This is a genomic window from Nitrosococcus watsonii C-113 (assembly GCF_000143085.1).
Taxonomy (GTDB): Bacteria; Pseudomonadota; Gammaproteobacteria; order Nitrosococcales; family Nitrosococcaceae; genus Nitrosococcus; species Nitrosococcus watsonii.
On record NC_014315.1, the window covers coordinates 574,333 to 631,802 of the forward strand.

53 protein-coding genes, 2 tRNA genes and 2 pseudogenes (2 of these 57 only partly in view) are annotated in these 57,470 nt (G+C 50.7%); 37 read left to right on the forward strand and 20 right to left on the reverse strand.

Annotated features, from left to right (window positions below):
• The 19 genes from glmM to NWAT_RS02815 all read left to right on the forward strand — a co-directional run.
• On the forward strand, positions 1-485 hold the 3' end of the coding sequence (glmM, locus tag NWAT_RS02725) for a phosphoglucosamine mutase (RefSeq protein ID WP_013219624.1). 871 nt of this gene lie to the left of the window's left edge; only the last 485 of its 1,356 coding nucleotides appear in the window; its start codon lies off the left edge, out of view; the stop codon is at positions 483-485.
• Between the two features lie 98 nt (positions 486-583).
• Positions 584-1,336 carry a triose-phosphate isomerase gene (gene tpiA, locus NWAT_RS02730; RefSeq protein ID WP_013219625.1) on the forward strand — a complete coding sequence of 251 codons (753 nt, stop codon included), beginning with the start codon at positions 584-586 and terminating at the stop codon, positions 1,334-1,336.
• Between the two features lie 8 nt (positions 1,337-1,344).
• Positions 1,345-1,806 carry a preprotein translocase subunit SecG gene (gene secG / locus NWAT_RS15550; protein ID WP_013219626.1) on the forward strand — a complete coding sequence of 154 codons (462 nt, stop codon included), beginning with the start codon at positions 1,345-1,347 and terminating at the stop codon, positions 1,804-1,806.
• Positions 1,807-1,829: 23 nt separating this feature from the next.
• Positions 1,830-1,914 (forward strand) — tRNA-Leu (locus NWAT_RS02740).
• Positions 1,915-2,028: 114 nt separating this feature from the next.
• Positions 2,029-2,385, forward strand: coding sequence for an NADH-quinone oxidoreductase subunit A (locus NWAT_RS02745; protein WP_013219627.1), 357 nt, complete (start codon positions 2,029-2,031; stop codon positions 2,383-2,385).
• Positions 2,376-2,852 (forward strand): NuoB/complex I 20 kDa subunit family protein, encoded by a 477-nt coding sequence (locus tag NWAT_RS02750; protein WP_004269195.1) that lies wholly within the window; start codon positions 2,376-2,378, stop codon positions 2,850-2,852. Before NWAT_RS02745 ends, NWAT_RS02750 begins: the two co-directional genes overlap by 10 nt.
• Positions 2,853-2,878: 26 nt before the next feature.
• Positions 2,879-3,571: an NADH-quinone oxidoreductase subunit C gene (locus tag NWAT_RS02755; protein WP_013219628.1), complete on the forward strand. Its 693-nt coding sequence runs from the start codon at positions 2,879-2,881 to the stop codon at positions 3,569-3,571.
• Entirely contained in the window at positions 3,564-4,817 is a 1,254-nt protein-coding gene (locus NWAT_RS02760) for an NADH-quinone oxidoreductase subunit D (RefSeq protein WP_013219629.1), read from the forward strand. The genes NWAT_RS02755 and NWAT_RS02760 overlap by 8 nt, the downstream gene beginning before the upstream one ends.
• Positions 4,818-4,819: 2 nt before the next feature.
• Positions 4,820-5,344 (forward strand): NADH-quinone oxidoreductase subunit NuoE, encoded by a 525-nt coding sequence (gene nuoE / locus NWAT_RS02765; protein ID WP_013219630.1) that lies wholly within the window; start codon positions 4,820-4,822, stop codon positions 5,342-5,344.
• Complete coding sequence (nuoF, locus tag NWAT_RS02770; protein WP_013219631.1) at positions 5,341-6,624, forward strand: NADH-quinone oxidoreductase subunit NuoF; 1,284 nt, start codon at positions 5,341-5,343, stop codon at positions 6,622-6,624. Before nuoE ends, nuoF begins: the two co-directional genes overlap by 4 nt.
• 15 nt (positions 6,625-6,639) lie before the next feature.
• Positions 6,640-9,021 (forward strand): NADH-quinone oxidoreductase subunit NuoG, encoded by a 2,382-nt coding sequence (gene nuoG, locus NWAT_RS02775; protein WP_013219632.1) that lies wholly within the window; start codon positions 6,640-6,642, stop codon positions 9,019-9,021.
• Between the two features lie 6 nt (positions 9,022-9,027).
• Positions 9,028-10,062, forward strand: a complete 1,035-nt coding sequence (gene nuoH, locus NWAT_RS02780; protein WP_013219633.1) for an NADH-quinone oxidoreductase subunit NuoH — start codon at positions 9,028-9,030, stop codon at positions 10,060-10,062.
• Positions 10,063-10,074: 12 nt separating this feature from the next.
• A complete protein-coding gene (nuoI, locus tag NWAT_RS02785; protein WP_013219634.1) occupies positions 10,075-10,563 on the forward strand; it encodes an NADH-quinone oxidoreductase subunit NuoI in 489 nt (162 codons plus the stop codon).
• A gap of 25 nt (positions 10,564-10,588) precedes the next feature.
• A complete protein-coding gene (locus NWAT_RS02790) occupies positions 10,589-11,194 on the forward strand; it encodes an NADH-quinone oxidoreductase subunit J (protein WP_013219635.1) in 606 nt (201 codons plus the stop codon).
• Positions 11,195-11,202: 8 nt separating this feature from the next.
• Positions 11,203-11,508: an NADH-quinone oxidoreductase subunit NuoK gene (gene nuoK, locus NWAT_RS02795; protein ID WP_004269138.1), complete on the forward strand. Its 306-nt coding sequence runs from the start codon at positions 11,203-11,205 to the stop codon at positions 11,506-11,508.
• A gap of 5 nt (positions 11,509-11,513) precedes the next feature.
• On the forward strand, positions 11,514-13,469 hold the full coding sequence (gene nuoL / locus NWAT_RS02800; RefSeq protein WP_013219636.1) for an NADH-quinone oxidoreductase subunit L: 1,956 nt from the start codon (positions 11,514-11,516) through the stop codon (positions 13,467-13,469).
• A 6-nt stretch (positions 13,470-13,475) separates the two neighbouring features.
• Positions 13,476-14,990 (forward strand): NADH-quinone oxidoreductase subunit M, encoded by a 1,515-nt coding sequence (locus tag NWAT_RS02805; protein ID WP_013219637.1) that lies wholly within the window; start codon positions 13,476-13,478, stop codon positions 14,988-14,990.
• A 57-nt stretch (positions 14,991-15,047) separates the two neighbouring features.
• Positions 15,048-16,484 carry an NADH-quinone oxidoreductase subunit NuoN gene (nuoN, locus tag NWAT_RS02810; protein ID WP_013219638.1) on the forward strand — a complete coding sequence of 479 codons (1,437 nt, stop codon included), beginning with the start codon at positions 15,048-15,050 and terminating at the stop codon, positions 16,482-16,484.
• Between the two features lie 14 nt (positions 16,485-16,498).
• Positions 16,499-17,497 (forward strand): zinc-dependent alcohol dehydrogenase family protein, encoded by a 999-nt coding sequence (locus NWAT_RS02815; RefSeq protein ID WP_041350853.1) that lies wholly within the window; start codon positions 16,499-16,501, stop codon positions 17,495-17,497.
• A 45-nt stretch (positions 17,498-17,542) separates the two neighbouring features.
• Here NWAT_RS02815 and rluD read toward each other — a convergent pair whose 3' ends face one another.
• On the reverse strand, positions 17,543-18,502 hold the full coding sequence (gene rluD / locus NWAT_RS02820) for a 23S rRNA pseudouridine(1911/1915/1917) synthase RluD (protein ID WP_013219640.1): 960 nt from the start codon (positions 18,500-18,502) through the stop codon (positions 17,543-17,545).
• Positions 18,503-18,730: 228 nt separating this feature from the next.
• Between rluD and NWAT_RS02825 the strand changes: the two genes are divergently transcribed.
• Positions 18,731-20,815: a thioredoxin domain-containing protein gene (locus NWAT_RS02825; RefSeq protein ID WP_013219641.1), complete on the forward strand. Its 2,085-nt coding sequence runs from the start codon at positions 18,731-18,733 to the stop codon at positions 20,813-20,815.
• Here NWAT_RS02825 and NWAT_RS02830 read toward each other — a convergent pair.
• Together NWAT_RS02830 and gcvPB are read right to left on the reverse strand one after the other, a co-directional pair.
• The gene (locus tag NWAT_RS02830) at positions 20,803-21,735 is read right to left on the reverse strand and encodes a carbohydrate kinase family protein (protein WP_013219642.1); all 933 of its coding nucleotides are present in this window, start codon (positions 21,733-21,735) and stop codon (positions 20,803-20,805) included. The genes NWAT_RS02825 and NWAT_RS02830 overlap by 13 nt on opposite strands.
• Positions 21,736-21,779: 44 nt before the next feature.
• A complete protein-coding gene (gene gcvPB, locus NWAT_RS02835) occupies positions 21,780-23,237 on the reverse strand; it encodes an aminomethyl-transferring glycine dehydrogenase subunit GcvPB (protein ID WP_013219643.1) in 1,458 nt (485 codons plus the stop codon).
• A gap of 479 nt (positions 23,238-23,716) precedes the next feature.
• Between gcvPB and NWAT_RS02840 the strand changes: the two genes are divergently transcribed.
• Positions 23,717-24,052: an IS5/IS1182 family transposase gene (locus tag NWAT_RS02840; RefSeq protein WP_013219645.1), complete on the forward strand. Its 336-nt coding sequence runs from the start codon at positions 23,717-23,719 to the stop codon at positions 24,050-24,052.
• 34 nt (positions 24,053-24,086) lie between these two features.
• Positions 24,087-24,290, forward strand: coding sequence for a hypothetical protein (locus tag NWAT_RS16585; protein ID WP_049772901.1), 204 nt, complete (start codon positions 24,087-24,089; stop codon positions 24,288-24,290).
• A 73-nt stretch (positions 24,291-24,363) separates the two neighbouring features.
• On the opposite strand, the pseudogene NWAT_RS15925 reads toward NWAT_RS16585, so the two are convergent.
• A pseudogene (locus NWAT_RS15925) lies at positions 24,364-24,829 on the reverse strand (RNA-guided endonuclease InsQ/TnpB family protein); the annotation flags it as partial.
• The gene (locus NWAT_RS18155) at positions 24,730-25,044 is read right to left on the reverse strand and encodes a hypothetical protein (protein WP_456299422.1); all 315 of its coding nucleotides are present in this window, start codon (positions 25,042-25,044) and stop codon (positions 24,730-24,732) included. The pseudogene NWAT_RS15925 and the gene NWAT_RS18155, both read right to left, overlap by 100 nt.
• 173 nt (positions 25,045-25,217) lie before the next feature.
• Here NWAT_RS18155 and NWAT_RS17730 point away from each other — a divergent pair, with 173 nt between their 5' ends.
• On the forward strand, positions 25,218-25,475 hold the full coding sequence (locus NWAT_RS17730) for a helix-turn-helix domain-containing protein (RefSeq protein ID WP_013219646.1): 258 nt from the start codon (positions 25,218-25,220) through the stop codon (positions 25,473-25,475).
• A 23-nt stretch (positions 25,476-25,498) separates the two neighbouring features.
• A complete protein-coding gene (locus tag NWAT_RS17735; RefSeq protein ID WP_269724270.1) occupies positions 25,499-25,978 on the forward strand; it encodes a hypothetical protein in 480 nt (159 codons plus the stop codon).
• 498 nt (positions 25,979-26,476) lie between these two features.
• On the opposite strand, the gene NWAT_RS02855 is transcribed toward NWAT_RS17735, so the two are convergent.
• The 3 genes from NWAT_RS02855 to NWAT_RS02865 all read right to left on the reverse strand — a co-directional run bounded on the left by NWAT_RS02855 (position 26,477) and on the right by NWAT_RS02865 (position 28,021).
• Positions 26,477-26,568: transfer RNA gene (locus tag NWAT_RS02855), tRNA-Ser, on the reverse strand.
• Between the two features lie 116 nt (positions 26,569-26,684).
• Positions 26,685-27,347 (reverse strand): thiol:disulfide interchange protein DsbA/DsbL, encoded by a 663-nt coding sequence (locus NWAT_RS02860; protein ID WP_013219648.1) that lies wholly within the window; start codon positions 27,345-27,347, stop codon positions 26,685-26,687.
• A gap of 38 nt (positions 27,348-27,385) precedes the next feature.
• A complete protein-coding gene (locus NWAT_RS02865) occupies positions 27,386-28,021 on the reverse strand; it encodes a c-type cytochrome (protein WP_013219649.1) in 636 nt (211 codons plus the stop codon).
• A 168-nt stretch (positions 28,022-28,189) separates the two neighbouring features.
• Between NWAT_RS02865 and yihA the strand changes: the two genes are divergently transcribed.
• On the forward strand, positions 28,190-28,792 hold the full coding sequence (gene yihA / locus NWAT_RS02870) for a ribosome biogenesis GTP-binding protein YihA/YsxC (protein WP_013219650.1): 603 nt from the start codon (positions 28,190-28,192) through the stop codon (positions 28,790-28,792).
• Between the two features lie 200 nt (positions 28,793-28,992).
• Here yihA and polA read toward each other — a convergent pair whose 3' ends face one another.
• The gene (gene polA, locus NWAT_RS02875) at positions 28,993-31,698 is read right to left on the reverse strand and encodes a DNA polymerase I (RefSeq protein WP_013219651.1); all 2,706 of its coding nucleotides are present in this window, start codon (positions 31,696-31,698) and stop codon (positions 28,993-28,995) included.
• A 152-nt stretch (positions 31,699-31,850) separates the two neighbouring features.
• On the opposite strand from polA, the gene NWAT_RS02880 reads away from it, so the two are divergent.
• Both NWAT_RS02880 and NWAT_RS02885 read left to right on the forward strand, forming a co-directional pair.
• Positions 31,851-32,576, forward strand: coding sequence for an LOG family protein (locus tag NWAT_RS02880; RefSeq protein WP_013219652.1), 726 nt, complete (start codon positions 31,851-31,853; stop codon positions 32,574-32,576).
• A 23-nt stretch (positions 32,577-32,599) separates the two neighbouring features.
• Positions 32,600-32,953 (forward strand): DUF2782 domain-containing protein, encoded by a 354-nt coding sequence (locus NWAT_RS02885; RefSeq protein ID WP_013219653.1) that lies wholly within the window; start codon positions 32,600-32,602, stop codon positions 32,951-32,953.
• 20 nt (positions 32,954-32,973) lie between these two features.
• Here NWAT_RS02885 and speA read toward each other — a convergent pair whose 3' ends face one another.
• On the reverse strand, positions 32,974-34,863 hold the full coding sequence (gene speA, locus NWAT_RS02890) for a biosynthetic arginine decarboxylase (RefSeq protein ID WP_013219654.1): 1,890 nt from the start codon (positions 34,861-34,863) through the stop codon (positions 32,974-32,976).
• A 209-nt stretch (positions 34,864-35,072) separates the two neighbouring features.
• On the opposite strand from speA, the gene speE reads away from it, so the two are divergent.
• The 6 genes from speE (at position 35,073) to NWAT_RS02920 (ending at position 41,698) form a co-directional block, all read left to right on the forward strand.
• Positions 35,073-35,927, forward strand: coding sequence for a polyamine aminopropyltransferase (speE, locus tag NWAT_RS02895; RefSeq protein WP_013219655.1), 855 nt, complete (start codon positions 35,073-35,075; stop codon positions 35,925-35,927).
• Between the two features lie 92 nt (positions 35,928-36,019).
• Positions 36,020-36,949, forward strand: coding sequence for a mitochondrial fission ELM1 family protein (locus tag NWAT_RS02900; RefSeq protein WP_013219656.1), 930 nt, complete (start codon positions 36,020-36,022; stop codon positions 36,947-36,949).
• Entirely contained in the window at positions 36,931-38,055 is a 1,125-nt protein-coding gene (locus NWAT_RS02905; protein WP_013219657.1) for a glycosyltransferase family 4 protein, read from the forward strand. Before NWAT_RS02900 ends, NWAT_RS02905 begins: the two co-directional genes overlap by 19 nt.
• Positions 38,056-38,128: 73 nt before the next feature.
• Positions 38,129-39,133, forward strand: coding sequence for a glycosyltransferase family 9 protein (locus tag NWAT_RS02910; protein WP_232420186.1), 1,005 nt, complete (start codon positions 38,129-38,131; stop codon positions 39,131-39,133).
• Positions 39,117-40,325, forward strand: coding sequence for an O-antigen ligase family protein (locus NWAT_RS02915; RefSeq protein ID WP_013219659.1), 1,209 nt, complete (start codon positions 39,117-39,119; stop codon positions 40,323-40,325). The genes NWAT_RS02910 and NWAT_RS02915 overlap by 17 nt, the downstream gene beginning before the upstream one ends.
• A 653-nt stretch (positions 40,326-40,978) precedes the next feature.
• Positions 40,979-41,698: a hypothetical protein gene (locus tag NWAT_RS02920; protein WP_013219660.1), complete on the forward strand. Its 720-nt coding sequence runs from the start codon at positions 40,979-40,981 to the stop codon at positions 41,696-41,698.
• Between the two features lie 91 nt (positions 41,699-41,789).
• On the opposite strand, the gene NWAT_RS15560 is transcribed toward NWAT_RS02920, so the two are convergent.
• Positions 41,790-42,203, reverse strand: coding sequence for a winged helix-turn-helix domain-containing protein (locus NWAT_RS15560; protein WP_269724271.1), 414 nt, complete (start codon positions 42,201-42,203; stop codon positions 41,790-41,792).
• 431 nt (positions 42,204-42,634) lie between these two features.
• Here NWAT_RS15560 and NWAT_RS02930 point away from each other — a divergent pair, with 431 nt between their 5' ends.
• Positions 42,635-43,111, forward strand: a complete 477-nt coding sequence (locus tag NWAT_RS02930; RefSeq protein WP_232420187.1) for a YqaA family protein — start codon at positions 42,635-42,637, stop codon at positions 43,109-43,111.
• Between the two features lie 8 nt (positions 43,112-43,119).
• On the opposite strand, the gene NWAT_RS02935 is transcribed toward NWAT_RS02930, so the two are convergent.
• The 4 genes from NWAT_RS02935 to NWAT_RS02950 form a co-directional block, all read right to left on the reverse strand.
• Positions 43,120-44,463, reverse strand: coding sequence for an MATE family efflux transporter (locus tag NWAT_RS02935; protein ID WP_013219662.1), 1,344 nt, complete (start codon positions 44,461-44,463; stop codon positions 43,120-43,122).
• Positions 44,464-44,601: 138 nt separating this feature from the next.
• Entirely contained in the window at positions 44,602-45,414 is an 813-nt protein-coding gene (locus NWAT_RS02940) for an OmpA family protein (protein WP_232420188.1), read from the reverse strand.
• Between the two features lie 162 nt (positions 45,415-45,576).
• The gene (locus NWAT_RS02945; RefSeq protein WP_013219664.1) at positions 45,577-45,960 is read right to left on the reverse strand and encodes a hypothetical protein; all 384 of its coding nucleotides are present in this window, start codon (positions 45,958-45,960) and stop codon (positions 45,577-45,579) included.
• A 140-nt stretch (positions 45,961-46,100) separates the two neighbouring features.
• Positions 46,101-47,972: a lytic transglycosylase domain-containing protein gene (locus NWAT_RS02950; protein ID WP_013219665.1), complete on the reverse strand. Its 1,872-nt coding sequence runs from the start codon at positions 47,970-47,972 to the stop codon at positions 46,101-46,103.
• A 116-nt stretch (positions 47,973-48,088) separates the two neighbouring features.
• Between NWAT_RS02950 and NWAT_RS02955 the strand changes: the two genes are divergently transcribed.
• Positions 48,089-48,445, forward strand: a complete 357-nt coding sequence (locus NWAT_RS02955; RefSeq protein ID WP_013219666.1) for an exosortase system-associated protein, TIGR04073 family — start codon at positions 48,089-48,091, stop codon at positions 48,443-48,445.
• Positions 48,446-48,535: 90 nt separating this feature from the next.
• Here the strand turns inward: NWAT_RS02955 and NWAT_RS15930 are convergent.
• From NWAT_RS15930 to NWAT_RS02980, 5 genes and pseudogenes are all read right to left on the reverse strand, one after another.
• Positions 48,536-49,093: pseudogene (locus NWAT_RS15930) on the reverse strand (MT-A70 family methyltransferase).
• Between the two features lie 153 nt (positions 49,094-49,246).
• Complete coding sequence (locus NWAT_RS02965) at positions 49,247-50,485, reverse strand: ribonucleotide-diphosphate reductase subunit beta (RefSeq protein ID WP_013219667.1); 1,239 nt, start codon at positions 50,483-50,485, stop codon at positions 49,247-49,249.
• Between the two features lie 77 nt (positions 50,486-50,562).
• Positions 50,563-54,552 carry a ribonucleoside-diphosphate reductase subunit alpha gene (locus NWAT_RS02970; RefSeq protein ID WP_232420240.1) on the reverse strand — a complete coding sequence of 1,330 codons (3,990 nt, stop codon included), beginning with the start codon at positions 54,550-54,552 and terminating at the stop codon, positions 50,563-50,565.
• 347 nt (positions 54,553-54,899) lie between these two features.
• Entirely contained in the window at positions 54,900-55,367 is a 468-nt protein-coding gene (locus NWAT_RS02975) for a peroxiredoxin (protein WP_013219670.1), read from the reverse strand.
• A 22-nt stretch (positions 55,368-55,389) separates the two neighbouring features.
• The gene (locus NWAT_RS02980) at positions 55,390-55,923 is read right to left on the reverse strand and encodes a glycine cleavage system protein R (RefSeq protein ID WP_013219671.1); all 534 of its coding nucleotides are present in this window, start codon (positions 55,921-55,923) and stop codon (positions 55,390-55,392) included.
• A gap of 171 nt (positions 55,924-56,094) precedes the next feature.
• Between NWAT_RS02980 and dapA the strand changes: the two genes are divergently transcribed.
• On the forward strand, positions 56,095-56,970 hold the full coding sequence (dapA, locus tag NWAT_RS02985; RefSeq protein WP_013219672.1) for a 4-hydroxy-tetrahydrodipicolinate synthase: 876 nt from the start codon (positions 56,095-56,097) through the stop codon (positions 56,968-56,970).
• A 114-nt stretch (positions 56,971-57,084) separates the two neighbouring features.
• Positions 57,085-57,470 carry the 5' portion of an outer membrane protein assembly factor BamC gene (gene bamC / locus NWAT_RS02990; RefSeq protein ID WP_232420189.1) on the forward strand. Its footprint extends 541 nt past the window's final position, so the window shows 386 of its 927 coding nt (coding positions 1-386); its start codon is at positions 57,085-57,087; the stop codon falls past the right edge of the window.

Sequence of the window (57,470 nt, forward strand, 5' to 3'; positions counted from 1 at the left end):
AAGCATTAGCTGCTTTAGGTATCCCTCTAATGCGATCTCAAGTGGGGGATCGCTACGTATTAGAGATGTTGCAATGCAATGGCTATTCTCTAGGAGGAGAGTCTTCAGGGCATATTATCTGCCTTGATCGAACGACTACCGGAGATGGTATTGTTTCAGCTCTGCAGGTTCTGGTGGAGATGGTTGCTATGGGCCATTCTCTCTATGAGCTTAAGTCTGGAGTAGTTAAATATCCCCAATGTCTCATCAATGTCCAGGTAGCGCGGGCTATTAATTTTAGCAATAACAATGCCATTATTAGCGCTGTGCAAGCAATTGAAAATCAACTGGGAGATGAGGGGCGAGTCTTATTACGGCCATCGGGAACCGAACCAGTGGTGCGGGTGATGGTTGAGGGCAGAGATACCTCGCAGGTGAATACTTTAGCGCAGCAGCTTGCTCAAGAAGTAGCCTTCCATCTGGGTAGCTCTCAAATTCGTCCTTAACGAAGGACAGTGGATTTATGATGGTGAAATTGCTTTTTACAGCTATCTACAGTAGACTAACGGGCCTTTTCAAATCAAGCCATATGATGAGGTCCTAGGTGCGTACATCCCTAGTCGTTGGTAACTGGAAGATGAATGGCTCGCGGGCCGCTAACCGCGCTTTGTTAGAATCTATGCGCAAGGAAATGGAAGCTGGAGTAGTTGCGGAGGTGGCGGTTTGCCCACCTTTTGTATACCTTGCTGACATGGAATCCTTGTTACAAGGATCGGTTATTAATTGGGGCGCTCAAAATTTATCCCATCATGAAATGGGAGCTTATACTGGAGAGATCGCTCCTTCCATGCTAGCCGATCTAGGTTGCCGTTTCGTCATTATAGGTCACTCCGAGCGGCGTACCCTGTACGGAGAAACGGACAGCCTCGTGGCTGAAAAGGCTATTGCTGCCCAGAAGGTAGATATTATTCCCATCATTTGTGTTGGTGAAACCCTACAAGAGCGCGAACAGAATATTACTGAGCAAGTTGTAGAGCGCCAGCTAAATGCTGTTTTACAACTTGCTGGCGTTAACGCCTTGAAGAAAGCTGTTATTGCCTATGAACCGATATGGGCCATTGGTACCGGCCGCACCGCAACTCCCGAGCAAGCCCAGGAGGTGCATGCTTTCATTCGAGGTCATGTGGCGGTTCAAAATTCCGGTATAGCTGAGGAATTACTCGTCCTCTATGGTGGTAGCGTTAAAGGAAGCAATGCGGCGCAATTATTGGCGATGCCGGATATTGATGGCGGTTTGATTGGCGGGGCCTCCCTGAATGCCAAAGAATTTCTGACAATCTGCCAAGCGGCAGTCTAAGAGAAATTATGCATAGTGTACTATTAGTTTTTCATATTGTGGTCGCCATAGCGTTAGTTGGCTTAGTGCTTATTCAGCATGGTAAAGGGGCTGATGCGGGCGCTGCTTTCGGTAGCGGTGCATCGGCAACCGTTTTCGGGGCGCGTGGCTCAGGGAGTTTTCTTACCCGGGCTAGTGCTATACTAGCGGCGGCATTTTTTATCACCAGCTTATCATTGGCTTATTTTTCTGTGCGAAAGCCCCAGGAAACCAGTGTTACCCAAACTACGAAGCCAAGGGTTATTGCTGATGAAAATATGGTGATCCCTTCTTTACCTAAAGATGAGGATGAAGAGGGGGTGGTTAAAAAGTCTCTTGAAGGTGATCGGCAGCTAGATCCTAACCAAGGAAAGGAGGCGGAGTCCTCTGAATCCCTAGCAGCGCCCTCCGAGATTCCAGCATTGCCGTCCGAGGTGTCGCCTGAGCAATAATATTAAAGGCAGTTAACTGCATCGCCGATGTGGTGGAATTGGTAGACACGCTGTCTTGAGGGGGCAGTGGGGAAACCCGTGCCGGTTCGACTCCGGCCATCGGCACCAGAATTCTGGTGGTGGGTGCGGCTCCGGATAATAGCCTTTAGAGGCGGGCAGAGCCGATTAAATAATTTTTAAAAAGCGCCGCGATATAAGAGCGCTCCACACAGTCTGCTGAATATGCTTGAGAATTACATTCCTGTTTTAGTGTTCATCATCGTTAGTCTACTGCTGGGCGGCGTTATGATGGTTCTAGGCTTTGGTTTAGCGCCATATCGCCCCGACCGCGAGAAAATCTCTCCTTATGAATGCGGGTTTGAAGCATTCGAAGATGCACGCATGAAATTTGATGTTCGTTACTACTTAGTAGCGATTCTATTTATTATTTTTGATCTTGAAATTGCTTTTCTTTTTCCATGGGCCGTAGTTCTAGATGATATCGGCCTATTTGGCTTTTTCTCTATGGTTGTCTTTTTGGCCATCTTAGTTGTTGGCTTTGTCTATGAATGGAAAAAAGGAGCCTTAGAATGGGAATAGAAGGCGTACTGGAGCGTGGCGTTGTCACGACCACTGCCGACAAGCTCATCAATTGGGCGAGAACGGGTTCTCTTTGGCCGATGACTTTTGGTCTTGCGTGCTGCGCTGTTGAGATGATGCATGCAGGGGCTTCCCGCTACGACATGGATCGCTTCGGCGTTATTTTCCGTCCTAGCCCACGCCAATCTGATGTAATGATTGTTGCCGGAACCCTAGTGAATAAAATGGCGCCTGCCCTGCGTAAGGTTTATGATCAAATGTCAGAGCCACGTTGGGTCATCTCCATGGGCTCTTGCGCCAACGGTGGGGGTTACTACCATTACTCCTATTCCGTCGTCCGTGGTTGTGATCGTATCGTGCCAGTTGATATTTATGTTCCTGGTTGTCCTCCGACCGCCGAAGCTTTGCTCTACGGTATTATTCAGCTACAGAATAAGATAAAGCGCAATTATACCATTGCCCGATAGAGATCATATTAGGAGCCTACTTATTTATGGCGAACGGTGTAGCAGATTTACGAAGACGTGTTGAGGGCCGTTTCGATGGTGAAATAGGCTCCTGCCGCCTCGACCGTGGGGAGCTCACAATTGAGGTGCCCCGTGAATCTTATTTTGCGGTTTGTAAAACGCTGCGAGATGAAGAAGATTTTGGCTTTGAGCAATTAATTGATCTCTGTGGCGTGGACTACCTGGAGCATGGAGTCGCCGATTGGGCGACCAGGAAAGCAACGGCACAAGGTTTTGGCCGTGCTGTAGAACGAAGGCAGCACAAAGAGCAGGCTTGGGCTGGGTTGCGTTTTGCCGTAGTCGTTCACCTTCTTTCGGTACGGCATAACTGGCGTTTGCGAGTGCGAACGTTTGTAGATGAAGAAATTCTGGTAGTGCCTTCGGTGATCCAACTCTGGGCCTCAGCCAATTGGTTCGAACGCGAGGCTTTTGACTTATTTGGTATTTTATTTGATGGCCATCCTGATCTGCGGCGTATTTTGACGGATTACGGTTTTATTGGTCACCCTTTCCGTAAGGATTTCCCCCTAAGCGGTAATGTAGAGATGCGCTACGATCCCGAGCAGCAGCGGGTTATCTACGAACCTGTAAGTATTGAACCTCGAGTACTGGTACCCCGGGTGATTCGCGATGATCACCGCTACCAAATCAAGGCTTCGGGGGGTAACGGCCATGGCTGAGATCCAAAATTTTACGCTTAATTTTGGCCCGCAGCACCCAGCAGCGCATGGGGTTTTGCGGTTAGTGCTAGAGATGGATGGGGAGATCATCCAGCGGGCTGATCCTCATGTGGGTCTGCTCCATAGGGCTACGGAAAAACTCGCTGAGAGCAAGCCGTTCAATCAGAGCATCGGATATATGGACCGGCTAGACTATGTGTCTATGATGTGCAGTGAGCACGGTTATGTGAAGGCGATTGAGAAACTCCTCGGCATTGAGCCGCCCTTGCGGGCACAGTATATTCGGACGATGTTCGATGAAATTACCCGTATTCTCAACCACCTCATGTGGTTAGGTGCCCATGGTCTGGATATTGGCGCCATGACGGTGTTTTTGTACTGTTTTCGGGAGCGGGAGGATCTCATGGACTGCTATGAAGCGGTTTCTGGAGCCCGTATGCACGCAACCTATTATCGTCCCGGTGGAGTTTATCGCGACTTGCCGGAGACGATGCCGGGATATCAACTTTCTAAGTGGCATAATGAAAAAGAGATAGCGGCACTTAATCGGAATCGAGAGGGATCTTTGCTTGATTTTATTGAAGATTTCACCACCCGCTTTCCTACTTGCGTGGATGAATATGAAACCCTACTGACCGATAATCGAATCTGGAAACAGCGCACGGTCGGCATTGGAGTCGTCACGCCGGAGAGGGCGTTGCAATTAGGTTTTACGGGACCCATGCTGCGTGGTTCAGGAGTGGAATGGGATTTACGGAAAAAACAACCCTACGCTGTGTATGACCAAGTAGATTTTGATATTCCTGTGGGGGTCAATGGGGATTGCTATGACCGTTATTTGGTGCGGATAGAAGAGATGCGCCAGTCCAATCAAATCATCAGGCAGTGTGTGGATTGGCTGCGAAAAAACCCTGGCCCGGTTATAGTGAACAACTATAAGGTTGCTGCCCCCCCGCGGGAAGAAATGAAAAACGATATGGAGGTGCTGATTCATCATTTCAAGCTATTTACCGAGGGGTATTGTGTTCCGGAAGGCGAAGCTTATGCAGCGGTAGAAGCGCCCAAGGGTGAATTTGGGGTTTACCTTATCTCGGATGGGGCTAATAAACCCTACCGGCTTAAAATCCGAGCGCCGGGGTTTGCTCATTTAGCCGCTATGGACGAAATGGTACAAGGTCATATGCTTGCCGATGTAGTTGCTATTATCGGAACCATGGATATTGTTTTTGGGGAGATCGATAGGTGAGCATGGGACAGCCGAAATGGGGAAAATGGAAAAATCGAGAAGAAGAGGAAAATCTTCTCTCCTCTGAGGTACGGCAGCAAATTGATGATTGGATCGCAAAATATCCCCCGGAGCAAAAGCAATCCGCGATTATTCCAGCCTTGCATATTGTGCAAGCAGCTAATGGGGGTTATTTAACTGATAAACTTTTGGATGCAGTAGCTGAATATCTGGAGATGCGTCCCATCAGTGTTTATGAGGTGGCTACGTTCTATTCCATGTATGAATTAAAGCCAATTGGTCGGCATAAAATCAGTGTTTGCACTAATATTTCATGTCAGCTTCGTGGCTCTGATGAGGTCGTGGCTCATTTGCGGAAACGTTTGGGCATCGGTTTCGGAGAGACGACGCCGGATCACCGTTTCACGGTTAAAGAAGCTGAATGCCTAGGCGCTTGTGGTGGAGCACCCATGATGATGGCGGGGCGTACTTATCATGAAAATTTAACACCAGCAAAGATCGATCAAATTCTTGAGGCTCTAAAATGATCGCTCTCAACCAAGTCTGTTTTCGCACCTTGGATCTCGATCCTCCGTGGGGGTTGGAAAGTTATCTAAAGGTGAAGGGGTATGAAGTTTGGAAACGCATTCTAAAAGAAAAAACTCCGCCTTCCAAGATCATTGATGAAATCAAAACTTCTGGCCTTCGAGGCCGCGGAGGGGCGGGATTTCCGACAGGATTGAAATGGAGCTTTATGCCCAAGGATTTAGCAGGTATCAAATATATTGTTTGTAACTCGGATGAGGGGGAGCCAGGTACCTTCAAAGACCGGGATATTCTCCGCTATAACCCCCATCAGTTGATTGAAGGCATGGCCATTGCGGGTTATACCATTGGTGCAACAGTAGGCTACAATTACACCCGCGGTGAATTCAGCGAGCCCATTGAACGCTTTGAAGATGCCTTGGAGGAAGCTTACCAAGCGGGCTTGCTGGGTAAAAATATCCTGGCATCAGGGGTCGACTTCGATCTCTACTCCCATCCCGGTGCGGGGGCTTATATTTGTGGCGAGGAGACAGCTTTGCTGGAATCCCTAGAGGGCAAAAAAGGCATGCCTCGCTATAAACCGCCATTTCCCGCGGGTTTTGGCCTCTATGGTAGGCCCACCACCATTAATAATACCGAGACTCTTGCTTCGGTGCCCGTGATTTTAGAGAAGGGAGGGCCATGGTTCTTGAAGTTGGGAACACCAACCAGTGGGGGAACCAAAATCTTTAGTGTCTCGGGGCATGTCAACCGGCCCGGTAATTATGAAGTCCCCATGGGGATCTCATTTAAAGACTTGCTTGAATTAGCGGGCGGGATGCGTAATGGAAATGCCCTAAAAGCGGTTATTCCTGGAGGGACTTCCGTGCCAGTAATGCCCGCGGAGACCATCATGGCCGCTAATATGGATTATGACTCGCTTGCTAAGGCGGGTTCGTTACTGGGCGCGGGTTCAGTCATCATTATGGATGAAACAACTTGTATGGTGCGGGCTCTGGAGCGGATCTCGGCCTTCTATCGCGAGGAATCCTGTGGCCAATGCACGCCTTGCCGGGAAGGGACGGGGTGGCTATATCGCGTGGTTCACCGCATTGAACAGGGCCAGGGTACGCAAGAAGATTTGGATAAGGTGGTCAATGTAGCCCAAAATATTGATGGCCATACTATTTGCGCGCTGGGAGATGCCGCTGCGGCGCCAGTAATAAGCTTTATCAAACACTTTCGGGATGAGTTTCAATATCACATCGATCATAAGCGATGCTTAGTCGGAAGCGGGTTCTGAAGGATGAAACCGGGAATGGTCAAAATTGAGATTGATGGCACTGAACTCCAGGTAAAGGCTGGGAAGATGCTCATCGAGGTAGCTGATGAGATTGGCGTTGATATCCCTCGGTTCTGCTATCACAAACATTTATCGATTGCTGCTAACTGCCGGATGTGCTTAGTGGAGGTGGAAAAATCCAGAAAACCCCTGCCTGCTTGTGCCACCCCTGTGGCGGATGGCATGAAGGTATTGACCAGTTCGCCCCGCGCTATTGCGGCCCAAAAGGGGGTGATGGAGTTTCTGCTCATTAATCACCCGTTGGATTGTCCTATCTGCGATCAAGGGGGGGAGTGCGAGTTACAAGATCTGGCCATGGGTTATGGTAATGATATTTCCCGCTTTACCGAGCGTAAACGGGTGGTAAAGGACAAGAATATCGGGTCTTTGATTAAAACCGATCTGACACGCTGTATCCACTGTACTCGCTGTGTTCGCTTTGGCCAGGAGATTGCTGGCATAAAGGAACTAGGGGCGACCGGGCGCGGTGAGCATATGGAGATTGGTACCTATATTGAGCAGAGTTTAGAGTCGGAATTAGCGGGAAATGTCATTGATCTTTGTCCGGTAGGCGCGTTGACAGACAAACCTTTCCGCTACCGTGCCCGGGCTTGGGAAATGGCGGGACATCCTACTATTTCTCCCCACGATAGTGTAGGCGCCAACATTGAATTGCATGTACGGCGGAATGAGGTGATGCGGGCCGTTCCCCGTGATAACGAAGCGGTGAATGAAACCTGGATCGCTGATCGCGACCGTTATGGCTGGCTTGGCTTAACCCACGAAGAACGGTTGCATCGGCCTATGGTTAAGCGGGAGGGCGTTTGGCGTGAAACCGACTGGGAGGAAGCATTAGAAACGGCTGCTAAGGGCCTGCAACGGATTGCTGAAGAGGCCGGAAGTACTCAGCTAGGTGGGCTTGCCTCGCCCTATGCGACTGTTGAGGAACTCTCCTTATTTCAGAAACTATTGCGAGGTCTGCATAGTAACAATATTGATCATCGCCTGCGGCGGCAAGATTTTCGTGATCAGGAATTTGAGCCAGAAGCGGTGCCTCTAGGCTGTACGATTGAAGAGCTGGAACAGTCGGATTGCATTTTAGTGGTGGGGGCTAATATACATAAGGAGCAACCTTTGCTTGGGCTGCGCCTGCGTAAAGCAGCGCTTCGAGGCGCAGCCCTTATGTGCATTAACCCCGTGGATTATCTAGTCCGCTTCCCCGTTGCAGAGAAGGTAATTGCGGGGCCTCAGGGTATAGTTCGAGCCTTGGCTGGTGTAGCTAAGTGTTTAGCAGTGAGCAAGGGCGAGTCCTTGGATGCTGAATGGACTTCTCTATTAGCTGATATTCAGCCTACCGAGACAGAGCGGGCCATGGCGGATCAGTTGGCTAATGCCTTGCACGGGCGGATATTATTAGGTGGGGTAGCTGAGGGACATCCTCACTTTTCGGTATTACGTGCTCTAGCAGATTTAGCGTGCCGGCTGGGTGGCTGCCAGCTAGGTTTTTTCCCCTCGGGAGGCAACGCTGTGGGAGCAGCCTTAGCCGGTGTTCTTCCCCATCGGGGGCCTGGGGGGAGCCGTGCGCCAGTACGGGGCCTCAATGGGCAGGCAATGCTTGAAGCAGAACTTCGGGGCTATGTGCTACTGGCGGTTGAACCTGAGTTTGACTGCGCCGATCCTCTATTGGCTCAGAAGGCTCTTCGGAATGCAGACTTTATTGTTTTATTAACGGCATTTCGCAGTCCGGCTATGCTGGACTACGCGAATGTGCTATTACCTATCGCCACCTATGTTGAGACCTCGGGAACTTTCGTAAACGCCGAAGGCCGTTGGCAGAGCTTTACAGGAGCTGTTCCTCCTCCAGGGGAGGCACGCCCGGCTTGGAAGGTGCTGCGAGTGCTTGCTAATCTGCTGCAAATTCCCGGTTTCAATTATCTTTCTTCCCAAGAGATTCATGACGAGCTGCGCCATCAAATAGAGAATCTTGCTAAGCCCCAGGCATCAACCCCATGGCATCCAGAAACGCTTGGAAGCGCGAATGATGGTAATTATTTAGTGCGTATCGCGGACACCTTTATCTACGGGACGGATGGATTGGTTCGGCGTAGCCGCCCGTTGCAGGAAAGTCCCGATGGTCAAGCGGCTGGTCAAGCTTATATGAATAGCGCTGATGCGGCCCGGCTAGGTCTAAGCGATGCCGAACGGATTACGGTGGACCAAGGGAATGGGCAAGTCACTTTACCTTTTGTGGTTGATGACACTGTAGCGGAAGGGTGTTTACGGCTGGCTGCTGCCTTTGAAGAGGCGGGGGCCTTGGGCGCTCCTTTTATGCCCATTAAGGTTACCGCAGCGGAGTAAGGTTATATGTTTGATTTTCTACCTTCATCGCTTCAGGTGACGCTGCCGATTCTCTTTAAGATCGTAGTTATCGTGTTGCCGCTGATATTGATAGTCGCTTGGTTGACTTTCGCCGAGCGGAAGATCATTGGCTATATGCAGGGCCGGATAGGTCCAAATCGCGTTGGACCTAGGGGTTGGCTGCAGCCTATTGCGGATACCGTCAAGCTCCTTCTGAAGGAAATTATTATCCCGGCTAGCGCCAACCGAATTCTGTTTTTGCTGGCGCCGGTGCTTGCTATTGCTCCAGCCCTTGCTGTTTGGGCCGTGGTCCCTTTCGATGCCCATTTAGTTCTCGCGGATATCAACGCTGCTTTACTGTACATTCTCGCCATTGGCTCCATGAGCGTGTATGGCATTATCCTGGCGGGTTGGGCTTCCAACTCCAAATATGCTTTTCTGGGGGCCATGCGTTCTGCCGCTCAAGTCGTGTCTTATGAAATCGCTATGGGCTTTGCGCTGGTGGGTGTACTGATTGCGGGTGGTAGCCTTAATCTTGGTGAGATCGTGCAAGCCCAGGAAGGGGGGTTCTGGCACTGGTTTTGGTTGCCCTTATTTCCTTTGTTCCTAATTTATTTCATCTCTGGGGTGGCAGAGACTAACCGTTTGCCTTTTGATGTGGCCGAGGGTGAATCTGAGATTGTTGCCGGTTTTCATGTGGAATATTCTGGGATGGCTTTTGCCCTTTTTTTTCTCGCTGAATACATTGAGATGATCCTAGTGTCGACTCTGGCGGCTTTGATGTTTCTGGGCGGATGGTTATCTCCATTTCAGGGAACAGTACTAGAAGCAATATTTGGATGGGTTCCCGGCATCGTTTGGCTCCTGATAAAGACGGCTATATTTTTATTCTTTTACCTTTGGTTTCGGGCTACTTTCCCTCGTTATCGATACGATCAAATTATGCGCCTTGGTTGGAAGGTATTTATTCCTATCACCATCGTTTGGTTGTTGGTAGTAGGGGGCGCGCGGGTTGCCCAGCTAGGCCCTTGGTTCACGTAAGGAGTAATCATTATGAATACCCTGCGTTCGTACGTTAAGAGCTTTTTATTGTGGGAATTACTGCTGGGTCTTAAATTGACTGGCCGTTATTTGTTCACAAAAAAGGTTACAGTCCAGTTCCCCGAAGAACGGACGCCCCAATCACCCCGATTCCGTGGTCTTCATGCTTTACGTCGTTATCCCAACGGTGAAGAGCGTTGTATTGCCTGCAAGCTCTGCGAGGCTGTTTGCCCGGCGTTAGCGATCACCATTGATTCCGAGCAACGGGACGATGGAACTCGTCGTACGACTCGTTATGACATTGATCTTTTTAAGTGTATTTACTGCGGTTTTTGTGAGGAGTCCTGCCCGGTCGATTCTATCGTGGAGACTCGGATTCTTGATTATCATTTTGAAGAGCGGGGAGAGCATATTCTCCACAAAGAGCAATTATTGGCGCTGGGCGATAAGTATGAAGCCCAAATTGCTGCCGATAGGGCTGCTGATGCGCCTTATCGTTAACTAGGGCTTTATAGGCTGCTGCCTCATGGAAAAGACTCTTTTTTATATCTTTGCTGCTATTTTGCTGTTTGCGGCAACTATGGTAGTTACTGTACGTAACCCTGTGCGAGCAGCCTTATTTTTGGTTTTGGCTTTTTTTACTAGCGCTGCTATCTGGCTTTTGCTGGAAGCTGAGTTTCTGGCGATTGTGTTGGTGTTGGTTTATATCGGTGCGGTTATGGTGTTATTCCTGTTTGTGGTGATGATGCTGGATATGAATCTGGCGCCACTGCAGGAAGGCTTTGCTCGGTACTTGCCCGTTGGGCTTTTGGTAGCAGTGCTCATTGCCATTGAAATGATAATGGTGCTAGGAAGCAAAAACTTTGGCCTTGATCAATTCACTGTCCCTGTTGCCCGCGGGGCTGATTACAACAACACGAAGGAGTTGGGGAATTTACTTTACACTGTTTACGTTTATCCTTTTGAACTAGCTTCGGTTATCCTTCTAGTCGCTATTGTCGCGGCCATTGCTTTAGCACTGCGGCGGCGTCCAAGTAAAACGCAAGATCCTGTGCAACAGGTGCGGGTACGGCCTCAAGATCGAGTCAGATTGGTCAAGATGACCGCCGAGAAGTCCCAAAAAATAAACTAGATCCAATAATGATTGCATTATCCGATTTTTTAATCCTGGGGGCGCTATTGTTTTGCCTCTCCGTTGCTGGAATTTTTCTTAACCGGAAAAATATTATCATTCTATTAATGTCCATTGAGCTTATGCTGCTGGCCGTTAATATGAATTTCGTGGCTTTTTCCCACTTTCTGGAAGATATGGCGGGACAAGTTTTTGTTTTTTTTATACTCACGGTAGCCGCGGCGGAAAGCGCCATTGGTTTGGCGATTCTGGTGGTTTTATTCCGGAATAGGCGGACCATTAATGTGGGTGATTTGGATAATTTAAAGGGCTAGGTACGATGGAAGTCCAGACTCTTGGGATTGTGCTTGCGCCCCTGATCGGCAGCATCATTGCTGGCTTGTTTGGAAAGAAGATTGGGCGCATCTGGTCCCATCGAGCCGCTATTGCTGGGGTAAGCATTGCATTTTTGTTATCTCTCATGGTGTTTAAGCAGGTAGTGGTGGATGGGGTCACCTATAATGAGGCCGTCTACACTTGGGCTGCCGTTGGCGATTTACGCGTGGAAATCGGTTTTCTCATTGATCGTTTAAGCGCGCTAATGATGGTAGTGGTGACCTTTGTTTCCCTGATGGTACATATCTATACCATCGGCTATATGGCGGATGATCCCGGCTATCAGCGTTTTTTTAGCTATATCGCTCTTTTCACTTTTTCCATGCTGATGTTGGTCATGGCAAATAATTTCCTCCAATTGTTTTTTGGATGGGAAGCCGTGGGCTTGGTGTCCTACCTATTGATAGGTTTCTGGTATAAGCGGGAATCCGCCATTTATGCCAGTCTTAAAGCCTTTTTAGTTAACCGGATTGGTGATATAGGTTTTTTGCTGGGGATCGCCTGCGTATTAATGTATACGGGGAGCCTGGATTATGTAGAGGTATTTGCCGTGGTGCCCACGCTGACGGAGGAAACACTTTCTGCTTGGCCAGGAACCGCTTGGTCGGTGCTGACGGTGATAGGAATTTTACTCTTCATTGGTGCTATGGGTAAATCGGCGCAAGCACCTTTACATGTTTGGTTGCCGGATTCCATGGAAGGTCCGACCCCGATTTCAGCTCTTATTCACGCGGCAACCATGGTGACCGCGGGTATTTTTATGGTCGCTCGGATGTCGCCGATCTATGAACTGTCTGAAACCGCTCTGAGCGTTATTTTGGTGATTGGGGCAGTGACGGCTTTCTTTATGGGGCTGATAGGTATCGTCCAAAATGATATCAAGCGGGTAATTGCCTATTCTACTTTGTCGCAATTAGGGTATATGACAGTAGCCCTTGGAGCTTCCGCCTATGCGGCGGGAATCTTTCATCTTATGACTCATGCCTTTTTTAAGGCCCTGCTTTTCCTTGGGGCGGGTTCGGTCATTATTGCCATGCACCATGAGCAGGATATGCGTAAGATGGGCGGGCTGAAAAAATATATGCCTATCACCTACTGGACTGCCTTCATAGGTGCTTTGGCCTTGATCGGATTTCCTGGTTTTTCCGGGTATTTCTCCAAGGATTCTATTATCGAGGCCGTTCATGCCTCCGAGCTTCCCGGCGCCGGTTTTGCCTATGCGATGGTTCTTTCCGGTGTATTTGTTACGGCTTTTTACACCTTTCGAATGTTGTTTCTTACTTTCCATGGCAAGGAGCGAATGGATAAGCATACCCAGAAACAGCTTAAAGAATCTCCAGCCGTGGTGACTATTCCGTTGGTATTGCTAGCGATACCCTCCGTAATTGCGGGTTTTTGTATCGAAGCATTCTTGTTTGGTGGCTTTTTTGGCGAGGCGATTACGGTTTTGCCGGCGCATGATGTGCTGACAGAAGTAGGGGCTGAATTTCATAAGGGGATCGCCTCTTTTGCTTTGCACGGGTTTGAGGGGATTCCTTTTGCGCTGTCTATGATCGGAGTGATAGCAGCTTGGTATTTATACCTCAAGCGCCCTCAGTTGCCAGGGCTATTACGGACGCGTTTTGGCCTGCTTTATTGGGCTTTGAGTAACAAATTTGGTTTCGATCGCTTCAATGAAATTGTCTTTGCAGGTGGCGCTCGTCAGGCGGGCAAGTTACTTTCACAGCTTGGAGATCGCATGCTGATTGACGGCTTTTTTGTCAATGGAACAGCGCGGGTAGTTGGCATAATCGCTCAAATTACCCGTTATTTGCAGTCCGGTTATCTTTTTCATTATGCCTTTGCCATGATTTTAGGGCTGCTTTTTCTTATCGGCGGTTTCGTTATTTACGGGGGCTAAAAAGGCATGTTAACTGGATTATCGCTCCTCTCCTTGGTTATTTGGCTACCTATTTTGGGTGGTTTCCTGGTGCTAGCTGCCGGTAATCATGTGGAGCGTGTTCGTTGGCTTTCACTGGGGATTTCAGGGTTAACTTTTGTGGTGAGCTGGTCGCTGTATACGGGCTTTGATACCAGCACGGCCGCTATGCAATTTCAAGAGAAACTTTCTTGGGTTGAAACCTTCGACGTTTATTATCATTTAGGGATCGATGGCATTTCCATGCCGCTCATCATCCTCACCACGTTTTCCACGGTGTTGGTTGTGGTTGCGGGTTGGCGGGTTATCGAACACAAATTAGCGCAATACATGGCCAGCTTCCTGATTATGGAAGGGCTGATGAACGGTGTTTTTGCGGCCTTAGATGCGGTTTTGTTCTATTTTTTCTTCGAGGGCATGCTAATCCCCTTATTTTTAATCATTGGAATTTGGGGAGGACCCAACCGGATCTACGCTACGCTTAAATTTTTTCTTTATACTTTCCTGGGCTCTGTCTTTTTTCTGCTTGCGCTTCTCTATTTACGCAGTGTTACTGGCGGTTTTTCCATCTTGGAATTCCACCAAGTACCCCTGGATATGCAGGCCCAGATAGGGATATTTTTGGCCTTTCTGCTTGCCTTTGCGGTGAAAGTACCCATGTGGCCCGTTCATACTTGGTTGCCGGATGCCCATGTGGAGGCCCCCACGGGGGGATCGGTGATCTTGGCGGCCATCACTCTCAAGATAGGCGCTTATGGTTTTATGCGGTTTAGTTTGCCTATTACGCCCGATGCTAGTATGGCGCTCAATTGGCTCATTATTACCCTATCGCTTATTGCCGTAGTGTATATTGGTTTAGTGGCGATAGTGCAGGAAGATCTTAAGAAGCTGATTGCTTATTCCAGTATTGCCCACATGGGATTCGTGACTCTCGGGTTGTTTATTGCTTTTGCTATTTTTTCCCAGAGCATTGAAGGTGATGGTGCCCTGTTGGGTTTGGAAGGAGCGTTGGTACAGATGATCTCCCACGGTCTGGTTTCCGCAGCCATGTTTTTGTGTGTCGGGGTTTTATATGATCGGCTGCGCACGCGGTTAATTAAGGATTATGGTGGCGTTGTGAATAGGATGCCGATATTCGCCTCTCTTATGGTCTTGTTTGCTATGGCCAACGTGGGTTTGCCGGGCACTTCGGGATTTGTGGGTGAATTTTTAGTCATTCTGGGCGCTTTCCAGGCGGACTTTTGGTACGCTTTTTTCGCTTCGATGACGTTGATTCTGGGGGCTACTTATACTCTTTGGATGATCAAGCGGGTGGTTTTTGGAGATATCGCTAACGATAAGGTTGCCACCATGGAGGATCTTAACTCGCGAGAGTTTCTGGTGCTGGGAACTTTGGCAGCGGCGGTGCTGTTGCTTGGCGTTTGGCCGCAGCCCCTGCTAGAAGTGATGCATACTTCCCTGGAACACTTGCTATCCCAGATGGCAGCATCAAAATTGGTCTAAAGCCGTATTATTGGCTGTGAATTCCACCTCCTTTTGGGTTTTGAAAGAAGTGACACGATGAGTTTCGATATACCTGATTTTCTGCCTGCATTACCGGAAATAGCCGTCCTTGGAATGGGTTGTGTGCTGTTGTTAGCCGTTGCGTACGGTGGCCGACAAAGCGGCAAAATCGCTTATTGGATTACCCAATTAACATTAGTGATCGCCGCATTGCTCACCTTTTATTCTCTGGACTATTCCTCCCAGAGTGTCACTTTCAATGGTAGCTATATTAAAGATTCGCTAAGCGACACCTTAAAGCTGTTTATCTACATTATCGTTTTTGGGGTGTTTCTTTATTCCCGTGACTACCTACAAGCGAGAGCTCTGGATAAAGGTGAATTCTACGTATTAGGCTTGTTTGGCGTGCTGGGCATGATGGTGATTGCTTCGGCCCACCATTTTCTGACTCTCTATTTAGGACTTGAACTGCTCTCTCTTAACCAGTATGCCATGGTAGCCTTGCTGCGAAATAATCGTTGGGCTTCCGAAGCGGCCATGAAATATTTTGTGCTAGGCGCTTTGGCTTCCGGCATGCTGTTATACGGTATGTCCATGATCTACGGGGTAACTGGCGATCTTCATGTTGCTGCCGTAGCGGAAGGAATAGGGGGAAGCGGCAATAGCCAGGTTTTGGTATTCGGGGTGGTATTTATCGTAGTGGGGCTGGCGTTTAAGCTTGGTGCCGTGCCTTTCCACATGTGGTTGCCCGATGTGTATCATGGTGCGCCCACGGCGGTGACCCTGTATATTGGCACAGCGCCTAAAATCGCGGCATTTGCTTTGCTCATGCGCCTGCTGGTGGAAGCGCTAGGAGAGGTGCAGCCCCACTGGCAGGATATGCTAATCGTTCTTTCCGTTCTCTCCATGGCTATCGGTAACGTTGTCGCTATTGCCCAGACCAATCTTAAGCGAATGCTGGCCTATTCCACCATAGCCCATGTAGGTTTTCTCTTGCTGGGAATCTTGACGGGTACTGGAGTAGGTTACGCTGCCGCCATGTTTTATATTATTGTTTACGCCTTGATGAGTCTGGGGAGCTTTGGCATGATTATTTTTCTTTCCCGATCCGATTTTGAAGCTGATCGCCTGGAGGACTTTAAAGGATTGAACGAGCGTAGCCCTTGGTTTGCCTTTATGATGCTTATTCTGATGTTCTCTCTAGCAGGGGTACCGCCTACCGTAGGATTTTACGCTAAATGGGCGGTGATCATGGCGATTATTGATAAGGGATTGATTTGGTTGGCGGTCGTTGCGGTATTATTTTCCGTGATTGGGGCTTTTTATTACCTGCGGGTGATTAAATTTATGTATTTCGACAGTTCCGCGGAAAAGATTTCCCTGAGCGAACGTGCCGATTTCCGCTGGTGTATGAGTGCTAATGGCCTTGCCATGTTGGGATTGGGTATCTTCCCTGGCGCCCTAATGGGGCTGTGCGTAGCAGTATTGGGTTGAAAAATAAACTAGCGATGAAAGCCATAGTTATGACGGCAACGGGAGGCCCCGAAGTCCTGCAACTGCAAACGCTGCCGAAGCCTACAATCCGTCAACCTGGCGAAGTTCTGATTCAACTCAAAGGGGCTGGAATTAACCCGGTAGATACTAAACTGCGAACCCGGGGTACTTTCTACCCAGACCGCTCCCCGACAATTCTCGGTTGCGATGGGGCAGGCATTGTGGATGCTGTGGGCGAAGAGGTTAAAAATTTCAAGAAAGGAGATGAGGTTTATTTTTGCTTTGGAGGCATTGGAGGCCCGGAAGGGAATTATAGGGAATATGCGGTAGTGGACCATCGCTTTATCGCTAAAAAACCCAAAAAACTCTCCTTTGTTGAGGCTAGCGCTGCACCCCTGGTTTTGATAACTGCGTGGGAAGCACTGCATGATCGGGCACAAATCCAGCCAGAGCACAGGGTGCTTATTCACGGTGGCGCGGGAGGTGTGGGCCATGTGGCTATTCAGTTGGCTAAACAGACGGGGGCTCAGGTCTGTACTACCGTAAGTTCCGAAGAGAAAGGGGAGTTCGCCCGCTCCCTGGGAGCGGACCATGTTATTAACTACCGGGAAACGGATTTTGTCGAAGCCATCATGGAATGGACGGACAGCAAAGGGGTGGACGTGGCATTTGATACGGTGGGGGGAGAAACTTTTGCAAAGAGCTGCGGAGCCGTCGCCATGTATGGGGATTTAGTCACCATTCTGCAGCCGGATGCTAATATGAATTGGAGTACGGCGCGAGCGCGTAATCTTCGCTTTAGTTTGGAATTGATGCTGACTCCTATGCACCAGGGTCTTATCTCTGCCTTAGAACATCAAACGGATATCCTGCATTGCTGCGCTGAATTATTCGACTCCGAGCGTCTTCGGCTCCACCTCCAGCAGACCTTTCCCTTGGCGGAAGCGGCGGCTGCCCACCGTTTGCTGGAGCAGGGAGGGATGATGGGTAAATTAGCCCTTGAGGTGGGTTAGCTTGCCTCTAAACTAGTCTTATAGCTAGACGAGTGGGATGTCCATTTATATATGGTGTTGTCGATCCTGCTCAAGCAAGGCCAGCATTGTGGCCATATCTTCAGGTAGGGGCGCTTCCCAATTCATTGCCTGCTTCTTTTCCGGATGAACCAAACCTAAGCGGGCGGCATGCAAGGCTTGGCGCTTGAAATGGCGCAAGGCAGTGCTCAGTTCTTCACTACTTTCCCTAGGAATATGCAGACGTTTCCCATAAGTGGGGTCTCCTAATAGGGGGTAGCCAATATGGGCCAAGTGGACTCGGATTTGGTGAGTCCGGCCTGTCTCCAGGCGGCATAAAATATGGGTATGGATCCGAAAGCGGGACACTACCCGATAGTGAGTGAGGGCGGGCTTTCCTGTGGAAATGACCGCCATTCGCTTGCGATTCACCGGATGGCGCTGGATAGGCGCCTCGATCCTTCCCCCGCTGGTCATGACGCCGACGGTAATCGCTTGGTACTCCCGAGTGATGCGGCGTGCCTGTAATTGTTGGATGAGTCCATGATGAGCGACAAGATTTCGCGCTACCACCAGTAAGCCACTGGTATCTTTATCTAGGCGGTGGACGATTCCAGCCCGCGGGATTCGCTCTAGCTCCGGCGCATGGTGCAAGAGTGCATTGACCAGGGTGCCATCCCGGTTACCCGCGGCCGGGTGCACCACTAGGCCGGCGGGCTTGTTGACCACAATGATCGCTTCATCTTCGTATATAATTTCCAAGGGAAGAGGCTGGGATTTCCAGCCAGTTTCTGCCTCGGCTTCCGCAATGACGACGATCCATTCACCCCCTTGAACGGTATCCCGGGGGCGGGCGAGGGCATCATTGACTTTGACCTGCCCATGCTTGATCCATTGCTGCAGGCGGCTGCGGGAATAGGCGGGAAAAACCTGCGCTAGGGCTTGATCTAAACGTTTTCCCGCCAGCTCAGAAGGAAGGGTGATACTCAGTTCTATGGTTTCCCGCACAGGGCTTTAGTTATTAAATAGTTTGCTGGGACGCAAATTTTACCATTTTTGACCGAGGGTATCCCTTGGATGCCTTGGCTCGCTTTTCGTGAATCAGTGCGAAGATCCCCCTATTTCTATGGAATAGAGCTTGAACCCGTCCCGTAGACATAATGAGAGCTTCTCGCTAAAAAAGGTTGGATGGCCTATAGTTGAGAGCATGACTCAGGATTTATTCGAAAATTTTTCATGCCAAATCCATCAGTAAAAAACCATTTGCAGGGACAGACCAGTCCCTATTTGCTACAACATGTGGATAATCCAGTTGCTTGGTATCCCTGGGGTGAAGAGGCACTAGTGCGAGCCCAGGGGGAGGATAAACCTATTTTGCTTTCTATTGGTTATTCCGCTTGTCATTGGTGCCACGTGATGGCCCATGAATCTTTTGAGAACCCGGAAACAGCGGCGGTAATGAATGAGCATTTCATCAATATCAAGGTTGACCGAGAAGAGCGCCCAGATCTGGATCAGATTTACCAGCTAGCCCAGCAAATGTTGACGGGACGCCCTGGTGGCTGGCCACTTACGATGTTCCTGGAACCGGTTAAGCAAGCTCCTTTTTTCGGCGGTACTTATTTTCCTCCCGAGGAGCGTCATGGTTTGCCTGGTTTTAAGGATTTGCTTCAACGGGTGGCAGAATATTTTCATACTCGCCGGGAGGTTATCCAATCCCAGAACGAGCGTTTGCTTGATGCCTTTGAAAAACTAGATGGGCGGTCTTCAGCGGCGGAAGTGGAAGGGTTGAATAGAGCGCCTTTGCAGGCGGCCCATCAACAGCTAGCCCAGGCTTTCGATTCCCGTTATGGCGGTTTCAGGGGCGCGCCTAAATTTCCTAATCCAAGCATTATTGAACGCTGCTTGCGGGATGCCCATGGGGAACATATAACAGAAGACGAGAAACAGCAGGCACTTACCATGGCCCGGCTGACCCTGGAACAAATGGCCCAGGGAGGAATATATGATCAGCTGGGAGGCGGATTCTGCCGTTATTCCGTGGATGAAAAGTGGAGAATCCCCCATTTTGAAAAAATGCTGTACGACAACGGCCAACTGTTGGTGCTCTATAGGGATGCCTATCGTCTCTGGGGCAACGGGATTTTCCGGCGAATTCTGGAGGAGACTGGGCACTGGGTGGTGCGGGAAATGCAGTCTCCCGAAGGGGGATATTACTCTTCCCTGGATGCGGACTCCGAGGGTCATGAGGGAAAGTTTTACGTTTGGACCCGGGAGCAAGTACGCGCCTTGCTGGACGATGAGAAATATACTTTGGCGGTGCGTTATTTTAGCCTTGATCAGCCGGCGAATTTTGAAGGCCATTGGCATTTATATGCGGCAATGACCCCCGAGGCTTTGGCCGAGGAGATGAAGGTACCGGCTCCAGGTCTGCAAGAGCAATTGACTGCCGCCAAGCAGAAATTGTTTGCTGCCCGGGAAGCGCGTATCCGCCCAGGGCGGGATGATAAAATTCTTACTGCCTGGAATAGCCTCATGATCAAAGGGATGGCGGCTGCCGGGCAGGCGCTGGCGCAGCCTGTTTTTATCGCCTCTGCCGAAAAGGCTGTGGATTTTGTGCGGGCACACCTGTGGCAAAAGGGCCGTTTGCTGGTCAGTTATAAGGATGGACGGGCGCAGCACCAGGGTTATTTGGATGATTATGCTTTTCTGCTGGATGCCTTGCTGGAGTTGCTTCAAGTCCGCTGGCGCGATGGAGATTTGGCCTTTGCCGTTGATCTGGCCGAAGCTGTTCTGGGACACTTTGAGGATAAGGCGCAGGGGGGATTTTACTTTACCGCTGACGATCATGAAACCCTTATTCATCGGCCAGTACCTCTCATGGATAATGCTACCCCCGCGGGAAATGGAATATTAGCCTGGAGTTTGCTCCGGCTGGGACATCTCTTGGGTGAAATGCGCTATCTGAAGGCTGCGGAAAATACGCTCAAGGCGGCCTGGGAGAGCCTTCAACAAACGCCCCATGCTCACTGTAGCCTGCTCAAAGCCTTGGAAGAATGGCTTACTCCTCCGCAAATAGTCATTCTGCGGGGGAGTGGGGAAGAACTGGAGAGTTGGCGGGCAGTGGCCGCAGCGGCGTATGCGCCACGGCGGGTCACCTTGGCTATTCCCCTTGAGGCCCAGTATTTACCAGGGATATTAGGGGAATACTGGCCACAAGAAGCCGCGGTGACCGCCTATGTCTGTAGCGGTCATACTTGCTCAGCCCCCCTCACCCAGAGAGAAGCTTTGAAGGAACATTTAGCCGCTCAGGGTCGGTAGTGGAAGTTCTCCTTAAAAAGATCCCAAAATTCTGCTAACTCAAAGGCATGATTTTGGGTGCCGTGATGCCCGATTTTAATAGCGCCCAGGAGGGAGGCAATGCGGCCCGTCGTCTCCCAGTCCATAGCGCGAGCAAGGCCGTAGAGTATGCCCGCCCGGTAGGCGTCCCCGCAGCCGGTGGGATCAGTCGGCGCAGTAGCTTTGGCGGCGGGAATTTCAAAGTGGTAGCCAGGGGTATAAATGGAGGAACCCTCCGCCCCTCGGGTAATGATCAAGGCGTCCACGCGCTCGGCGAGCTTTCGGGTGGAGAGTCCTGTTCGTTTCTGAAATAACTGGGCCTCGTAATCGTTTAAGGTAATCCAGGTGGCTTGCTCGCTAAATTTGAGCAGCTCCTCGCCGGTGAACATGGGTAGTCCTTGTCCCGGATCGAAGATAAAAGGGATTCCCGCCGCCTGGAATTGTTGTCCGTGGGCAATCATCCCTTCCCGCCCATCGGGGGCGACGATTCCCCGTTCTACCCCTTCGGCATCCTCGACCCGGTTCTCATGGGAAAAATTCATGGCGCCGGGATGAAAAGCGGTAATTTGGTTGGCGTCCATATCCGTGGTGATAAAAGCCTGAGCCGTGTACGTATCATTGATCAGACGGATATGGCGGCGGGAGATGCCTATTTGGTCCAGCCATTGCTGATAAGGGTCAAAGTCGTTGCCGACCGTGCCCATGGGCAGAGGATCGCCTTTGAGCAGGTGTAAATTGTAGGCGATGTTGCCTGCGCAACCTCCAAACTCTCGCCGTAACTGGGGTACCAGAAAGGACACATTAAGGATATGCACCTTATCGGGAAGGATATGGTTTTTAAACCGATCATTGAATACCATGATGGTATCGTAGGCAAAGGAGCCGCAAATTAAGGCTGTCATCTTTAATACTTTAGCTTATATTAATTAAAAGTTTACTTGACGCTTTACTCGCTGGGACCCGGTTTCCAGGCTAAATCCAGTTCCTTGGCGGCCTTCACCTCATCCAGGCGGCGTACCGGCAGGGTATGGGGTGCCTGTTTGAGTAATTCTGGATTCTCCTGAGCTTCTTTGGCGATCTGTTCCATCGCGGCCACAAAAGCATCCAGGGTTTGCTTGCTTTCCGTTTCCGCCGGTTCGATGAGCAAGCATTCGGGAACTAGGAGCGGAAAGTAAATTGTTGGCGCATGAAAACCCAAATCCAACAGGCGTTTAGCAAAATCCGTGGCGGTAACTCCTAACTCCTTCGCCTGGCGCTTCAGGGTGACCACGAATTCATGGCCAGCGCGGCGCATGGGGTAGGCCAAATCGAAACCGGCTTCGGCCATGCGTTGGGCCAGATAATTGGCGTTAAGGGCGGAGAAGTCCGCTACCCGTTTCATGCCTTCAAGACCGAGCAGCCGCACATAGATATAAGCCCGGAGCAGCACCCCGGCGTTCCCCATCCAGGCCGAGAGGGGACCAATGGTTTGGGGGCAGTCCTCCGCTGTCAACCAACGGTAGCTGCCATCTTCGGCGCGCCCCACCCGGGGAACCGGGAGAAAGGGCAGCAATTTCTCACCCACCCCCACCGGGCCAGACCCAGGGCCGCCACCGCCATGGGGCGTGGAAAAGGTTTTATGAAGGTTGAGATGGATGACATCAAACCCCATGTCTCCAGGTTTTACCTTGCCGAGGATGGCGTTCAGATTAGCCCCATCGTAATAAAGTAGCCCCCCCGCCTTATGGACGCTTTGAGCAATAGTTTGAATATTGCGATCAAATATTCCAAGGGTGGAGGGGTTAGTGAGCATAATACCTGCTGTTTGGGGACCCAGGGCTTGATGCAGCGCTTCTAGATCCACATCCCCTTCCGGATTGGTGGGAATTTCCCGGACCCGGAAACCGCACATGGTGGCTGTGGCGGGATTAGTCCCGTGGGCCGCGTCCGGCACCAGCATCTCGCACCGTTCTTTATCTCCTCTGGCTTCGTGGTAAGCGCGAATCATGGCGACCCCGGTAAACTCTCCTTGGGCGCCGGCCATGGGGGCCAGGCTCATGGTCTGCATTCCCGTCATTTTGGCGAGGATGTCTTGCAGTTCATAAAGGCAAGCCAGAAACCCTTGACTCATCGCTTCTGGTGTCGCGGGATGGCGCTCCAGGAAACCTGGCAAGCTGGCCAGGGTGTGGCAAGCCCGCGGGTTATATTTCATGGTGCAGGAGCCCAGGGGATAGAAATGGGTGTCAATGGAGAAATTTTTCTGGGACAAGCGCGTATAGTGGCGCACCACATCCATTTCCGAGACTTCGGGCAAGGCCGGCGGCTGTTGCCGTAGAAAGCGTTCCGGTAAATCGGTAGCGGGTGCCAGCTTGGGCGCTTGAGCGCGGGCCTGGCGGCCGGGGCGTGAGGATTCAAAAATCAGCATAGCTAGTTATAATCCAATTAAATTTTAAGGGTTAAAGTTGAAAAATAAGACTTTCTTATTAGGAGTAAGGCTGATAAGACTAGGACAAATTATGCCAGTCTTGACGCGGATACTCTACCAGTGTGCTTTTCTCGCCGGGAAACATTGCCCGCTGTTATCATTCAAATACGTACCGCCAGACGAGCGCCAGGGAGATAAATGCCATGGGTGTGGAAGCCAATCCCTGGATCAAGTTCTGTTATGAAGATTACAAAAGCCTGCCCGAGTTGGAAATACGGCATTATGAGCTTTTGAATAGGGAGCTAGCGATGGTACCCTCACCGAGCGAGTATCACCAGTGCTCTCCCACAATCTGGGGTTTTTGCTGTGGCAATATGTGCAAGAGCATGATCTAGGCCATTGGAGTTTGCGGCTAGGGCGAGTGGACAATTAGGAATGATTTAATTTGTGTCTCATGCGGTTGAGGCATTTGGGTTTGAGTGACACAGCGATATGCGCTTAGGAACGATCAGTGGGCTTGGATCAAGGACTTTCTTCCCGGCAAAGCGAGCGATGCTGGCATCATGGCAGAGGATAACCGTCTGTTTGTGAAGGCGGTTTTATATTGGTATCGCGCCGGGATAGCATGGCGGGATTCACCGGAACGGTTCGGAGACTGGAACAGCATCGCTCGCGGCCATAAACGCTGGTCTGACAAGGGGATATGGCGTAAGGTATTTGAGCATTTATCTGTAGAGGCAAGCAACGAATATGCCATGATCGACTCCACGATTGTCCGGGCGCATCAGCACAGCGCTGGGGCAAAGGGGGGATAAAGAGTGAGAACGCATAGGGCGATCCAAAGGCGGCATGATTACCAAGTTTCACGCCACCTGCGGTGCCTTGGGCAATCTAGCCGGATTTCATCTCACGCCGGGACAGGCTCATGATTTGCAGGGAGCGGACGCCCTGCTGCCCACATTATTACACAAAATCATGGTGTTTCTGGTGAACAAAGCCTACGATGATGCTGCAGCAACGCGTGCTGGTATTGCTCCAGGAAGCGGGGATTGAGGCCGCCATAGCTCCTAAAGCCAATAGAATTGAACAGAGAGAATACGATGAAGAGTCGTATAAATGGCGCCATCTCACTTCCAGCCCTCCCGACCGTAGTTAACCTTAAAACATCTCTGGCCGCGTTGATGTCGCGGTCATGGACTGCCTTGCAGTCCGAGTAGGTCCACTCGCGGACCTTGAGCGGCATAGCTGCTTGCGCTGCGCCACACACCGAGCACGTTTTACTGGTCGGCTCCCAACGCTCCACTTGCCTAAACTCTCGGCCATCTAGGCGGCTTTGTATTCCAGTTGCCGCTTGAGTTCGTGCATCCCGACATCAGCCATATACCAGTTGGCCATTATGCCCCTGACGTTCAAATCTTCCCCATGGCGATCAACCCAACCTGGCGGATAAGTGACGTGGTGAGCTTGTGCAGAAAGTCTTGGCGGATACTACTCACCCTGGCGTGGGCCTTGGCTGCTCGGATACGCTGACGATACCAGCGAGCACTGCCTTTGCGCTTGCGCGAGAGTCGGCGTTGGGTTTTGGTGAGTAGACTGGGCCTAACCCTTTGAGAAACGTGAACTGGTGGCTAAAGTCAACGCCGCTAACGGACTTGCCGTAAACTCGGTATTGACGGCCCCGCCAGGCTAAAGCGGTATTCCAGACCCAGGCAGGCATGGCTAAATTCAATGGCAAGCTGCTGGCGCTGGAAGCTAGTAGGGTAGAAGCGGAATTTATAGTAGAATCGTTGCCCGCTGCCAGCGTCACTTTATGTGGCCATCTGCGCCACTTCGTTTCGCATCGTCGCTAGGGGGTCATCGTATGTCCTTGTACTCCTTCTGTAAAGCACACGATTTGATCTGACATTTTGCTGAAAAAAAGTCTATTCTGGGGGCATACCCTCAGAATAGACTTGAAACGAAAAAGAAGAGTGTCAGAAGATGAGCACCTATCAAGAAAAGATCATCCAACCGAAATTGGGCGTGTTGGAGCTGGCCAAGCAACTGGGGAATGTCTCGCAGGCCTGCAAGGTGATGGGCTATTCTAGAGACAGCTTTTACCGATTTAAAGAACTGTATGAGATCGACGGGGAACAGGCGTTGGTGGAAACAGGGGCCAGAAGCCGATTATTAAGAACCGTGTGCCGGAGCCTGTGGAGCAAGCGGTGGTGGATTTGGCCATCGAAAACCCGGCGCTAGACCAGCGGCGTGTCTCGGCCTAGTTGCAGCAGCGGGGGATTATCGTCTCTTCCTCAAGGGTGCGCTCGATCGAATTGCGCCATGATCTGGAGACTCTGAAAAAACGTCTCAAGGTGCTGGAGGCCCGCTCGGCCCACGAAGGGCTGGTGCTGACCGAAACCCAGCTGGCTGCACTAGAGAAGACCAAAGAACAGCGCGAGGCCAAAGGGGAGATCGAATCGGAATATCCCGGTTATCTGGGCTCACAAGACACCTACTATGTGGGCACGATGAAAGGGGTGGGGTGCATTTATCAGCAGACCTTCGTCGATACCTCTTCCCGCGTGGCGTGGCCCTGTGCAAACCCCATACGGAAAAAAGCGCCCTCGCCGTGGCGGATAGGCTCAACGACAAAGTGTTCTCTTGCTGCGCCTGCTCGCCGACCGAGGGATGGAATATTGTGGGAAGGTGGAAAGTCACGCCTACCAGCTCTATCTGGCCGTGGAAAACATCGACCACAGTAAAACCACAAGGCATCCGCAGACCAACAGTATTTGTGAGTGCCTCCACAAAACCGTCAGGCATGAAGTCTATGACATCGCCTTTCGCAAAAAACTGTACCGCTCACTGGAGGAGCTGCAAACGGATCGGGAGCACTGGCTTATGAACTATCATGAACAAAGACTGCGCTCGGGCCGGTACTGCTAGGGTAAAACACCTATGCAAACCTTCAGGGAAAACGTGCATGTGGCCAAAGAAAAGTGTCTCTCTGTATTATCATAGGGGAGAAAAGGGAGAGGAAAATGCCTCCCTCGCACCAGAATTAGCGGACAGCGAAATCTTCGCCCTCTAATAGTGCGTCTATCAGATTAAGTCTAGAATTTTACAACTCGCCTGATTTTAACCCCATCGAACAATCCTTCGCCCTGCTCAAAAAACGAAGGCAGTACTCAGGAAAAACTCTCAGTCAGCTCATAACATCACAAAATTATTTGGAATGACTATAGCGTATTCTTAAACAATGGCGGAGAGGGCGGGATTCGAACCCGCGTGGGCTGCAATAGCCCCGACCGATTTCGAGTCGGTGCCGTTATGGCCGCTTCGGTACCTCTCCTGTTACCCCTATAGGATACCTGCTATGGCAAGAAATGGGTATAAAACAGCAGCAAGGTGCTTTTTCTACTCCCAGAATTTATGAGCAGCTAGACTAGCGCAAGCAAAAGCAGAGGACTATTCAGTAGTTGTGGTTGTCTGGTTTGAAGACGTCTTCCCCTGGGCAGTGAGATAGTCGGCGACTTCCAGCATTTGCTCAAAGCCACCTGCCATATTAGCATCGGTGCGGTATTTACCGTTGATGACGATGGCTGGAACCCCGGTAATACCCGAGGCCCGGGTAGTAGCGATTGCTTGCTGAACTTTACCCTGAACAGCAAAGGACTCAAAAGTCGGCAAGAAGTCCTTTTTAGGAACCCCTAGCGTAGCAAAGAAGTCTGCCAGTGCTTCCTTGGTCTTGAATTGGCGTCCTTCCAGATGCATGGCGTCGAATAAAGGGCGATGAACTTTATCGAGCACGCCCAAGGCTTCAGCAGTATAAAAAGCCTGGGCATGGAGCTGCCAGGAATCCCGGAATACTGCCGGGACGCGGATAAAGTCCACGTCCTCTGGTTTATTTTCCGCCCACTGCTCCAGAATCGGTTCAAAGCGATAGCAGTGGGGGCATCCATACCAGAATATCTCGAGCACTTCAGCTCTACCCGGTTCCATAGCATGCAAGGGGGGAGAGACTTTTTTATAGTGTACCCCCTCGGTGAAGGTTGGCTCCGCTGCCGCTCCTAATGGGGAGAGGAGCAGGAGGGAAAATGCCAGTAATAAGCCAGAGACGAATCGCAACATATTTAAATAAGTCCCCTAACAGTGAAAAAATTCCAATATTAATGGGCCGCCTGCAGGCCTGACACATAGTGGGACACTGCGGTGATCTCTTCATCGGTCATTTTTTTGGCAACCCCTTGCATCATTTGGTTGAGGCCATTGCTACGATCGCCGCTGTGGTAGCTTTTAAGTTGGCTTTCCACATAGGCTGCGTGCTGGCCTGAGAGACGAGGCCAGCTTGCCGCAGGATTGCCTTGCCCTGCGGGCCCATGGCAGGCTATACAAGCGGGAACGCCATTTTCTTTATTGCCTTGTCGGTAGATTTTTTGCCCTAGCTCAAGATATTGCTCTGGCGTGCTTCCTTCGGTCATCGTCTGATGGGAGTAATAGGCCGCTAGATTGGCGATATCTTTATCGCTAAGATTGGCTGCCATTGATGACATAATCGCATTCATCCGGGCGCCGGACTTATAATCCTGCAATTGTTTTTTAAGATAATTGACGTTTTGGCCCGCTAACTTAGGCCATTCGGCACTGGGGCTGTTACCGTCAGAGCCATGGCAGCTTTGGCAAGGGGTGCCTGTGGCTGTATCCGCACCAGCTTCCGGGTCGCCCGTTACCGGGGCGGCGCTGGAGCTGGCGGAAGATGCAAACAGGAGACAGGCAACGGCGACTGCGAAACGTTTTGATGTCATTAACAGATCCTCAGTTCTTAGTAATATTGGTAATGATGGTCACGCCAAGGCACCTTAAAAGTTGGATGTGCATGCTACACTGCTTAGAGAGATTTTTCTAGCCTGTTCCAGTGCTCTCAAGGCGATGGCCATGGCTTTTGCAGGCATTTTTTGAGGAATAAAAAGGCGATGAATTCCCTCTATCGTAAGGCCCATTATCAGGGAAGCGCTTATACTTTATCCCAATTACCTCCCGATAAAGGGATGGAGGTGGCGTTTGCGGGGCGCTCCAATGTAGGAAAATCAAGCGCCATTAATACTATCACGGGTATTGGAGGATTGGCACGAACCAGCAAGACGCCGGGGCGCACCCAGATGATCAATTTTTTTCAGCTGGATGCTCGCCGCTATTTAGTAGACCTTCCCGGTTATGGATATGCCAAGGTGCCAGAAGCGGTAAAGCAGCAGTGGCAACAGACTCTAAGCGCGTACTTGGAGCAACGCCGCGCCTTATGCGGAATCGTGCTGGTGGTGGATATTCGGCGTCTTTATCAGCCCTTTGATCTTCAGATGCTGGCATGGTGCCGCTCCAGGGAGTTGCCGGTCCGTATATTGTTGACTAAGAGCGATAAGTTAAAGAGGGGGGCTGCCAATCAAGCTCTCCAAAAGGCAACCGCGCACTTGCAGGAAGTTCTTCCCACGGCACGGGTGCAACTGTTTTCAGCCGTCAATCGTATGGGGGTTGAGGCGATACAGGCCCAGCTTGGTGGATGGTTTGGGCTGGCGGGATAAACTGTGGCCATAAAAAAGCCCCGGCTCAAGGGGAAAACCGGGGCAATCTCTGGTCCGGCTTAGGGGGCTTCGGACCAGAGGACAATCCCGCCCAGGGAGGCGGGCGGGAGAGCGCAACAAATTAAAGATTACGCTCTTATAAATTAAAGACCATTCACTCAATAGAAAGTTCGGCAAAGTTTCCAGTTCGCGATGTTCATTCAATGGGCTTCATCCCAGTTGGCGCCGCTTCCTATTTCCACGATTAACGGTATCTTGAGTTGGGCGGCTGCGGTCATGTTCTCCCGGATTGCTCTCATCGTAATCTCCAGCTTATCTTCCGCCACTTCAAATACCAGCTCATCGTGAACCTGCATGATCATGCGGGCGTTGTCGCTATTTTTTTGTAACCAGCCATCAGTGTGGATCATTGCCCGCTTGATGATATCCGCCGCGCTGCCCTGCATGGGGGCATTAATGGCGGTGCGTTCAGCTTGGTTGCGGCGTTGGGTTTGCCGGGAGTGGATGTCAGGCAGATACAGTCGGCGGCCAAAGAGAGTTTCCACATAACCTTTCTGGCGGGCTTGCTGGCAGATATTGTCCATATAGGCTTTAACGCCAGGGTAGCGTTGAAAGTAGCGCTCTATGTAGTGCTGTGCGGCAGTACGGTTGATTCCCAATTGCCGGCCAAGCCCGTGGGCAGACATACCATAGATAAGGCCAAAATTGATGGCCTTGGCACTGCGTCGCTGTTCAGGGGTTACTTCTTCCAGGGGAGTGCGGAAAACTTCGGTGGCTGTTCGCTGGTGGATATCTTCTTCCGCTTCGAAAGCAGCCAGCAACCCTTCATCTTCCGAGAGATGGGCCATGATACGCAATTCAATCTGAGAGTAATCGGCGGCGACTAAGCGGTAACCGGGTGGGGCGATAAATGTCTGGCGAATCCGCCGGCCTTCAGCAGTACGGATGGGAATATTTTGCAAGTTAGGATCGGAAGAAGAAAGGCGTCCAGTAGCGGTAACGGCTTGATGATAGGAAGTATGGACTCGCCCAGTATGAGGGTTGACCTGCAGCGGCAGGCGATCTGTGTAGGTGGATTTGAGCTTGCTCAGGGTACGGTATTGGAGGAGCCGTTGGGGGAGGGGATAATCAAGGGCCAGTTCCTGCAGCACCGTTTCCGCTGTCGAGGGCTGGCCAGTGGGGGTCTTGCGGGTTACCGGCAGTTTTAACTTCTCGTAGAGAATAGCCTGAATCTGTTTGGGCGAAGCGAGATTAAAGGACTCTCCCGCCAGATCAAAAGCTTCTTGTTCGAGTTTTTTCAAGCGCGCGGCCAATTCATCGCTTTGGGTTTTAAGTTGCGTTGTATCCACCTGGACCCCATTGCGTTCCATACGAGAAAGTACAGGAATGAGAGGGATTTCCAATTCCTGGTAAAGGCGGCGGAGGCTTTCTTCCTGTTGAATACGAGGCCAGAAATAGCGGTGAAGCTGAAGGCTGATGTCGGCATCTTCCGCCGCGTAGGGAGCGGCTTTTTCAATGGTAACCTGGTTGAAGGGTAGCTGCTTGCTCCCCTTGCCCGCTACCATCTCATAGGTAATGGTGGTTCGCTGGAGATATTTTAGGGCTAGGGAATCCATATTGTGCCGGGTAGCGGTACTGTCAAGCACATAGGACTCCAGCATGGAATCGTGATGAATTCCTTGCAGCTCGATGCCGTAATTAGCGAGCACATTGCGGTCAAATTTAAGGTTTTGCCCTACTTTGCCGTGGCGGGGGTCTTCTAGGAGCGGCTTGAGTCGCGCTAAAACCTGCTCACGGGGTAGCTGGGGGGGAGCGGTGGCATCCTCATGACCGAGAGGAATATACATGGCTTCATGGGGCTGGATGGCAAAAGAGAGGCCGACGATTTCGGCCTCCATATAGTCCAAGCTATTGGTTTCTAGATCGAAGGCAAATAATTCAGTTGTTTTCAAGCGGGCAATCCAATGCTCGAGGCTTTCTTCGGAAAACACCGTCTCATAAGCAGGAGCAGGGTTCGTTGAAGGATGAGGGGTTGAGGCGTGACTGTTCTCGTTGTCCAGAAGTTCACGGAGCCAGCTTTTGAATTCCAGGGCAGCGTACAATTCACGCAGGGCGGAAATATTAGGCGGCGCACGTTGCAACTCTTTAGGACTCCAATCTAGGGATACATCCTGACGAATGGTGGCCAATTGTTTTGCCAAGGGAAGTTGAGGGAGATGGGATCGTAGATTTTCTCCCATCTTGCCTTTGATGTCGGAGGCATATGCCATGATTTGATCCAGACTGTGATACTGGCAGAGCAATTTGGCGGCTGTTTTAGGACCTACTCCAGGGATACCGGGGATATTGTCTACCGTATCGCCCACCAGTGCCAGGTAATCGACTATTTGTTCCGGGGAAACATTGAATTTGGCCTTCACGCCAGCGGGGTCCAATTTAGATAGATTCATGGTGTTGACCAGGTTGACATGGGGATTGACTAGCTGGGCCAAATCCTTATCGCCACTGGAAATGAGGGTTTCCAGCCGTTGCGCGGTTGCTTGCCGGGCCAAGGTGCCGATAACATCGTCAGCCTCAACCCCTTTCATACAGAGCAGCGGCAAGCCAAGGGCCCGGATGAGATCGTGGAGGGGCTGAATCTGACAGGCAAGCTCTTCTGGCATGGGAGGGCGATGAGCTTTGTATTGCTCAAAGAGCTCATGACGAAATGTTTTGCCCTTGGCATCAAAAACTACCGCTATGTATTGGGGTTGATACTCATCAAGCAGCTTGCGCAGCATATTGATGACCCCGTAGATTGCCCCGGTAGGTTGGCCTTTAGAAGTCGTTAAGGATGGCAGTGCATGGAAAGCACGAAAGAGATAGGAGGAGCCGTCGATTAAAATAAGCACCGGGTTTTGCGCCATGATCACATAGAGCCTATTTAAGATATAACGGTTTATGGTTAGAACGCAGTCAAAGAAAATTATAGAGCCAGGGCGTAGTATGCTATTAGGCGTAAGGTATCTCACCTAAGCAGGAAATGCGATGATAAACATTAGTACCACCAGGACCTATTATGGGCAAACGAAATAAGCACTTCTTTACGGAGCGAAGGGCTATCAATGATTCTTTGCTTACCCGGGAGTCATGGAAAGTTTTCCAAATCATGGCGGAATTTGTGGAGGGATTTGAACGTTTAGCCACTATTCGCCCTTCGGTCAGTATCTTTGGCTCGGCCCGTATGGTACCTGAACATCCCTACTACCAACTTACTGAGGAGATTGCCCGGGTTCTGTCCGATGCCGGATTTAGCATTGTCAGTGGCGGTGGTCCTGGCCTTATGGAAGCTGCTAATAAGGGGGCTTTTACAGGTGTCTCCCCCAGTGTAGGACTCAATATTAGCTTGCCCCATGAGCAGAGCGCTAATGAATACCAGGATATTGCTGTTAATTTCCGCCATTTTTTCTCCCGTAAAGTGATGTTTGTCAAATATGCCTCTGCTTATGTGGTGTTACCCGGCGGGTTTGGGACGCTGGATGAGTTGGCGGAAATTCTAACTTTAGTGCAAACTGGTAAATCGCGGCGGATTCCAATTATTTTGGTGCATTCCTCCTTTTGGGCGGGGTTGATCGATTGGTTTAAGGAATACTTGGTAGAGGAAGGAATGATAGACCACCATGATCTAGATTTGTTTAAAGTCCTGGACAAGCCTCAGGAGGTCGTGGATGCTATTTTTAGTTTTTACGAAAGCCGTGGTTTTGAACCTTCGGCGGAAGAGCGGGAGCGACTGCTCAACCTGTAAGCAACTTTTCCAGGGAACAGCCCATGTTTATACTTTATCCTAGGGTGCTAATATATCTAAATTTTTTATGGTTCTTGCTGGTGTCTGCACCGGCTTTTTCGGAAGAGCCGGAAGATCTTGTTCCCCTACCCGATCTTCCTTCCTTGCCCGGGCAAGCTGACACCATGGAGCCTGAAATCAAAATTATTCAAAAGGGGGAGAATATGATTGAAGAATATCGCCTCAATGGAAAGCTTTATCAAATTAAGGTAACGCCTAGTATTGGCCCGTCCTATTTTCTTGTGGATGCGGATGGTGATGGTGACTTTGAGAGTCGTTTTGAAGGGCCGGTTAATTCAGATATGCTGATTCCTAGCTGGGTTATTTTTCGCTGGTAGCACGCGCTTGTATTCATAAGCTAGTCTTCCAGGTAAGTGTATCCTTTCAACCCTGCTTCTAACTCCTGAAGATAGAGGCAGCGTTGCTGCTTATCAAGGGCCGCGTGGCTGAGTTTAGCCTGTAAATGTTCCTTTATTTCGGCGGCATCAAAGCGCACTTGCTGGAGGACCGATTCCACTGTGTCTCCTTTGAGGGCATGGCGCAGGCGGAATCCTCCTTGCCCATCGGCCTCCACATGGACTGAATCGGTGGCGCCGAATAGGTTATGAATATCACCGAGAATTTCCTGATAGGCGCCTACCAGAAAGAAACCTAATAAATAGGATTCACCGGGAATGAGAGGATGTAAAGGCAAGCTGGTTTCAATGCCTTCCCCATCGACGTAAAGATCGATGCGTCCATCGGAGTCACAGGTCAAGTCTTCTATCCACACCCGCTCGGTCGGTGGTTGTTCCAGACGGTGCAGGGGCATGATGGGAAAGATCTGATTAATAGCCCAGGAGTCAGGCAGGGAGCGAAATAGGGAAAAATTGCAGAAAGCCTTTGCCGTTAGCTTTCCCTCTAGTTCGTCCAAAATTTCCCGGTGGGCGCGAACCTGGGGGCTGAGGAACGAGCGAATCCGGCGGCAAAGGGCAAAATAAAGCTGCTCCGCTTGGGCTCGTTGTTGCAAGCCCAGAATCCCATGATTGAACATATCCAGGGCGTCAGCGATACCCTGGCTGGCATCATGATAGGCTTCGATAGCCGAGCGTCGGGTAAGCTTCTGGTAGCTTTGCCATAATCCTTGCGTGATAGACGGATCGTCGACAGCGGGGGCGGGAGGTTCTTCCTTGCCAGGAGCTGGTTGGATGTCAATGATATTGCTGATAAGAATGGCATGGTGAGCCACCATAGCCCGTCCTGCCTCGGTAATAATCTCGGGGTGGGGTAGCTGGTGAGTTTCGCAAGTCTCCCACAATCCATGAACGATTTTATGGGCATATTCTGGGAGGGTATAATTGGTGGAGCAAAGACCGCGGGTGTGGGTGCCATCATAGTCTACGCCAAGTCCCCCGCCCACATCGACACTGCGCAAAGGAACACCCAGTTCCCGCAGGGTGGCGTAATAGCGCCCCGCTTCCCGGATGCCCCGCTGGATGTCGGCGATATTGGGAAGTTGCGAGCCCATATGAAAATGCAGCAGGGTAAGGCAATGGATCATGCCGATTTGGCGAAGCCGCTGGATCATCATGAGGACTTGTTCGGCAGACAGGCCAAATTTACCCTTCTCACCCCCCGTGTTTTGCCATTTGCCTTTTCCAATAGAAGCAAGACGGACTCGTACCCCCAGTAGCGGCTCTACCTTTAGAGCCTGGGCTTGGCGGATAATATGTTCTAGCTCAGAGGGTTTTTCCACCACCAGATAAATCCGTAATCCTAATTGTCGTCCCATCAAAGCCAGACGGATATATTCACGGTCTTTGTAGCCGTTACAAATAACCAGGGCGCCAGGCCGGGATAAAGCCATGACCGCCAATAATTCGGGCTTACTTCCCGCTTCTAACCCTAGGCGGTCAGAATCCGCTGCCAGGATTTCCTGAATGACCTGCCGCTGCTGGTTCACCTTGATGGGATAGACGGCACTAAAGGACCCTTGATAATGGGTAGCGGTCATGGCTTCGGTAAAAGCGGCCCGCAGGCTTTGGGCGCGATGGTGGAGAATTCCCGAAAAACGTACTAATACGGGTAAAGAAAGTCCTGCTTCCAAGAGTGCCTGGCTTACTTGGTAGAGATCGATGGTGGTTTGGCTGTTGGGGCCATCAGGGCGAACCACGAGATGGCCTTGGGCGTTAATATCGAAATAACCTTCGCTCCATTGGGTGATATTGTAGAGTTCTTGCGAATGTTGGATATTCCAGTTTGCTGGCATCGGAGCCTTCTTTAATGTTAGAGGATAGAAAATAATGGCTTGTTTTTCTGCCAGGCGCCTGCCTTCCGCAGTGCTCCAGTCCACGCTCAGCCCGTTTATTTGCTGATGAACGGGCACTTGTCAGGGTAACATGAGGCGGCTATTATCCCTTGATTTTACCTTTTATCAAGCAGTTAAAATATATTGAGGGCGTCGGTTGGGGAGGCAGTATGCAGTTAGATCCGAAGAGGTGGTTCACTGAGATTTGTAAGGAAGGCGGCCTCGCTTTTTCGCTTGCCATCAAGGAAAAACTCCATGCGCAGACCACTCCCTATCAGCATATTGAGATTTATCAGACCGAAGCTTTCGGTCGACTGATGGTCATTGATGGTTTCATTATGCTTTCTGAACGGGATAATTTTTTCTACCATGAGATGATGGCTCACCCGGTGTTGTTTACCCACCCTCATCCCCGGCGGGTACTGATCATCGGGGGAGGGGATTGCGGGACTTTGCGAGAGGTGCTTAAGCATGAGGGCGTCAAACAAGTCCAGCAAGTAGAGATTGATGAGCAGGTTACCCGGTTGGCGGAAAAATATTTTCCAGAACTGTGCCAGAGTAATAATGATCCCCGGGCCCATTTCCACTTCGGTGATGGACTGCGCTTTGTGGCCCAAGCGCCCGCCAACAGCGTCGATGTTATGATCATTGATAGTACCGATCCGATCGGCCCCGCGGAGGGTCTTTTTCAGGCTTCGTTTTATGCTGATTGCCAACGGTTATTGGGGGACAAGGGGATTCTCGTGCATCAAAGCGAATCTCCCCTGATCCATTTGGATCTCCTCAAAAAGATGCGGGCGGAAATGAAGAAGGGGGGCTTTTCCCAGGTGCGGACTTTGACTTACCCTCAGTGCGTTTACCCTTCTGGTTGGTGGAGTGCGACTTTGGCGGGGCATGCCTTGCCCTGCTTCCGAGAGCAAGATGCCGCGGCTAAAAATTTTCCAACCCGCTATTATAATGTGGATATCCACCGGGCTTCCCTGGCTATTCCAGAATTTCTACGGCAGACGGAAGAGTCCTCATAGAGGATGGGGATAAGTCCTCAATCCCGTTGGGGGAATGTCTCTAAGAAAGCTAATAATAAGTTGCCCTTAAAAGAGGGTGGCGCTTGATAAGTATGCGGAACACGGCGGAGCCTTTTATTACCTGGTATCTGACCGACGGTAAACCTGGACATGAAAATCAAAGTTTAGGGTTGTTGGGCGCACTGGCTCGCTATGTACCCGTGCAAGCCCATGGGATACCGGTATCTTCTGGGTTGGTAACCATTGGATGGTGGGCCTTGAAAGTTTTCCCGCCCGCCAAGGATCTCCCTAATCCGCATCTTATCATTGGCGCGGGTCATGGAACCCATCTACCGCTGCTTGCGGCGCGCCGTGCTCGTGGCGGGCGGACGGTGGTGTTAATGCGCCCTAGCGTGCCCTCTTCCTGGTATGACCTATGTTTAATTCCCGAACATGACGGGATAGAAGCCGAAGCCAATGTGGTGCTTACCCGGGGAGTGCTTAACAGGATAGCCTCAGGAGGTATTCATGATCCGGGCCGAGGATTAATCCTTCTAGGGGGGCCCTCGCGCCATTATAATTGGGACCCTCAAAGTATTTTATGGCAGGTACAAAGTCTGTTGAAACAAGAGAAGAAGACGTATCAGTGGGTGCTGAGCACCTCACGGCGGACGCCTACCTCCATGCTCGCGGCACTCCGAAATTTGCGATTTTCGAACTTGCAAGTATTTGCCGGGGAAACAACTCCACCTGGTTGGATCACGGAACAATTGGCCCTTGCGGGGCGAGTATGGGTGTCGGAGGACAGTGTTTCCATGGTTTATGAGGCGCTTACTTGTGGAGCGGCAGTAGGCGTTCTTAACGTGCCTTGCAAGACTTGGGGCCGGGTAGTACGGGGCCTGGACAGCCTTGCTGAGAAGGGAGTCGTGACGACTTTTACCGCTTGGCGCCAAGGTCAAAAATTAGTGCCACCCCGGCAACAATTTAATGAGGCTGATCGCTGTGCCCGGCTCCTCGTGGAACGATGGCTCAGCAGCCCCTAACTGTATTACAGGTTTTGCCTGCCTTAGAGTCAGGGGGCGTGGAACAGGGTGTTTTGGAGCTCGGCGCGGAGCTGGTTCAGCAAGGGCATCGTTCCCTCATCATCTCGGCAGGCGGGTATCTGGCCGCAGCACTCAAACGCGGGGGGAGCGAGCATTACACTTGGCCTATCGGTGCTAAATCTCCTTGGACTTTAGGCTTAGTCCTTCGGTTGCGGCGTTTTCTTTCCGAACAGCAAGTAGATATCCTCCACGCTCATTCCCGGGTGCCTGCTTGGATAGCTTGGTTAGCCTGGCGGAAGATGCCTGAGTCAATCCGGCCGCGCTTTGTGACTACCGTGCATGGCCTCTATTCAGTGAATCGGTACAGCCGTATCATGACTCGGGGAGAAAAAGTCATTACCGTATCCGAAAGCGCGCGTCAGTATGTGCTGGAAAATTATCCTGAAGTCAGGCTGGAGCAGCTTATGGTAATCCCTTGGGGGGTTGATCCTGAACTGTATCCCTATGGGTATCAACCAAGCAGGGAATGGCTTGCCCGCTGGGAGAGGGCCTATCCTCAGCTCCAGGGAAAAAAGATTCTCATCTTGCCAGGCCGTTTGACCCGCCTTAAGGGGCACCAGGATTTTATTGAACTTATTGGACGGCTGCGGGAGAGGGGATGTCCCGTCCATGGTTTAATTGTCGGGGGCGAGGACCCTCGGCGGCGGCGTTATGCGGATGAAATAAGGCAGCAGATTGACCACAAAGGGCTCCAAGGAGCGGTGACTTTTACGGGCCACCGCGGTGATTTACGGGAAATCTATGCCATCTCGGATCTGGTGCTTTCGCTTTCCAAAAAACCCGAATCCTTTGGCCGTACCGTACTGGAAGCCCTGAGTCTGGGAGTACCCGTCATTGGCTACGATCATGGGGGCGTGGGGGAGGTGCTAGGGCAGTTGTTTCCGGAGGGACGCGTTCCTGTAGCCAACCTAAACAGCTTATCTGAGCGGATTGCCCAGTTTATAAAGGTGCCGCCAAAGGTCCCAAGGCAGCAGTGCTACACTTTGCAGCGTATGTTAGCGCAAACTCTACAATGTTATCGTACGCTATACGGGTCTACCCTCTAGCCTTTTGCGCTTGGGCTAAGGGCTGCCCTAGGGGATGCCAGCAGCTGCTTGATGCCGCAGGATGGTAATGCCCATGCGATCCCCGTCCCGGAAGGGTGTTTTAGTCATCCAACCGTTGCCTGGGATTGGCGATATGATCTGGCATTTGCCCATCCTCCATGCTATTGCCGCGGCATCACCGGAGGGCTGCGTGACCGTGTTAACTAAGCCCCGCAGTCAAGCAGATCGCTTACTTAAGGCAGACCCCTCTATTCAGCAGGTGCTCTGGCTAGAACGTAATCCCGGCCAGCATGATGGCTTGCTAGGTCTAGGACGTTTGGTGAAGCTTTTGCGGCGGCAGTCTTTCCGTCAAGTATGGGTATTACATGGAAGCTCGCGTTATGCTCTTACTTGTTGGCTGGCTGGAATCCCTGAACGGATTGGCTATGGACGCGGGCTGCAAAGATATTTTTTCAATCATTTAGCCAGCTTGCCGCCGACCCAAACCCACGGTCATCCTCTAGAATTAGCGGCTCGCTTGCTGAAGCTCACTCATATTCCCCCCATAGAAGAAGAACCCCGCTTGGTGATTGATCCCTTGGCGCAACGGATAGTGGCTGGTCGCTACCAAAAGCTTCCACAGCCATGGATTGCGCTGGGTATTGGCAGCAGCGAGCCTTATAAACAATGGGGCGAAGCGAATTTTATTCAGTTGGCCCGGCATCTTAGCGAGAGCGGAGGTTCTATTCTGGTAATAGGCGGCACAGCGGAGCAAGCGATGGGGCAGCGCATTAGTGCCCAAGTGGGCCAATGGGGAATCCCTATGGGAGAGGCGCTTAATCTACCTTTGGAGGAAACAGCCGCTTTACTAGCAATGTGTACCCTGTATGTGGGTAATGATACCGGGGTCTTAAATATGGCGGCAGCCGTGGAGACCCCCGCTTGGGGACTGTTTGGGGCTTCGCCTCCCTTGCATCATTCCCGCTATATCCACTGTCTTGTCCCTCCGCCAGGAGGTATCGGTATGGAAGCTATGACCCCTGCCTATGTGGTGGCTGAATTGCGTAACAGCGGAGTAATCCATGGTGGTTTTGCATAGACGGTTACAGCGCGCTTTTTTTTCTTGGGGATGGTTATTGCCTGCCGTTTTGCCTGTTGCTCAGGTATTAGGGAGAGCAGTATTTAGCATTTTGATCGTGCTTTATTTTTTATGGGGAACGCTTAGTTTATATGGCCAGCAAAAAAGTATAGAGCGCCCCGTATTAGGGTTATTTGTTGGCTTGCTGTTAGCCTTCCTCATGAGTATTCCGGGGGCTGAGGATGTGGGAAGAGCATGGCACAAATGGCTTAAATTTCTGGTCTATTCCATGAGTTTCGTATTCACTTTAGTGGCTTTGCAGCAAGCGCAAGAGAACTTTGAGCGTCTTTGCCGAGCTTTTGCTCTGGCGGGGGTGGGGTTATTGGTAGTGCTTTACTTGCATTTAGCCTATGTGTTGTGGAGCAGCGTAGAATTCGATCCTGCCCAGCAACTTAAGGAAGACGATCTCCCGTTTTTGCTGCCCTTTCTTCTCCATGGGCTGTTGCAGGCGGAGTCTAGAAAATACCGCGCTTTGCTAGGCGCTGCCTTGTTGTCAGGGGTATTATTTTATACCGTGTTGTCCGAGGGCAGGGCAGCATTATTAGCGCTGGCGGTTGCGCTCGTGTGCTATGGAGCACTCGTGATGGGATGGCGCCTGAGGAATTTGTTATTACCAGCAATGTTAGCAGCCGTTGCGCTCATAGGTATGATGACCGTGCTCCATGTGGAGTCTCCGGAAAAAGATAAAGAAACATGGACTGAAATTGTGGACCGAATCAGTAGTGGGCGGACCGTGCTTTGGCGTCAGGCTTTTGTTTACCCGCCTGAGTCAGTGATAACCGGGACAGGAATGGGCAATGCTCGTTATGCTGAAGAGGCATTGACTATGGGCGAGCAGGGACAAGTCCGCCATTTTCATAATTTGTTTATCGATGTTTGGTATGAAACGGGACTGCTTGGCTTGACCGCCATGACGGGATGGCTCTTATTTATGCTATTCAGAGGGTGGCGGGATTGGCGAAAATCAGCCGCTGAGCATCGACGACAGATCGGGTTGTTGCTCTCTGCTAGCGCGGCTATTCTTACCGCTGCCCAGCTAGGGCCATCCTATGCTTCCAGTTTGGTCGGCGTGTACCTGATGGTGTTTTTTGCCGCGTTAACGGACTGCCATGAAAAAATACAAAGGGCATTGTTTACGCTGGGGAAGCAATAACCGCTAGCATTTTCCGATTATAAAAAAGCTTTTCACGAATTCCCAGCCCTTTCTCTATAACGACCTGCGCTTTGTATTAATGCGCAAGCCGTCGCCATCAAGTTTTGGTGACAAGAGCAACGATTTTTTATTTTTGCAAGCATGCCTCAATAAATTGAGCTACCGTTTTAATCGCCGCTTTTAGGAATCGCAACCGCCCTCCCACCTACCCAGCCTCCGCGTTGAACGTGTGCCACCGCCATTGCCCTAGGTTGAGAAATTCGCGAGCCGTATCGTTCTCAATTTTCTCTTATAGACTTCCTGCTTTAGGTGATTAAAGTTTGCTGGCAAGGAGGCGAAATTAATGGAAACTAGCGCACCATTTTTGATATTCCGGTAGATAATGCTGCAGGCAAACTCGCCTGAATTTTAAGTTGATATCAAGCTATCAAAGCAAATTTGCCTAAAAATAAAGTTATCATGGCAAAAATGCCTAATTTACTAGCTAATATCAACTTATCAGGGTGTATATGCCTGAGAATAAGTTGTTCGCGCCGCTGCGCGGCGCGAACAACCGTTCGACTGGCAGAACCCCCTGCATAATCAGACGCCGTGCGCCTATGTATGCAGGAGAACCCGCCCGTCAACTCCCCGATTAGGTGACAAGGGGAAACATGCGTAATTCCACGAAATTAGTCTTTACCTTCTTGCTGTTTGTTATTCCTGCGAGTGTATACTCGGCTCCAGAAAATTCACACATTCTAGGCAATAACTGGTATTGCAATGATGGTTACAAAAAACAAACAGATGACTGTATAAAATTGGATATACCAAAGAATGCTCATGTATTAGGAAACAACTGGTACTGCAATGATGGATATAAAAAGCAAAGCGGCAAATGCGTAGAAATGACTTCATCGGAAATAGAGGCTTTAAAAAGCGCAAGGGAAAAACAAAGAGCCTCGATGTCCGATGGCACAGTTGCTTATCAGACTAAAATTGATTCTGATTCAGGAGACATTATAAAGTTTGAGAACGGGGCTATTCTTGAAGTTTCCAGCTACTTTGGCTATCTAGGTTATCGAAAAAATGCTGTTTTATATGGGAATGGACATCGCTGCCGTATTTGGATTGCTAGCAAAAAGTCATATAAGTGCGATTTGCTTAAGGCTCCAGAAGGAAAAGGAGAGCCAGCGAAAGAAGTACATATCTCCGAAGTGAAAGGTAACGGAACAATCCTTATTATGTTGGATGGCAGTATGTATGAAGTGGACTCTATTGATGAAATCCACACATCTCTCTGGCTTGGGATCTCTGATGGGCTGCTAATAGATGGAACAACATTGATTAACTTTGATTCGGATGAGCCTGTCACTGTATATCAGATTAGATGAAACATTTGTCACCTAACAAACACATGCACTCGGACAGTAAAAAGCAGAGCGAGGAACGAGCATCGCTTTTTACTGCCGGTGATGTGAGGCGTTATGTTTCACGGAGAGTGAATAATCGGCATTGAGTCTCTAATTCCATTCGGTTTGCATAAAGCATCCGGTGAGCTTGTAGATGTAGCAAGCGTTCCCAGGGGAAGTGGATGTGGATGCACCTGCCCTTCATGCGAAACGCCTCTGGTGGCTTGCCTCTCGGCGCGTAACCCCTTTCGCGCTGGCAGTCATTGCGCAATCCGGTTTCATCTCCCCAGTACATCTCTGCCGCCTCCTCCTTCGCTTTCATCTGAATGGCAGGGTATTCTTCATCCAGCCATTTCTGCACGCGTGCCGGTTGTTGTTCGTAGGCCCGTTTCACCGGCTTCTGCGGCGTTCCCCCCCCCCCCCACCGCTTGAGGTAAGGCCCCACGGTTCGAATGGGTAACACCATTCCCACTTTCTCTTTGACCAACTCCCCACCGACTCTCTGGTCCAGAGCGCATAGGGCATCTTCAGCTCATCCGGCGTCTTGTCCAGGAGCAGCTTTTGGATCTCGCGCTCCTGATCTGGCTCCAGTCTGTGCCCACTGCCTTCACAGCGACCGCGCACCTTCAGCTTCAGCGACTCTGCTCCCCCGTGTTTCATAGGCCTTCAGCCAACGACCAACCGTATCAGCATGTACGCCGACAATCTCTCCGATCTGCGACCGCCTCGAAGCTTAACCGCTTGACGCCGCTTTTCCTCTACCGCCGATAACGCCAGCCTACGTGCATCAATACCTTCCATGCACAAATTATAACAGTTCTATTTCGTGACCGGGTTAATAGCTAAATTGCTTTCATCAAGTATTACCTGAATTCTAGTGCTTTCTTTTCGTTGATTCGTTGCATCAGATGTGATTTGGTGGCCCTTCCGATTGTAAGGTTGAGTTGCGGTAGCGAGGACTTAATATTGGGTTTTCCAGCTAATTCAGATCTTTGGACCCTCTTTGGTAGTAGTTTTCTGGCGGCAACGTTGCTGCCAGGAGGCTCGGAAGTGGTGTTTGCTCTATTGGTGTCCCAGGAGATTTATTCTCCTTCGATGCTGATTGGGATTGCGACCCTTGGCAATACCTTGGGGGGCATGGTGACCCTGGGGATGGGATGGCTAGTGGCGCGGCGTTATCCCCTGCGGGTGCTGGCGCGGCCTTCCCACCGGCGAGCTTATCGGTGGCTGCGTCGATATGGTGCTGTTGGTTTGCTTGGGGCTTGGATGCCGATTATTGGCGATCCCTTGTGCTTTGTTGCTGGCTGGTTGCGTTTAAATGTGTTGTTGGGGCTAGTTTTTATGGCCGTGGGTAAAGGTGCCCGTTACGCGGCATTATGGAATGTAATGGGTTGAAAATGAGCTCAAGGCTCGATGGTGGACCAGTGTCCTCGCCATACCGCCCATCCTTTGCAAATTGCTTTGGCATAGGTGGTGAGATTAATTGCCCACCAAATCCCAGGGGCGCCAAAACCCAAGGGGAAGGCCAATAACCAGGCGAGGGGAATGCGGATGAGGTTGAAGGGAGTACTGTACCAGAACACCGTTCGGGTATCGCCGGCGCCGGCCAGAATGCCAGTACTCAAGGCTTCCCAAGCGAGAAAAAGCTGAGAGGCGGCAAGAATTACCGCATATTCCGTTGCTGCCTGATGGACAGCCCGGTCATCGGTAAAAAGACCGGTGAGCGCTTCGCCGGCAAAGAAAAACGTCAGGGACGCCGCAAGGCCCAGTAGGGTAGCGAAGGGTAGGGCCATGTAAAAAGTTTGGCGGGCCAGATCGGGTCGCTGGGCTCCTAGATAGCGGCCAGCAAGAGAAGCGGCACCAAGAGAGAGACCGTGGAAGAGCGGCCAGGTGCACCCTTCAAGGGCGGAAAAGCCAATTCCTAGAGCTGCGTTGACATGAGTCCCTAGGGGCGAGACGGAGGTTTTCAGCAGTCCCCAATAGACCAAGGCGAAAAAGGCCGTTCCTAAAGCCATGGGGGCGCCAATCCGCAGAATCCGGCGCAGTTGTCCGCGAGGTTTGAAGTCTTCAAGGGTTAATCCTGTTATCCTTTTGAGTAACAGGAGTCCCAGGCCAGCGCTGATACCGCGGGCAAGATTAGAGGCCAAAGCGGCTCCTACAACGCCAAGTCCCGCGGTATGGATGAGGAACGGGGTCAAAATAATATTTAGACCCAGGGAAAGAGCATGGAGGATTAACGGCGGCCGGGCCGAGCCCATGCTGATAAATGCCTGATCGATGAGGGGTGTCAGCACCAAGGGCAGTACGGTTAGGAAAAGGGTGCGCAAATAACGATTGCACTCAATGGCTGCCTGGCCTTCAAGGCCCAAGGTATGGGTCATCAGCGGTGCTCCCAGGCTTCCCAGAATCATTAACAGCACAGTCAGGAGGAGGGCGCCAAAGAGGGCTTCGCCAAGCAATGCCCGGCGGGCTACCGGATCATGGGCGCCGGTTGCTCGGGCGATAAGGGGACTTGCCCCTGCTGCGAGCAGTTCAAAAGAGGCATAGGTAAAAATAACCACGAAGGCGGACGAGCCGATGGCAGCTTGCGCTTCGACGGACACATCTTGAATAAAATATTGATCAACGATCCGAAAACCGTTAGTAAGCAAAGTGAAAACAGCGCTGGGAATAGCAAGTGCCAGCAGCGGCTTCAGGCCAATAGGAGGAAGAGGCGCCTGCGGCGCCTGGCTCTCGTACTTTGCCATCGCCAGTGTTGCTGATCGTAGTTAGTTAGGGAGAGTGGATATTGGTAAAGGGAAATAACGTTAACCTGGCTTTTATAAGGTGCCTTGGAAAAGGATGAGGGCCGTTAGGCCCTCATCGAACGCTACGGTGATTTAATCTCACTCATGGGTTTGAAGTTCAACCCGGCGATTTTTGGCCCGGCCTTCCTTGGTGGAATTGGAGGCAACCGGGCGTTCTTCCCCGCGGCCTACCGCTTCCATCCGCGACGGATCGATACCCTCGGAAGACAAGTAGTCCATGGCCGCTTCGGCGCGCAGCTTGGAAAGGCGCATGTTGTAGTCTGCATTGCCGATGCTATCCGTATAGCCGGTGATGGTAACCTTTAGATTAGGATGAGCGCGCATTTTTTCCGCGACCTTATCCAGGATAGTATGGGCGTTGGGAGACAGTTTGGCGGAATCAAACCCGAAATGAACACCGCTCTGGAGGACAACAGGCTTGGGACAACCAACTTCGTCCACGCTAACGCCATGCGCCGTATCCGGGCACTCATCTAGATCATCGGGCACGCCGTCGCCATCGCTATCTACGGGACAGCCTTCGTTGTTGACCGCCACGCCTGGGGGTGTGTCAGGGCATTGGTCAAGGTAATCTGGTACGCCATCGTTGTCGCTGTCCAGAGGGCAGCCGACTTCGTCCACTTCAACGCCTGGGGGCGTATCGGGGCATTGATCTTTATCGTCCGAAACCCCGTCTTTATCGCTATCGGGAACAAAGAGAGTCGAGCGGCAAATCACTCCCGTGACTGACCGACCGAGACGATCCGTTTCTCCCTCCCCCGTCATAACAGCGCATGGCGGCCAGCCCTTATAGGGGGCATACAGGGGATGATCGTCCGCCAGCGCGGATGTATAAGCAGTCAGCAATAGGGGCGTAAATATCGCCATTATTGCCATGATTTTTTTGTTCATATTTTCCTCCCTAACTTGGACTTTATCTCTAAAAGTCATAAGTTTTAACCCATTTTCTAAGTCATAGTCTAGTTTAAATAGTGGATAGATACTATTTATTTTAATAAAAACTAGTTTTTGCTTAATGAAGGATAAAAAATATATTGGAAAAGCCTATCAATATTAGTCCGCTATTAGGGCTTCTATTTGTTGCTCGAACCTGCCTAAATACTCTTTCATGGCGGTAGCTATAATGAGGTAAGCTTGGCGGCATTGGGGGGTTGATTTATCCTTTTCTTCTAAAAAGGCTAGGTAGGGATCGGAAATTTCCTTTGGCAGCATAATCATGATGTCCGATGTCATTTCAGCGGGATAACTATTCCGTGCCATTGATTTTGATAGTTGCTCCAGGGTTTCCCTGAAGCGTTGCTCGAGTTTATCCCGCTCGGTTTTTAAGTGCATTAACTTGGTTTCACGCCGCCATCGTAGATGATCAGCGATAATGGTGGTGAGCGGTGCAATGCTTGCAATCAGACCACCAATAAGAACTCCAATAAGAATATCCACGATTTCTCCGTTTTTAAGTAACGCAGACGCGGGCGCTTTTTATATTCATATCCATTGGAGGGAGAACGCGCCTTTTATTCCTTTTTTATGGGCTTGCTGAATAGCGGTCTGCTTTTATTTTGAGGGAAGGCCTTATCTCCCTATTTTCTATTTCCTGGCGGAAGCGATAAGGAGGAGGCATCTATTCCAAAGCACTGCGCGACAGCCAATTCATTACCCTGTTTGATGGCTCGATATTTATCCCAAAAGGAAACATCCACTTTATGTAAGGACTTTGGCGTATCCCCCTTACGGTAACGGCTTAAGTGTCCTGGTCCACCATTATAAGCGGCGTAGGTGGCGCGAGCCAGATTATCGAGACCGCCTGTTTTTTTATGCTCGCCCTTTTTGATGGCGTAGTCCACTAGGTAGCGCATTAAGATTTCTCCTCCTGCTTGCGCATTGTAGGCAATATCCCAGTTCAAGTCGTGCACATCGTAAAAACCCCGCCAAACATTTTGGTTGATCTGCATCAGACCTACCGAGCCTCCACCAGAGCGGAATGGTTGGAGCTTGTCTCCCTTTTTGATGAATTGACGCCAGCAACTTTCTTGCCAGGCGGTGGCTAGCAGGAGCCAGCGATACAGTGAGTGGTATTGGTCTTCTAAGGGATGGGTTAGGAGTAAATGGCTGACGGTTTGATCCAGGAGTCGGTGGACCATTGGTAAGTAGGCTCCCATGTCTTTCGCCGCGGGAGCCCACTGGTTGAGCCGTGAAGCTAGGGGCTGATCAACGTTATCAGCAGCAGCCCAGGCATTTCGCCATAACCCCTTGCTCAGGTTGAGTTGTGAGTTTTTCTGGGAGGAGGATGGAGCGGGGCTAAATCCTAATAAGCGACGCAGCTCAGGATCGACCTTAAAGTTGTAAAGCAAAGGATGGAGTCCCGCTTGGGGGGCAATAATCCGGGCTAGCCGGCGTATCCCATCGGTGGAGATATCGAGGCCAGACGCCGGACCAAGCCGGTCAATGGTTTTTAGGACATCGCTGGCGGCAATAAAGCTTAGGTAGTGCAGGGCCGTTTCATGGGGCATGCTGAGGCTTAAACGGCGCAATACCGGCGCTAGGCGCTCCCAGGTCCTTAGAAATAGTGCGCGGATGGGATCGGCCGTTCTAGGGGTTGAAGTAGTGAGGGCTTTGTCTATATCGTGACGGGCGTCTAAAAGAATTTCCAGCAAAAGCGGGCGCAATTCTTCTAGCTCATTTTCAGCCGCTGCCTGCTTGATAATAAAAGTCAGAAATGCATCCCCTTGCTGCCACGCTGCCTCCCAGCGCTGCATTTCCTCGGGCGAGAGGGCCGGCTCCGGAGAGGGAGAGGGGGGGTTGAGATCCGGAAGGGTAAAACGTAAGGTGACCTTAATCCCGTCCGGGGTTGTTTGTGCTTCGGTTAGTGTTAGGGAATCAATGGCGGTTTGAATCCGCGAGCGGTCCTGGGGCGATAACACCAAGGGCAGTAGATTTCGTAGTTCCGCTAATTGGGGCTGGAGGTCAATCCGTACCTGCGAGAGTCGGGGGTGTACATATTCTTTGATCCTATCCCAAAGCTGGCCCGTGGCAGTTTCCTTATGCCCTTCGGCATTATAAATATTGGATTGTACAGTTTGGAAATAGAGGGTAGTCAGCTCAGGTCCAAGCATGGGCTTTTGGAATACTTCAATCGTTCCTTTCCAATCTAGGAGTGGAATACAGCTGTTACCAATAGGCGTTCCGAGCTTGGCTATGCCGTCGCTGAGAATGCGAAGTTGCTGGCCAGCATTACCAACCCGGGGATTGGAAAGCACTAAGGAATTGCAGCCGCTATTATCATTCCAGACCTGGGCCGTGTGATGGGGACCGGCGTAAACTTCCCTAATAAGAATATGACGAAGCAGCTCATTATTGAGTTGTATGGGCACTTGGATTTCATGGCCATGACTTCCCATGGACAGCCCGAGTAGTACCAATGCAATACTGTTATAGAGAAACCATTTTTTCATTTGCCTGCTGTTAGCTCTATTTTTTTGCGTATATTATCAACCTCTCTAGCGAATTTTAATAGTGTCAACTATGGTTAAGGTTTTACAAGGAAGAGGTAAAGATAGTGGATAATAATATGATTAGATCAATAGGGACCATGGCTTTATTGGCCTTATTATTGGGTTTTACCTCATCAGCCCTAGCGGGAGAAAGCTATGGCTCGGAAGTGGGTGAGAAATTGGGACGTGGCTTAGCCAATGTGGCCACTGGCTGGGTGGAAATTCCTAAAAATATAATCAATACCAGCAAGGATAGTAATGTAGGCATTGGGGTAAGTTGGGGATTGCTTAAAGGAATTGGCCAAACCCTTGGCCGTACGCTCGTGGGCGTGGGTGAATTGGCGACTTTTTTCGTGCCGACTGCTAAAATTGTTCACCCTACTTATGTCTTTGAGGATTTTTATCGGGATACCACTTACGGAACGAGCCCGTAGTATTTATTGGGTTCAACTAGGGGGCGGCTATTCATGGTGAGAGGAGCAGGCAGGTATTGGAGGTAGAGGTTAGGCGGCTAGCCTGGTTCTTTACTGTTCTGCTTCCTGTAAGGGATAGCGGCGAAGATCAGAGGGTAGTCGGCGGGTTTCAACCGGCCCTTCGCTAAACAGCGCGGTTTGATTTCCCCACCCATCCCAGCCGGATCGAATATGGCGTGCGAACATTTCCAGGTAAGGACCGTCCACTAATTGCTCAATGCGATCATAGGCTTGATCCGGTTTGCGGCTATGTTCCCGCCGCGAAGCCATGATCAGCCGGCGTACGTTAGAGGATTTTCTTTGGGGATGGCCCCTTGTCGCCAGTAAGCATATTTCCGGGTTAGCCCGAGTCCAGAAGCCTAGACCCGTAAAAAAATCCTTTTCAGATAAGTGGTCGGCTTGGGCTGATTTGTTGGGTTTTATCCAATAAAATCCTACTGTTTTGTAGGTAAATCCCTAAGCCTCAATGACTTCCATGGCCCGGGGAAGAAGGGGATCAGTTACCCAGAGGAAGAGGAGGGCATCATGAGTAGTCCATTCCCGTACCGGAATACGGCAGATTTCTGCGATGGACATACAATTATAGTGGGCTTCCGGGCTGCGGCCAATGCCTTTTTTGAATAGGTTTTAAATGTCCAAGGCGGATCGGCGTAGATGACCCTATATTTTTTTTGGCGCAACTAGACCAGAAGTCATTTGGCCCCCAGGAGTTGTAAATGAGATAGCGGGCTGAGTGCCCGCTATGGTTGATTGATGATTCATTTAATCCCAGCTCAAAGCGCCTCCAGTTTGGTATTCTGTGACCCGGGTTTCAAAGAAATTCTTTTCTTTTTTCAGATCTAGAACTTCGGACATCCAGGGGAAGGGGTTGCTGGCGCCAGGATACTGTTCCGGCAGCCCGATTTGGGCGCAGCGGCGGTTGGCAATGAACTTAAGATATTCTTCAAACATGGGCGCGTTGAGCCCGAGCACGCCCCGGGGCATGGTGTCATGGGCGTATTGGGTTTCTAGACTCACAGCTTCTTGGATCATCCGGAGGGTTTCTTGCTTGAATGAGTCTGACCATAGGTGGGGGTTTTCAAGCTTAATTTGATTGATAACATCAATACCAAAGTTCATGTGCATGGACTCATCGCGCATGATGTACTGGAACTGCTCAGCCGTGCCGGTCATCTTGTTGCGGCGACCCATGGAAAGAATCTGGACAAAACCTACGTAAAAAAAGATACCCTCGAAGATGACGTAAAAGGCGATGAGTTCCCGCAGCAGTTTTTGATCGTTTTCCGCAGTGCCAGTATGAAATTGGGGATCAGCCAGGTGTTGGGTGAAAGGCAGGGCCCATTCGGCCTTGCGGGCGACGGCTGGTACTTCCCGGTACATATTAAAAATTTCGCCTTCATCCAGCCCTAGGGACTCTACGCAGTACTGGTAAGCATGGGTATGCACCGCTTCCTCGAAAGCCTGACGGAGCAAGTATTGGCGGCATTCGGGGTTAGTAATATGCCGGTAGACGGCCAACACCAAATTGTTAGCTACCAGGGAGTCAGCGGTGACGAAAAAGCCGAGATTGCGCTTGATAATAGTGCGTTCATCCTCGGTCAGACCATCGGCGCTTTTCCATAGGGCAATATCCGCGTTCATGTTAATTTCTTGCGGCATCCAGTGATTAGCGCAGCCACTGAGATACTTCTCCCAGGCCCAATGATATTTAAAGGGTACTAATTGGTTCAAATCGGCCCGACAGTTGATGATCCGCTTATCATCCACCTGAATCCGGGCCGCGCCCATTTCAATGTCTTCAACCCCTAAAACGCCAGTGCCATTATTACTCCCAGCAGTTGAAGCTGTATGGGGCGTTGGCTTTTCCGCCAGCAATGTTTCCTTTAAGTTGCCTGACATCTCCTCCCCACTCCCATTGTCGTACGCGCCGATGGGAGGCAATTTCTGAGGTTTGGTTTTTTCACTATCAACGCCTGCAAGTGGATTATCCCAATTCAGCATCTTTAAGCTCCTCATTATTAATTAAATTTTTTGACTAGGCTCGATTTACCTGTGCCGTACGGACACGAAGAGATTACCTACTGACAAGCTTCGCAGTCCGGGTCCAGGATGGAACATGCTTGCGGCGCTTCCGATGTCTGAATATAGCTCGATTGGACGGCATTGAGCTTGTTCGCTTGGCCCGAGGTCATAGTGCTCTTCTCCACATGGGTAGCGCCCAGGGAACGCAAGTAATAGGTGGTTTTGAGGCCCCGGACCCAGGCAAGTTTATAGAGGTTATCAAGCTTTTTACCGCTGGGTTCGGCCATATAAAGGTTAAGGCTTTGAGCTTGATCGAGCCACTTTTGACGGCGGGAGGCCGCCTCCACCAGCCAGCGGGGATCGATCTCGAAGGCGGTGGCATAGAGGGTTTTGAGTTCGTCCGGTATGCGGTCAATGGGCTGGGCACTACCATCAAAGTATTTGAGATCGTTGACCATGACCTCATCCCATAAGTTCTGGGCTTTCAAATCCCGGACCAAGTAGGGGTTAATCACCGTAAACTCGCCTGAGAGGTTGGATTTTACGAATAGATTTTGGTAAGTCGGCTCAATGGACTGGCTGACGCCGCAGATATTAGAAATCGTCGCAGTGGGCGCGATGGCCATGCAATTGGAGTTACGCATGCCCACTGTTTTGACCTGTTCCCGTAGGCTATCCCAGTCCAGTGTGCGGGAACGGTCTTGCTGGAAGTAACCGCCACGGTTTTCTTCGAGCAAGCTGATGGAATCGATGGGCAGAATGCCTTGGCTCCAGAGGGAATCTTTGAAAGTGGGGTAACTGCCCCGTTCTGCGGCAAGGTCGCTGGAAGCCTTGATGGCATAGTAACTGATCGCCTCCATGGAATGGTCGGCGAACTCCACGGCGGCTTCTGAGGCATATGGGATACGGCGTTTATAGAGAGCGTCCTGAAACCCCATGAGGCCCAGACCGACGGGTCGATGGCGCAGGTTGGAGCGCCGTGCCGTAGGTACGCTGTAATAATTATAATCGATGACGTTATCCAGCATGCGCATGGCAGTAGTGATGGTTTTCTCCAATTTGGGCAGGTTAAGGCCGTCTTCATCCAGATGTTGAGGGAGGTTGATAGAGCCTAGATTACATACTGCGATTTCATCATCGGAGGTATTCAGGGTAATTTCGGTACATAAGTTTGAAGAGTGGACCACGCCCGCATGCTGTTGGGGGGAACGCAGATTACAGGGGTCTTTAAAAGCGATCCAAGGATGTCCCGTCTCGAATAGCATGGAGAGCATTTTGCGCCATAGATCCACGGCACGCCGCTTTTTAAAATTCTTGATTTCGCCACGGCTAGCCTTGCCCTCATAACCAAGATAGGCTGCTTCAAAAGCTTGGCCTACCAAGTCATGGAGATCCGGGGTTTCATCGGGGGAAAACAAGGTCCAGCCGCCGTTTTCAGCTACCCGCTTCATAAACAGGTCCGGTACCCAGTTAGCGGTATTCATGTCGTGGGTACGGCGGCGATCGTCGCCGGTATTTTTGCGCAGATCAAGAAATTCTTCGATATCAATATGCCAGGTTTCCAGATAGGCGCAGACCGCGCCCTTGCGTTTGCCACCGTTGTGAACCAGGGCTGTAGTGGTCATATAGCTTGGATCGCCTTCGACTTTGAGATCGTAGACGAAGGGTAGGGGGGAGATATTACGTGCGCTGCGCAGGCGGGTGAATAGGCAACCATTATATTCGATCCAGTTGTGCTTGGTGAGTGCGCGGCAGCCGAGGCGTTCCGCGATTTCAGACACGGCGGGAATTCTCACATCCACTGCTCGGCAGATACCGTTAAAACGGATTTCACTGCTATCGCTACGCTGGCCGCTGTGACCCTGCTGGCGTTCACGGTATTGGCCAGCGGTAGGTACGCCTAAGCGCAATAGTTGGTAGCGTAGCCCCTCCGCAAGTAAAAATGAGGTACTAGTAAAATAGATCTCCTTATTTCGACTCACACCACCGTCGGTTTCTAGTAGTCCCTGTACCAAGGCTAGGGTCTGGCGGCGAGGAAGGTGACTGAGCCGATGGTGGATGCGTTTGTTTTCAGTGTGATCATAGAGATCGTCGCGGGTAAATGGAAGAGTGGGGGCGCCAGCGCCGACGATGCGGCCGGTGGTGGCATTGCGAACGGCGGCGCCACGGTCGCTGGCCCAACGAATCTGAGCATAGCGAGTGCCGCGGCTGATTTCCCAGTAGTGAATTCCGCGCCCTTCTAGGTAATGGCGTACGAACTGGAGGTGGTGGTCTCGCCGAGGGTTACCGGAAACCCCCCATTCTCCTCCCTTCTTACAGAGGTGCCCGTCGCCAAGCAATATACCGTATAGGCGAGCGTCATCTTCGGTAAAACCAGCTACCGGCACTATCTCCTTCGGTATTACTTGGGCCACATAATCCCCTTTGGACAACTTTCCGGCTTCGACCCATTCAGGCTGTATTTTGCCGCGGGCAAGCCAGGACAGGGTTCGGTAGCTGGATTGTTTCATGGGTACGCCGCGCAGTGCCCAAAAAGGGTGACCAGTGGTGACTTTGAGTGGCTCGATACCGTGCTTGATACTGAGTTCCACCATGGCTTCAGTCTGATTATAGGCAAACTTGCGGGTTACTTCCCGGTACTCGCCGCATTGACTCAATACTAAATCCCCTGCCTGGATGGCTTTGATGGACTTTATTCCTTCGGCCGTATGTACCAAAGTGTTTGGCGCAAAACATTGATTGACCGCCACGGCAGTATCATTGGTTACCTTTAAAAAAGGCACGACGCCCTGGGATTTGCCGTTGGTCCCTTTGATGTGTGCGCCCATTCCCCGAACCCGAGTCCAGTCGTTGCCGAGCCCGCCCGCATATTTGGAGAGCAGGGCATTATCCTTGATGGCACTATAAATCCCATCCAAGTCATCGGGCACAGTGGTTAAATAACAGGAGGAAAGCTGAGGTCTCAAGGAGCCTGAGTTGAACAAAGTGGGAGTGCTGCTCATAAAGTCAAAGGAGGACAATAGCTCATAGAATTCGATGGCCCGCTCTTCCCGTTCAATTTCATTGATGGCTAGCCCCATGGCAACTCGCATGAAAAAGGCTTGGGGCAACTCAAAACGAGTACCGCCGGAGTGAATGAAATAACGGTCGTAGAGGGTTTGCAAGCCAAGATAAGTGAACTGAAAATCCCGTTCCGGCCGCAAGGCTTGGCCTAGTCGGGTTAAATCGTATTGGGTAAGGCGGCTGTCAATCAATTGTATTTCAGCGCCTTGCCTGATATAGGCAGCAAAATATTCTGGATAGCGTTCGATCATTTCTTGCTGAGTGGCATGGGTTTCCATGCCATGGATGAAGGAAAGCGCCTCCCGACGCAAACTGTCTAACAATAGACGGGCGGTAGCGTAACTGTAATTGGGTTCTTTTTCGATGAAGGTGCGGGCGCTCATGATGAGGGCCCTTTCCACATCCTGTTCCGCAACACCGTCGAAAAGATTACGCAAGGTTTCGTTAAGAATAGCTTGGGGCTGGGTTTCCGGTAGATTTTGGCAAGCTTCTTCTATAATGTGGGTGAGCCGGGCTTTATCCAATGGTGCAGTGTGACCGTCAGCTAAGGTGACTTGGATTGGCGGTTCGGTGGCCTTTTTCTTATTTTTGGCTGCGCCTTGGGCTCTCTCTCGGGCTCGTTCTTCCCGGTAGAGCACGTAGGCTCGCGCTATTTTGTGGTGCCCCCCTCGCATGAGGGCGAGCTCCACCTGATCTTGGATACCTTCGATATGGACGGTGCCCCCCGTCTCTAAACGGCGGGTACAAGCTTCCACCACTTGTTCCGCCAAGTCTTCTACTGTTTGGTGGATGCGTTTGCTCATTGCCGCACCGTTCCCCTCTAGCGCCAGGAAGGCTTTGGTCATGGCGACGGCAATTTTACTGGGATCAAAACCAGTGACTTTGCCGTTGCGGCGAATGACTCGGTATTGGCCAGGGGCTGTGACTCTGATGGCAGGGTCCAAGGTTTCAGGGTCGGGAATCTGTTCTTGGTGGTAGGACATAGTAGAGGATTCCGGTTTCATAGCAGACTCTCAGGCACTAAAATAGAGGTTTAGGATTGTTTTTAAGCTAACGTAAAAACACAAGAAGATGTGGTTAATCAACTTGTATAACACAACATAGGGTGTTTTTAGGTGAAGTGCAAGCGGTAATTGGGTAGACGTTGCTTGGCGCCGTGTGGATAAGTGGCGCCGTGCCTGGCTGGATGGACGTTCCCTTTATAATACTTAATTTTGACGGCCACTCAGAGGAAAAAGAAAGATGAAGGTAGCAGCCTTATTGGAGGTTAGTTTAGTGCTTAAGCATTACAAAATGCGCTTCAACACCGCTTCAGTACCCAAAGGGCTTTTTAGAGAGTTTTGACTGTTGCTAGCACTTCCGCCGCATGATCTTCAACCTTTACCTTGCGCCACTCTTTGCGCAGAATTCCTTCTTGATCGATGAGAAAAGTACTACGCTCTATGCCCTTGACATCTTTGCCGAACATTTTCTTGGGTTTGATAACATCGAATAGCCTGCAAACCTTCTCATCCTTATCCGATAAGAGTTCAAACGGGAAATGCTGCTGCGCTTTGAACGCTTCATGGGATGTTAGGGTATCACGGGAAATACCCAGGATAACGGCGTTAAGGCGCTTGAATGCCGAGTGGAGATCCCGGAAATCCTGCCCTTCCTGGGTGCATCCTGGTGTGTCATCCTTAGGATAGAAATAAAGCACTACGTTTTGGCCTTGTAGTTGCGACAGCTTGATGGTTTGCCCCGAGGTGGCAGGAAGTTCAAAATCGGGGACCGCTTTTCCTATGGTTACTTCAGACATGAGAATCTCTACAATGTAGGGTTTAACGGCCTCGAACAGGCTCCAAAATAGCATCCAAGTTTAAATTATCGCATAATTCCATAAACTGTTCTCTTAGAACGGCAATGGATAGATCGGTAGGCAAGTGAATAATGAGACTAACTGAAAATAAAGGTGCTTCTGTATGCAGTGCGGGATAGCAACGAGTGCTAAGTTCCTCGATAGTAATATTGCGGCTGGCAAAAAAATAAGTTAGCTCATGTATGATACCAGGTTGGTTTATTGATATAGCCTCTACCGCATAGGGCATAAGGGCGTGGTTGCTGGGGCGGGCTTTAGTGCGTTTGCTAAGCATGGTTAAGGTAAGCCGTTGCTTTAAACCGGGCAGCATGGCTTCTAATTTAGCTACTGCGCTCCAGCTGCCAGAGGCGAGCAACTGTATGGTAAATTCTGTTCCAAGCAGGACCATACGGCTATCTTCGATGCTGCAGCCGCTATCCAATATGGCGCTAGTTAATTCCTTTAAAAGCCCAGGCTGGTCATGTCCTATTGCCGAGATTACCAAATGCTGCTGCATCGTGTTTTTGCTTGTACCCTTTTAAAGAAATAGCTAACTAGCTTAGCCGATTACAGCACAGTCGTCACCAATCTGAATTGCCTGTCGGTGAACTGCGACAGAGCCTTGCCATTCCTTAAGTCCATGGGTACCATGCGCGGTTAATTATTATTAATTTATGGGAATAGTGCTATGTTTCATGGCAGCATGGTTGCTTTGGTAACACCGATGCATCCCGACGGCACCCTAGATTGGGAGAGTTTACGGCGGTTAGTTGATTTCCATATAGAAAATAAAACTGACGCGATAGTGACGGTGGGGACTACGGGAGAGTCCCCTACGCTGGAAGTAGAAGAACATATTCGGGTTATCCGTGAAGTTGTGGATCAAGCCCAGGGGCGGTTGCCGGTAATTGCAGGAACAGGCGCTAATTCTACCCGTGAAGCCGAAGAACTGACTCGAGCGGCCTTAGAGGCGGGTGCCGATGCTTGCCTGCTCGTGGTCCCCTATTATAATAGACCCACTCAAGAAGGCTTATATCTCCATTTTAAAGCCATCGCCGAGGCCGTCCCCATCCCTCAGATTCTTTATAATGTGCCTGCTCGGACGGCATGTGATTTGTTGCCGGAGACGGTAGCCCGTTTGGCGGATATTTCCAATATTATTGGCATTAAGGAGGCTACGGAAAATATCGCCCGAGGGCACCAAATTCTAGAATTGTGTGGCGATAAGCTCGATCTCTATAGTGGTGAAGATAGTACTGCTATGGAATATATGCTAATAGGAGGCCAGGGAACGATTTCGGTAACCGCTAATGTAGCGCCTAAGGCTGTGCATGAAATGTGTGCCGCGGCGCTACAAGGTGATCGCAAGGCTGCGGAAGCCATCAATACTAGGTTACGACCCCTTTATGCTGCCCTATTTGTTGAAGCCAATCCTATTCCCGTGAAATGGGCCTTGTCTGAGATGGGTTTGATTACTCCGGGTATCCGCTTACCCTTGACCGTGTTGTCGGAACGTTATCATGAATCGCTACGGCAAGCATTACGCCAAGAGCAGATTCTGTAGTAAGGTTAAAAGTATCGGAATATGGGCATAAGGATATGGAGATACTACGCTATTTTGTGGATAATCCCCCTAGCCTTGGGGGGGTGCAGTATCTTTTCTGCGCTGGATGAGTTAGTGCCTGATAATACTAAGGAATACCGTAAGGCCCAAATCTTACCACCCCTGGATATTCCTCCTGATCTAAGCGCTGAAGCTATTCGGACTAACATCATAGAGGACGATGGCGGTACAGCGACCTATTTAGAATATCAAGAGCAAGGCCGTAACCCCTTGATGGATATTTATGGGGTGGAGTCAGATAGAAAACCCCGTTTGGAAGGTGAGGGGGAAGAACAACGGTTGCTGGTTCCGGAAGACCAGAAGAAAGTATGGGAACGGGTACGCAGCTTCTGGGATGAAAATGGCCTTGAAATCAAGGCTGAGGATATCCGTATTGGATTTATGGATACCACCGGTCCTTCTGAGCAGGATAGTTATCGGGTTCGTATTGAGCGTGGAGA

Excerpts from the sequence above, each read along its gene's own strand:
- secG (WP_013219626.1), top strand. The coding sequence starts at position 1,345 with ATGCATAGTGTACTATTAGTTTTTCATATTGTGGTCGCCATAGCGTTA.
- NWAT_RS02745 (WP_013219627.1), top strand. The coding sequence starts at position 2,029 with ATGCTTGAGAATTACATTCCTGTTTTAGTGTTCATCATCGTTAGTCTA.
- NWAT_RS02750 (WP_004269195.1), top strand. The coding sequence starts at position 2,376 with ATGGGAATAGAAGGCGTACTGGAGCGTGGCGTTGTCACGACCACTGCC.
- NWAT_RS02755 (WP_013219628.1), top strand. The coding sequence starts at position 2,879 with ATGGCGAACGGTGTAGCAGATTTACGAAGACGTGTTGAGGGCCGTTTC.
- NWAT_RS02760 (WP_013219629.1), top strand. The coding sequence starts at position 3,564 with ATGGCTGAGATCCAAAATTTTACGCTTAATTTTGGCCCGCAGCACCCA.
- nuoE (WP_013219630.1), top strand. The coding sequence starts at position 4,820 with ATGGGACAGCCGAAATGGGGAAAATGGAAAAATCGAGAAGAAGAGGAA.
- nuoF (WP_013219631.1), top strand. The coding sequence starts at position 5,341 with ATGATCGCTCTCAACCAAGTCTGTTTTCGCACCTTGGATCTCGATCCT.
- nuoG (WP_013219632.1), top strand. The coding sequence starts at position 6,640 with ATGGTCAAAATTGAGATTGATGGCACTGAACTCCAGGTAAAGGCTGGG.
- nuoH (WP_013219633.1), top strand. The coding sequence starts at position 9,028 with ATGTTTGATTTTCTACCTTCATCGCTTCAGGTGACGCTGCCGATTCTC.
- nuoI (WP_013219634.1), top strand. The coding sequence starts at position 10,075 with ATGAATACCCTGCGTTCGTACGTTAAGAGCTTTTTATTGTGGGAATTA.
- NWAT_RS02790 (WP_013219635.1), top strand. The coding sequence starts at position 10,589 with ATGGAAAAGACTCTTTTTTATATCTTTGCTGCTATTTTGCTGTTTGCG.
- nuoK (WP_004269138.1), top strand. The coding sequence starts at position 11,203 with ATGATTGCATTATCCGATTTTTTAATCCTGGGGGCGCTATTGTTTTGC.
- nuoL (WP_013219636.1), top strand. The coding sequence starts at position 11,514 with ATGGAAGTCCAGACTCTTGGGATTGTGCTTGCGCCCCTGATCGGCAGC.
- NWAT_RS02805 (WP_013219637.1), top strand. The coding sequence starts at position 13,476 with ATGTTAACTGGATTATCGCTCCTCTCCTTGGTTATTTGGCTACCTATT.
- nuoN (WP_013219638.1), top strand. The coding sequence starts at position 15,048 with ATGAGTTTCGATATACCTGATTTTCTGCCTGCATTACCGGAAATAGCC.
- NWAT_RS02815 (WP_041350853.1), top strand. The coding sequence starts at position 16,499 with ATGAAAGCCATAGTTATGACGGCAACGGGAGGCCCCGAAGTCCTGCAA.
- NWAT_RS02825 (WP_013219641.1), top strand. The coding sequence starts at position 18,731 with ATGCCAAATCCATCAGTAAAAAACCATTTGCAGGGACAGACCAGTCCC.
- NWAT_RS02830 (WP_013219642.1), bottom strand. The coding sequence starts at position 21,735 with ATGACAGCCTTAATTTGCGGCTCCTTTGCCTACGATACCATCATGGTA.
- gcvPB (WP_013219643.1), bottom strand. The coding sequence starts at position 23,237 with ATGCTGATTTTTGAATCCTCACGCCCCGGCCGCCAGGCCCGCGCTCAA.
- NWAT_RS16585 (WP_049772901.1), top strand. The coding sequence starts at position 24,087 with ATGATTACCAAGTTTCACGCCACCTGCGGTGCCTTGGGCAATCTAGCC.
- NWAT_RS17730 (WP_013219646.1), top strand. The coding sequence starts at position 25,218 with ATGAGCACCTATCAAGAAAAGATCATCCAACCGAAATTGGGCGTGTTG.
- NWAT_RS02860 (WP_013219648.1), bottom strand. The coding sequence starts at position 27,347 with ATGTTGCGATTCGTCTCTGGCTTATTACTGGCATTTTCCCTCCTGCTC.
- NWAT_RS02865 (WP_013219649.1), bottom strand. The coding sequence starts at position 28,021 with ATGACATCAAAACGTTTCGCAGTCGCCGTTGCCTGTCTCCTGTTTGCA.
- yihA (WP_013219650.1), top strand. The coding sequence starts at position 28,190 with ATGAATTCCCTCTATCGTAAGGCCCATTATCAGGGAAGCGCTTATACT.
- polA (WP_013219651.1), bottom strand. The coding sequence starts at position 31,698 with ATGGCGCAAAACCCGGTGCTTATTTTAATCGACGGCTCCTCCTATCTC.
- NWAT_RS02880 (WP_013219652.1), top strand. The coding sequence starts at position 31,851 with ATGGGCAAACGAAATAAGCACTTCTTTACGGAGCGAAGGGCTATCAAT.
- NWAT_RS02885 (WP_013219653.1), top strand. The coding sequence starts at position 32,600 with ATGTTTATACTTTATCCTAGGGTGCTAATATATCTAAATTTTTTATGG.
- speA (WP_013219654.1), bottom strand. The coding sequence starts at position 34,863 with ATGCCAGCAAACTGGAATATCCAACATTCGCAAGAACTCTACAATATC.
- speE (WP_013219655.1), top strand. The coding sequence starts at position 35,073 with ATGCAGTTAGATCCGAAGAGGTGGTTCACTGAGATTTGTAAGGAAGGC.
- NWAT_RS02900 (WP_013219656.1), top strand. The coding sequence starts at position 36,020 with ATGCGGAACACGGCGGAGCCTTTTATTACCTGGTATCTGACCGACGGT.
- NWAT_RS02905 (WP_013219657.1), top strand. The coding sequence starts at position 36,931 with ATGGCTCAGCAGCCCCTAACTGTATTACAGGTTTTGCCTGCCTTAGAG.
- NWAT_RS02910 (WP_232420186.1), top strand. The coding sequence starts at position 38,129 with ATGCGATCCCCGTCCCGGAAGGGTGTTTTAGTCATCCAACCGTTGCCT.
- NWAT_RS02915 (WP_013219659.1), top strand. The coding sequence starts at position 39,117 with ATGGTGGTTTTGCATAGACGGTTACAGCGCGCTTTTTTTTCTTGGGGA.
- NWAT_RS02920 (WP_013219660.1), top strand. The coding sequence starts at position 40,979 with ATGCGTAATTCCACGAAATTAGTCTTTACCTTCTTGCTGTTTGTTATT.
- NWAT_RS02935 (WP_013219662.1), bottom strand. The coding sequence starts at position 44,463 with ATGGCAAAGTACGAGAGCCAGGCGCCGCAGGCGCCTCTTCCTCCTATT.
- NWAT_RS02940 (WP_232420188.1), bottom strand. The coding sequence starts at position 45,414 with ATGAACAAAAAAATCATGGCAATAATGGCGATATTTACGCCCCTATTG.
- NWAT_RS02950 (WP_013219665.1), bottom strand. The coding sequence starts at position 47,972 with ATGAAAAAATGGTTTCTCTATAACAGTATTGCATTGGTACTACTCGGG.
- NWAT_RS02955 (WP_013219666.1), top strand. The coding sequence starts at position 48,089 with ATGATTAGATCAATAGGGACCATGGCTTTATTGGCCTTATTATTGGGT.
- NWAT_RS02965 (WP_013219667.1), bottom strand. The coding sequence starts at position 50,485 with ATGCTGAATTGGGATAATCCACTTGCAGGCGTTGATAGTGAAAAAACC.
- NWAT_RS02970 (WP_232420240.1), bottom strand. The coding sequence starts at position 54,552 with ATGTCCTACCACCAAGAACAGATTCCCGACCCTGAAACCTTGGACCCT.
- NWAT_RS02975 (WP_013219670.1), bottom strand. The coding sequence starts at position 55,367 with ATGTCTGAAGTAACCATAGGAAAAGCGGTCCCCGATTTTGAACTTCCT.
- NWAT_RS02980 (WP_013219671.1), bottom strand. The coding sequence starts at position 55,923 with ATGCAGCAGCATTTGGTAATCTCGGCAATAGGACATGACCAGCCTGGG.
- dapA (WP_013219672.1), top strand. The coding sequence starts at position 56,095 with ATGTTTCATGGCAGCATGGTTGCTTTGGTAACACCGATGCATCCCGAC.